The sequence below is a fragment of the Hymenobacter humi genome (assembly GCF_042665855.1).
GTDB classification, from domain to species: Bacteria; Bacteroidota; Bacteroidia; order Cytophagales; family Hymenobacteraceae; genus Hymenobacter; species Hymenobacter humi.
Genome location: NZ_JBHTEK010000003.1, coordinates 108,842 through 163,371, shown reverse-complemented (window position 1 = coordinate 163,371; position 54,530 = coordinate 108,842). Strand labels below are relative to the sequence as shown.

65 protein-coding genes and 6 pseudogenes (1 of these 71 cut by a window edge) are annotated in these 54,530 nt (G+C 60.3%); 33 read left to right on the top strand and 38 right to left on the bottom strand.

Going from position 1 to position 54,530, the window contains the following annotated elements:
• Positions 1-243, bottom strand: the 5' end (the start) of a protein-coding gene (locus ACFQT0_RS27535; RefSeq protein ID WP_380206401.1) for a DUF305 domain-containing protein. The gene continues 516 nt to the left of window position 1, outside the view; only the first 243 of its 759 coding nucleotides appear in the window; its start codon is at positions 241-243; the stop codon falls past the left edge of the window.
• Between the two features lie 58 nt (positions 244-301).
• Entirely contained in the window at positions 302-991 is a 690-nt protein-coding gene (locus ACFQT0_RS27530; protein WP_380206400.1) for a murein L,D-transpeptidase catalytic domain family protein, read from the bottom strand.
• Between the two features lie 436 nt (positions 992-1,427).
• On the opposite strand from ACFQT0_RS27530, the gene ACFQT0_RS27525 reads away from it, so the two are divergent.
• The gene (locus tag ACFQT0_RS27525) at positions 1,428-1,874 is read left to right on the top strand and encodes a hypothetical protein (protein WP_380206264.1); all 447 of its coding nucleotides are present in this window, start codon (positions 1,428-1,430) and stop codon (positions 1,872-1,874) included.
• A gap of 16 nt (positions 1,875-1,890) precedes the next feature.
• Here the strand turns inward: ACFQT0_RS27525 and ACFQT0_RS27520 are convergent, their stop codons facing one another.
• Genes ACFQT0_RS27520 through ACFQT0_RS27510 form a run of 3 tightly spaced genes read right to left on the bottom strand, consistent with a single transcriptional unit; the run spans position 1,891 to position 2,683 of the window.
• On the bottom strand, positions 1,891-2,100 hold the full coding sequence (locus ACFQT0_RS27520; protein WP_380206263.1) for a hypothetical protein: 210 nt from the start codon (positions 2,098-2,100) through the stop codon (positions 1,891-1,893).
• Positions 2,078-2,425 carry a hypothetical protein gene (locus tag ACFQT0_RS27515; protein WP_380206262.1) on the bottom strand — a complete coding sequence of 116 codons (348 nt, stop codon included), beginning with the start codon at positions 2,423-2,425 and terminating at the stop codon, positions 2,078-2,080. Before ACFQT0_RS27515 ends, ACFQT0_RS27520 begins: the two co-directional genes overlap by 23 nt.
• 9 nt (positions 2,426-2,434) lie before the next feature.
• Positions 2,435-2,683 (bottom strand): hypothetical protein, encoded by a 249-nt coding sequence (locus ACFQT0_RS27510; protein WP_380206261.1) that lies wholly within the window; start codon positions 2,681-2,683, stop codon positions 2,435-2,437.
• 356 nt (positions 2,684-3,039) lie between these two features.
• Here ACFQT0_RS27510 and ACFQT0_RS27505 point away from each other — a divergent pair, with 356 nt between their 5' ends.
• Entirely contained in the window at positions 3,040-3,231 is a 192-nt protein-coding gene (locus tag ACFQT0_RS27505) for a hypothetical protein (protein ID WP_380206260.1), read from the top strand.
• A gap of 10 nt (positions 3,232-3,241) precedes the next feature.
• Here the strand turns inward: ACFQT0_RS27505 and ACFQT0_RS27500 are convergent, their stop codons facing one another.
• On the bottom strand, positions 3,242-3,772 hold the full coding sequence (locus ACFQT0_RS27500; RefSeq protein ID WP_380206259.1) for a hypothetical protein: 531 nt from the start codon (positions 3,770-3,772) through the stop codon (positions 3,242-3,244).
• A gap of 800 nt (positions 3,773-4,572) precedes the next feature.
• Here ACFQT0_RS27500 and ACFQT0_RS27495 point away from each other — a divergent pair.
• The 5 genes and pseudogenes from ACFQT0_RS27495 (at position 4,573) to ACFQT0_RS27475 (ending at position 6,774) form a co-directional block, all read left to right on the top strand.
• Entirely contained in the window at positions 4,573-5,058 is a 486-nt protein-coding gene (locus tag ACFQT0_RS27495) for an MbnP family protein (protein WP_380206258.1), read from the top strand.
• A 38-nt stretch (positions 5,059-5,096) separates the two neighbouring features.
• Complete coding sequence (locus ACFQT0_RS27490) at positions 5,097-5,327, top strand: hypothetical protein (protein WP_380206257.1); 231 nt, start codon at positions 5,097-5,099, stop codon at positions 5,325-5,327.
• An 82-nt stretch (positions 5,328-5,409) separates the two neighbouring features.
• Complete coding sequence (locus tag ACFQT0_RS27485; protein ID WP_380206445.1) at positions 5,410-5,631, top strand: hypothetical protein; 222 nt, start codon at positions 5,410-5,412, stop codon at positions 5,629-5,631.
• Positions 5,588-6,258: pseudogene (locus ACFQT0_RS27480) on the top strand (cytochrome-c peroxidase). The gene ACFQT0_RS27485 and the pseudogene ACFQT0_RS27480 overlap by 44 nt, the downstream one beginning before the upstream one ends.
• Positions 6,259-6,594: 336 nt before the next feature.
• Positions 6,595-6,774: a hypothetical protein gene (locus ACFQT0_RS27475; RefSeq protein WP_380206399.1), complete on the top strand. Its 180-nt coding sequence runs from the start codon at positions 6,595-6,597 to the stop codon at positions 6,772-6,774.
• Positions 6,775-7,002: 228 nt separating this feature from the next.
• Here ACFQT0_RS27475 and ACFQT0_RS27470 read toward each other — a convergent pair whose 3' ends face one another.
• The 8 genes from ACFQT0_RS27470 to ACFQT0_RS27435 form a co-directional block, all read right to left on the bottom strand.
• Entirely contained in the window at positions 7,003-7,155 is a 153-nt protein-coding gene (locus ACFQT0_RS27470) for a hypothetical protein (protein ID WP_380206255.1), read from the bottom strand.
• Positions 7,127-7,939, bottom strand: coding sequence for a bestrophin family protein (locus tag ACFQT0_RS27465; RefSeq protein ID WP_380206254.1), 813 nt, complete (start codon positions 7,937-7,939; stop codon positions 7,127-7,129). Before ACFQT0_RS27465 ends, ACFQT0_RS27470 begins: the two co-directional genes overlap by 29 nt.
• Positions 7,940-8,020: 81 nt before the next feature.
• Positions 8,021-8,719, bottom strand: coding sequence for a DUF1345 domain-containing protein (locus ACFQT0_RS27460; protein ID WP_380206253.1), 699 nt, complete (start codon positions 8,717-8,719; stop codon positions 8,021-8,023).
• Between the two features lie 44 nt (positions 8,720-8,763).
• The gene (locus ACFQT0_RS27455) at positions 8,764-9,819 is read right to left on the bottom strand and encodes a family 1 glycosylhydrolase (protein WP_380206252.1); all 1,056 of its coding nucleotides are present in this window, start codon (positions 9,817-9,819) and stop codon (positions 8,764-8,766) included.
• A 195-nt stretch (positions 9,820-10,014) separates the two neighbouring features.
• Complete coding sequence (locus tag ACFQT0_RS27450) at positions 10,015-10,743, bottom strand: SDR family NAD(P)-dependent oxidoreductase (protein ID WP_380206250.1); 729 nt, start codon at positions 10,741-10,743, stop codon at positions 10,015-10,017.
• Between the two features lie 37 nt (positions 10,744-10,780).
• Complete coding sequence (locus ACFQT0_RS27445) at positions 10,781-11,416, bottom strand: hypothetical protein (RefSeq protein WP_380206249.1); 636 nt, start codon at positions 11,414-11,416, stop codon at positions 10,781-10,783.
• 72 nt (positions 11,417-11,488) lie between these two features.
• Positions 11,489-11,758 carry a hypothetical protein gene (locus ACFQT0_RS27440; protein ID WP_380206248.1) on the bottom strand — a complete coding sequence of 90 codons (270 nt, stop codon included), beginning with the start codon at positions 11,756-11,758 and terminating at the stop codon, positions 11,489-11,491.
• A gap of 23 nt (positions 11,759-11,781) precedes the next feature.
• Positions 11,782-12,399 (bottom strand): ZIP family metal transporter, encoded by a 618-nt coding sequence (locus ACFQT0_RS27435; protein WP_380206247.1) that lies wholly within the window; start codon positions 12,397-12,399, stop codon positions 11,782-11,784.
• On the opposite strand from ACFQT0_RS27435, the gene ACFQT0_RS27430 reads away from it, so the two are divergent.
• On the top strand, positions 12,388-12,546 hold the full coding sequence (locus ACFQT0_RS27430; RefSeq protein ID WP_380206246.1) for a hypothetical protein: 159 nt from the start codon (positions 12,388-12,390) through the stop codon (positions 12,544-12,546). The two genes, ACFQT0_RS27435 and ACFQT0_RS27430, sit on opposite strands and share 12 nt — an antisense overlap.
• 71 nt (positions 12,547-12,617) lie before the next feature.
• Here the strand turns inward: ACFQT0_RS27430 and lpdA are convergent, their stop codons facing one another.
• From lpdA to ACFQT0_RS27395, 8 genes and pseudogenes are all read right to left on the bottom strand, one after another.
• Entirely contained in the window at positions 12,618-13,919 is a 1,302-nt protein-coding gene (gene lpdA, locus ACFQT0_RS27425; RefSeq protein WP_380206443.1) for a dihydrolipoyl dehydrogenase, read from the bottom strand.
• A gap of 136 nt (positions 13,920-14,055) precedes the next feature.
• A complete protein-coding gene (locus ACFQT0_RS27420) occupies positions 14,056-14,952 on the bottom strand; it encodes a cation diffusion facilitator family transporter (protein ID WP_380206398.1) in 897 nt (298 codons plus the stop codon).
• Positions 14,949-17,200: pseudogene (locus ACFQT0_RS27415) on the bottom strand (heavy metal translocating P-type ATPase). The gene ACFQT0_RS27420 and the pseudogene ACFQT0_RS27415 overlap by 4 nt, the downstream one beginning before the upstream one ends.
• Positions 17,143-17,859, bottom strand: coding sequence for a hypothetical protein (locus ACFQT0_RS27410; protein WP_380206397.1), 717 nt, complete (start codon positions 17,857-17,859; stop codon positions 17,143-17,145). The pseudogene ACFQT0_RS27415 and the gene ACFQT0_RS27410 overlap by 58 nt, the downstream one beginning before the upstream one ends.
• A gap of 46 nt (positions 17,860-17,905) precedes the next feature.
• Positions 17,906-18,897: pseudogene (locus ACFQT0_RS27405) on the bottom strand (efflux RND transporter periplasmic adaptor subunit).
• Positions 18,898-19,147: 250 nt separating this feature from the next.
• Complete coding sequence (locus ACFQT0_RS31785; protein ID WP_449272096.1) at positions 19,148-19,477, bottom strand: hypothetical protein; 330 nt, start codon at positions 19,475-19,477, stop codon at positions 19,148-19,150.
• Positions 19,478-20,028: 551 nt separating this feature from the next.
• Positions 20,029-23,624: pseudogene (locus ACFQT0_RS27400) on the bottom strand (CusA/CzcA family heavy metal efflux RND transporter); the annotation flags it as partial.
• Positions 23,625-23,784: 160 nt separating this feature from the next.
• The gene (locus tag ACFQT0_RS27395) at positions 23,785-24,105 is read right to left on the bottom strand and encodes a DUF6660 family protein (RefSeq protein ID WP_380206396.1); all 321 of its coding nucleotides are present in this window, start codon (positions 24,103-24,105) and stop codon (positions 23,785-23,787) included.
• Positions 24,106-24,824: 719 nt separating this feature from the next.
• On the opposite strand from ACFQT0_RS27395, the pseudogene lpcA reads away from it, so the two are divergent.
• Both lpcA and ACFQT0_RS27385 read left to right on the top strand, forming a co-directional pair.
• Positions 24,825-25,414, top strand: a pseudogene (lpcA, locus tag ACFQT0_RS27390) (D-sedoheptulose 7-phosphate isomerase).
• A gap of 160 nt (positions 25,415-25,574) precedes the next feature.
• A complete protein-coding gene (locus ACFQT0_RS27385) occupies positions 25,575-26,576 on the top strand; it encodes a cation diffusion facilitator family transporter (RefSeq protein ID WP_380206395.1) in 1,002 nt (333 codons plus the stop codon).
• A 125-nt stretch (positions 26,577-26,701) separates the two neighbouring features.
• Here ACFQT0_RS27385 and ACFQT0_RS27380 read toward each other — a convergent pair whose 3' ends face one another.
• From ACFQT0_RS27380 to ACFQT0_RS27370, 3 genes are all read right to left on the bottom strand, one after another.
• Positions 26,702-27,139, bottom strand: a complete 438-nt coding sequence (locus tag ACFQT0_RS27380) for a hypothetical protein (protein WP_380206394.1) — start codon at positions 27,137-27,139, stop codon at positions 26,702-26,704.
• Positions 27,140-27,171: 32 nt separating this feature from the next.
• Positions 27,172-28,056, bottom strand: a complete 885-nt coding sequence (locus ACFQT0_RS27375; protein WP_380206393.1) for a transporter — start codon at positions 28,054-28,056, stop codon at positions 27,172-27,174.
• 82 nt (positions 28,057-28,138) lie between these two features.
• Complete coding sequence (locus ACFQT0_RS27370) at positions 28,139-29,521, bottom strand: Nramp family divalent metal transporter (RefSeq protein WP_380206392.1); 1,383 nt, start codon at positions 29,519-29,521, stop codon at positions 28,139-28,141.
• A gap of 1,571 nt (positions 29,522-31,092) precedes the next feature.
• On the opposite strand from ACFQT0_RS27370, the gene ACFQT0_RS27365 reads away from it, so the two are divergent.
• The 4 genes and pseudogenes from ACFQT0_RS27365 (at position 31,093) to ACFQT0_RS27350 (ending at position 32,541) form a co-directional block, all read left to right on the top strand.
• On the top strand, positions 31,093-31,368 hold the full coding sequence (locus ACFQT0_RS27365; protein WP_380206391.1) for a hypothetical protein: 276 nt from the start codon (positions 31,093-31,095) through the stop codon (positions 31,366-31,368).
• Positions 31,304-31,537 (top strand): annotated as a pseudogene (locus ACFQT0_RS27360) (ArdC-like ssDNA-binding domain-containing protein); the annotation flags it as partial. The gene ACFQT0_RS27365 and the pseudogene ACFQT0_RS27360, both read left to right, overlap by 65 nt.
• A gap of 43 nt (positions 31,538-31,580) precedes the next feature.
• Positions 31,581-32,309, top strand: a complete 729-nt coding sequence (locus ACFQT0_RS27355) for an ArdC family protein (protein ID WP_380206390.1) — start codon at positions 31,581-31,583, stop codon at positions 32,307-32,309.
• Between the two features lie 106 nt (positions 32,310-32,415).
• Entirely contained in the window at positions 32,416-32,541 is a 126-nt protein-coding gene (locus tag ACFQT0_RS27350; protein WP_380206389.1) for a hypothetical protein, read from the top strand.
• 456 nt (positions 32,542-32,997) lie between these two features.
• On the opposite strand, the gene ACFQT0_RS27345 is transcribed toward ACFQT0_RS27350, so the two are convergent.
• Entirely contained in the window at positions 32,998-33,933 is a 936-nt protein-coding gene (locus ACFQT0_RS27345; RefSeq protein WP_380206388.1) for a replication initiation protein, read from the bottom strand.
• Positions 33,934-35,203: 1,270 nt separating this feature from the next.
• On the opposite strand from ACFQT0_RS27345, the gene ACFQT0_RS27340 reads away from it, so the two are divergent.
• From ACFQT0_RS27340 to ACFQT0_RS27300, 9 genes are all read left to right on the top strand, one after another.
• Positions 35,204-35,533 (top strand): hypothetical protein, encoded by a 330-nt coding sequence (locus ACFQT0_RS27340; RefSeq protein ID WP_380206387.1) that lies wholly within the window; start codon positions 35,204-35,206, stop codon positions 35,531-35,533.
• Between the two features lie 35 nt (positions 35,534-35,568).
• Entirely contained in the window at positions 35,569-35,862 is a 294-nt protein-coding gene (locus ACFQT0_RS27335; protein ID WP_380206386.1) for a hypothetical protein, read from the top strand.
• Positions 35,863-35,893: 31 nt separating this feature from the next.
• Positions 35,894-36,241: a hypothetical protein gene (locus tag ACFQT0_RS27330; protein WP_380206385.1), complete on the top strand. Its 348-nt coding sequence runs from the start codon at positions 35,894-35,896 to the stop codon at positions 36,239-36,241.
• A 78-nt stretch (positions 36,242-36,319) separates the two neighbouring features.
• Entirely contained in the window at positions 36,320-36,649 is a 330-nt protein-coding gene (locus ACFQT0_RS27325; RefSeq protein ID WP_380206384.1) for a hypothetical protein, read from the top strand.
• Positions 36,650-36,864: 215 nt separating this feature from the next.
• Complete coding sequence (locus ACFQT0_RS27320) at positions 36,865-37,164, top strand: hypothetical protein (RefSeq protein WP_380206383.1); 300 nt, start codon at positions 36,865-36,867, stop codon at positions 37,162-37,164.
• Between the two features lie 74 nt (positions 37,165-37,238).
• Positions 37,239-37,478 carry an antitoxin VbhA family protein gene (locus ACFQT0_RS27315; RefSeq protein ID WP_380206382.1) on the top strand — a complete coding sequence of 80 codons (240 nt, stop codon included), beginning with the start codon at positions 37,239-37,241 and terminating at the stop codon, positions 37,476-37,478.
• Positions 37,479-37,618: 140 nt separating this feature from the next.
• A complete protein-coding gene (locus ACFQT0_RS27310) occupies positions 37,619-37,918 on the top strand; it encodes a hypothetical protein (protein ID WP_380206381.1) in 300 nt (99 codons plus the stop codon).
• Positions 37,915-38,460 carry a Fic family protein gene (locus ACFQT0_RS27305; RefSeq protein WP_380206380.1) on the top strand — a complete coding sequence of 182 codons (546 nt, stop codon included), beginning with the start codon at positions 37,915-37,917 and terminating at the stop codon, positions 38,458-38,460. The genes ACFQT0_RS27310 and ACFQT0_RS27305 overlap by 4 nt, the downstream gene beginning before the upstream one ends.
• Positions 38,457-38,717: a hypothetical protein gene (locus ACFQT0_RS27300; protein ID WP_380206379.1), complete on the top strand. Its 261-nt coding sequence runs from the start codon at positions 38,457-38,459 to the stop codon at positions 38,715-38,717. The genes ACFQT0_RS27305 and ACFQT0_RS27300 overlap by 4 nt, the downstream gene beginning before the upstream one ends.
• Positions 38,718-38,803: 86 nt before the next feature.
• On the opposite strand, the gene ACFQT0_RS27295 is transcribed toward ACFQT0_RS27300, so the two are convergent.
• Positions 38,804-39,184: a DUF6370 family protein gene (locus ACFQT0_RS27295; RefSeq protein ID WP_380206378.1), complete on the bottom strand. Its 381-nt coding sequence runs from the start codon at positions 39,182-39,184 to the stop codon at positions 38,804-38,806.
• A 10-nt stretch (positions 39,185-39,194) separates the two neighbouring features.
• Between ACFQT0_RS27295 and ACFQT0_RS27290 the strand changes: the two genes are divergently transcribed.
• From ACFQT0_RS27290 to ACFQT0_RS27255, 8 genes are all read left to right on the top strand, one after another.
• On the top strand, positions 39,195-39,554 hold the full coding sequence (locus ACFQT0_RS27290; protein WP_380206377.1) for a hypothetical protein: 360 nt from the start codon (positions 39,195-39,197) through the stop codon (positions 39,552-39,554).
• A gap of 48 nt (positions 39,555-39,602) precedes the next feature.
• Positions 39,603-40,226, top strand: a complete 624-nt coding sequence (locus ACFQT0_RS27285) for a hypothetical protein (RefSeq protein WP_380206376.1) — start codon at positions 39,603-39,605, stop codon at positions 40,224-40,226.
• Positions 40,223-40,591: a T9SS type A sorting domain-containing protein gene (locus ACFQT0_RS27280; protein ID WP_380206375.1), complete on the top strand. Its 369-nt coding sequence runs from the start codon at positions 40,223-40,225 to the stop codon at positions 40,589-40,591. Before ACFQT0_RS27285 ends, ACFQT0_RS27280 begins: the two co-directional genes overlap by 4 nt.
• Positions 40,592-41,079: 488 nt before the next feature.
• The gene (locus ACFQT0_RS27275) at positions 41,080-42,042 is read left to right on the top strand and encodes a type IIL restriction-modification enzyme MmeI (protein ID WP_380206374.1); all 963 of its coding nucleotides are present in this window, start codon (positions 41,080-41,082) and stop codon (positions 42,040-42,042) included.
• A gap of 73 nt (positions 42,043-42,115) precedes the next feature.
• Positions 42,116-42,316 carry a hypothetical protein gene (locus ACFQT0_RS27270; protein ID WP_380206373.1) on the top strand — a complete coding sequence of 67 codons (201 nt, stop codon included), beginning with the start codon at positions 42,116-42,118 and terminating at the stop codon, positions 42,314-42,316.
• Positions 42,317-42,339: 23 nt separating this feature from the next.
• On the top strand, positions 42,340-42,603 hold the full coding sequence (locus ACFQT0_RS27265; RefSeq protein ID WP_380206441.1) for a DNA methyltransferase: 264 nt from the start codon (positions 42,340-42,342) through the stop codon (positions 42,601-42,603).
• Complete coding sequence (locus tag ACFQT0_RS27260) at positions 42,543-44,420, top strand: class I SAM-dependent DNA methyltransferase (RefSeq protein ID WP_380206372.1); 1,878 nt, start codon at positions 42,543-42,545, stop codon at positions 44,418-44,420. The genes ACFQT0_RS27265 and ACFQT0_RS27260 overlap by 61 nt, the downstream gene beginning before the upstream one ends.
• A gap of 583 nt (positions 44,421-45,003) precedes the next feature.
• Entirely contained in the window at positions 45,004-45,720 is a 717-nt protein-coding gene (locus ACFQT0_RS27255) for a hypothetical protein (protein ID WP_380206371.1), read from the top strand.
• Between the two features lie 20 nt (positions 45,721-45,740).
• On the opposite strand, the gene ACFQT0_RS27250 is transcribed toward ACFQT0_RS27255, so the two are convergent.
• Both ACFQT0_RS27250 and ACFQT0_RS27245 read right to left on the bottom strand, forming a co-directional pair.
• Positions 45,741-46,547, bottom strand: a complete 807-nt coding sequence (locus tag ACFQT0_RS27250) for an HNH endonuclease (RefSeq protein ID WP_380206370.1) — start codon at positions 46,545-46,547, stop codon at positions 45,741-45,743.
• Positions 46,548-46,617: 70 nt separating this feature from the next.
• Entirely contained in the window at positions 46,618-46,995 is a 378-nt protein-coding gene (locus ACFQT0_RS27245) for an ASCH domain-containing protein (protein ID WP_380206369.1), read from the bottom strand.
• Positions 46,996-47,270: 275 nt separating this feature from the next.
• Between ACFQT0_RS27245 and ACFQT0_RS27240 the strand changes: the two genes are divergently transcribed.
• Positions 47,271-47,540 (top strand): hypothetical protein, encoded by a 270-nt coding sequence (locus tag ACFQT0_RS27240; RefSeq protein ID WP_380206368.1) that lies wholly within the window; start codon positions 47,271-47,273, stop codon positions 47,538-47,540.
• Positions 47,541-47,953: 413 nt separating this feature from the next.
• Here ACFQT0_RS27240 and ACFQT0_RS27235 read toward each other — a convergent pair whose 3' ends face one another.
• The 5 genes from ACFQT0_RS27235 to ACFQT0_RS27215 form a co-directional block, all read right to left on the bottom strand.
• Entirely contained in the window at positions 47,954-48,520 is a 567-nt protein-coding gene (locus ACFQT0_RS27235; RefSeq protein WP_380206367.1) for a hypothetical protein, read from the bottom strand.
• On the bottom strand, positions 48,450-49,481 hold the full coding sequence (locus ACFQT0_RS27230) for a PIN domain-containing protein (protein WP_380206366.1): 1,032 nt from the start codon (positions 49,479-49,481) through the stop codon (positions 48,450-48,452). Before ACFQT0_RS27230 ends, ACFQT0_RS27235 begins: the two co-directional genes overlap by 71 nt.
• A gap of 172 nt (positions 49,482-49,653) precedes the next feature.
• Positions 49,654-50,079, bottom strand: a complete 426-nt coding sequence (locus tag ACFQT0_RS27225; protein ID WP_380206365.1) for a hypothetical protein — start codon at positions 50,077-50,079, stop codon at positions 49,654-49,656.
• A 25-nt stretch (positions 50,080-50,104) separates the two neighbouring features.
• Complete coding sequence (locus tag ACFQT0_RS27220) at positions 50,105-50,704, bottom strand: hypothetical protein (protein WP_380206364.1); 600 nt, start codon at positions 50,702-50,704, stop codon at positions 50,105-50,107.
• Positions 50,705-51,072: 368 nt separating this feature from the next.
• Positions 51,073-51,507 carry a DUF2141 domain-containing protein gene (locus ACFQT0_RS27215; RefSeq protein WP_380206363.1) on the bottom strand — a complete coding sequence of 145 codons (435 nt, stop codon included), beginning with the start codon at positions 51,505-51,507 and terminating at the stop codon, positions 51,073-51,075.
• A gap of 159 nt (positions 51,508-51,666) precedes the next feature.
• Between ACFQT0_RS27215 and ACFQT0_RS27210 the strand changes: the two genes are divergently transcribed.
• Positions 51,667-52,383, top strand: a complete 717-nt coding sequence (locus ACFQT0_RS27210; protein WP_380206362.1) for a TVP38/TMEM64 family protein — start codon at positions 51,667-51,669, stop codon at positions 52,381-52,383.
• Positions 52,384-52,395: 12 nt separating this feature from the next.
• On the opposite strand, the gene ACFQT0_RS27205 is transcribed toward ACFQT0_RS27210, so the two are convergent.
• The 4 genes from ACFQT0_RS27205 to ACFQT0_RS27190 form a co-directional block, all read right to left on the bottom strand.
• Positions 52,396-52,803, bottom strand: coding sequence for a DUF6577 family protein (locus ACFQT0_RS27205; RefSeq protein WP_380206361.1), 408 nt, complete (start codon positions 52,801-52,803; stop codon positions 52,396-52,398).
• A 352-nt stretch (positions 52,804-53,155) separates the two neighbouring features.
• A complete protein-coding gene (locus tag ACFQT0_RS27200) occupies positions 53,156-53,863 on the bottom strand; it encodes a TonB-dependent receptor domain-containing protein (protein ID WP_380206360.1) in 708 nt (235 codons plus the stop codon).
• Positions 53,761-54,189: a TonB-dependent receptor domain-containing protein gene (locus ACFQT0_RS27195; protein WP_380206359.1), complete on the bottom strand. Its 429-nt coding sequence runs from the start codon at positions 54,187-54,189 to the stop codon at positions 53,761-53,763. The genes ACFQT0_RS27200 and ACFQT0_RS27195 overlap by 103 nt, the downstream gene beginning before the upstream one ends.
• The gene (locus ACFQT0_RS27190; protein ID WP_380206358.1) at positions 54,186-54,527 is read right to left on the bottom strand and encodes a hypothetical protein; all 342 of its coding nucleotides are present in this window, start codon (positions 54,525-54,527) and stop codon (positions 54,186-54,188) included. Before ACFQT0_RS27190 ends, ACFQT0_RS27195 begins: the two co-directional genes overlap by 4 nt.
• Positions 54,528-54,530 lie beyond the last annotated feature (3 nt).

Here is a 54,530-nt window from a genome sequence, read left to right as displayed (position 1 = left end):
CACCGCCGCCTGGTGGTTTTCCCGCATGAGCAGGGCAAAGTACAGGTCGAGGTTGTCGCCGGGCATCAAGTCCCCGGAATGCTCGGCCATGGTGTGCAGGGTGGCCATCATCGTGACCGGCACCTGGGCAATATGGGAGTCCTGCGTCTCGTCGGAACGACTGCGGCAGCTGCCGAGCAGTAAACCAGTGGCCAGCAGCAGGGTCTGGGCACCCCTCAACGTGGGGATGGTAGCTTGATTCATTGGGGGAAGATAGGCGGTTGGTCGCAAAGCCGGCTGCTGACGGCGGAAGCGCGCCCCACTAGCCGGTTTGGCGCGGGCCGGCTGTTGTTCCAGCACTGTGGCTGTGGGTTAGGGGCGGCAAGCAGCTTCGCTGACGGGTACATCCGCCGGGAGCCGCAGAGACTGCCCGCCGCTGGAAAACGCTTGGGGTGCCGCCTGTTAGCCAGGGCCTAGGAAACGCTCCGCCAAGCCGCACTGGCCACCGCCTCGTTGAGGTAGGGCGACGCGTAGCCGGCCCCGGATTTGTGCATGAACAGGCCGGCTCCCCCTTCAGCGTGTCAATAATGGGCGCGAATAACTCCAGGGGCAGGGCCGGGCAGCCCTGGCTGCGTCCAAGGCGGCCGGTCTGTTTGATAAAGGCTTCGCTGACATAATCGGCGCCGTGCACCACGATGGCGCGGGCCGCGGCCTGGTCGTTGAAGCCGGGGTCCAACCCGTTCAGGCGCAGGGAGCGGCCGTGCTTACCCACGTACTCCGAGCCGGTCACGTAGAAGCCGAGGCTGCTGGCGTTGCTCCCGTTAAGGTTCGAAAACTGCGTGGCCTCCAGCTGGCCGGAGTTGTTGCCGTGGGCCACTAAGGAGCGGTAGAGCACTCGGTTGGCGGCCAGGTCCAGCACCCAGAAGCGCTTTTCCGAGGAAGGCAGGTCAAAGTCAATCACGGCGAGGCGCTGCTGCTCCGCTGGTACCTTGCCCTGCCGGCGCAGGTTCAAAAGCCGGTCAGGGCCTGCTCGAACACGGCAAAGCGCAGGCCCTGCTGCTCGGCTCCCAAGGCAGCGTACCGGGCCCGGAGCTGCGCGTCAAACCCGGCCACATGCCCGGGAGCCGAGGGGGAGGCACCTTATTGATTAGGAGGCTGGGGCTAGCGGCCGAGGAAGGCAGGAGCCCGCCCAGAGGCGTGGCCAGAAACAGGGCGGCCAGAAAGGGCAGCACCCGGCGGGTAGCCGGCTGGCTCTGGCGGCGCAGCTGGCGCAGTCGCTGAACAACGCTGGTGTTTTCCATAGCAGGAGTGGTAAGAGGGAAGAGGGTCCCGCGGCTTATAATCCAAAAAGCGCACCAACTTCGTCGTTTACGCCGCGGCGCTGCTTATCTTGGTTTACGCTAATTAGGCAGTTGCGTAGCTTGCTGCCTTCTCGCCACCCCCGACTTATGCCCACGTCCACCTCTGTAAAAACACCCGTCCACCTGTTTGACCTGCTTATAGAGCTTTTACTGACCAAGGACATGCCGGAAGTGCTGGTAGCCAGCCGCCTCAAGCCCTTTGTGCAGGGTTCGCGCCGGGAGCCGGAACGGCTGGGCCGCACCTTCCTCATCAGCAAGGGGCCCTATTTCACGTTGACCGCCACGTTTGAGAAGCCTTCCTTTAGTCTCTACCAAATTACAGCCCGGCTGACTCCGGCGGCCTACGCCCAGATTAAAACGCACGCCCAGGCGCTGCCGTTGGTCCCTACAACCGGAGCCACCTGGAAAAACAGTTGGCTCGGCTTGTGGCCCAAATTGGTAGTGAACCGGGGCGAAGCCTCCCAGCACGCCGTTACCGCTCGCTTTATGGGTGGGCTGCCCGCGCAGAAATTTATTATTCTGACGCGGAGCTAACGCCACCCCGGGCATTTCAGCGCAGCACGAGCACCGCGGTCAGGCCGGCCGCTCCGGCCTGGTAATAAGGCAGCACCAAAGCCCGGTCCTGCAGGCCCTTAATCAGCACCCGCTGCACCCGCGGGTACACCCAGTAGGCCAGCTCGGTGGAGGCCAGGCCGACCCCCGCGCCGGCTAGCACGTCCGACAGCCAGTGGTTGCCCTTAATCAGGCGAAGCGCGGCCACGCTTGTGGCCACGGAATAGCCCCCACGCGGTACCAGTTGCTGGTTTCTCCGTACTCACGGTCCAGAAACCGGGCCGCGGCAAAGGCGGCGCTGGTATGTTGGCTGGGAAAAGAGCTGAAGTCGCCGTTGTTCCCGGGCCGCTCGACGCGGGTGAGGTTTTTAGATTGCTGGTCAGCGTGTTGTTGATGGTGTAGGTAAGGGCAAACAGCAACGCTTGATTGACGGTGCTGTGCTTGCCTTTCACCCCAGCCAAACTCAGGCCCAGGGCCGCCGCGGCCGGCACGTGGCGCAGCTCATCATCGAGCGTGGTCCGAATAGGGGTCATGTGCTCGCCTTACTCTTCACGCACTTCGTCGTCCGAGCTGACCACCGCCACGCGGCGTGTGGTCAGCACCCCGACCGCAAACAGCCCCGCGGGCACCAGCACCCATTGGCCAGCGGGTTGCCCGGCCCAGTGGGAGGCCCGGCGCAGCACCGAATAGCGAGCCGGGCCGGGCAAGGAGTCGGGCGCCGGAACGTGCGGCGGCAGTTGCGCCGCCGATGCCAGGGGCAGCCCGAGTAGCAGTAGTAGCAGTGTGCCCACCAAGCGCTTCCGGGGCAACAAAGAAAAGTTAGGCATACGGTCACGGCAAGGGGTATCGAAAGATACGTCGCCGGCCCGGTTTTTTGCCAACCTACTGGCCGTACAACTGACCTAAAAGAACCAGCACGCCTACCACCAGGTAGATGCCCATGCGTTGCAGTTTCTGGGCGGGCTTATGGTGTTCACACATGCGGGCTTAACACCAAAGGCCGAGCTTGCGTTTCATGAACCTTACAAGGAATCAACCGGGTGGCCGCGTTCTTGCTGCCCATCGCCCGGGTGTTAATTGTGCTCCTTCTTTATTCTGCCTTGCTAAGCTTTCCCTAAAGCCTTTGGCGGACCTCACCGCTCAACAGATGTTCGCTGTCCCTGAAGGCCCGGAAGCCGCCCCCGGCCGTGATTCCTCCCCAACTCCGCCCGCCTCCACATCGACCGACCACGAGGAAGCAGTTGCGGACCCGGACCCGGAGCCCTCAATGGCGCCCGTGGACCCGGACGGCGACTTGGACCCCAGGGCCAGCAACACCGGCGACGTTCATCCTGTGTAAGCCCCGGCGCCTAGGGGATGGGGTGCGCCATGCCCTGGCGGTGTTCTTTGATGGTTTGCCATTCGCGCCGCAGAATGGCTTGCCACTCCCGAGCCAGGGCTACCTGCGGGGCTTCGCGGCCGTTGCGAATCTGCGTTTCAGCCAGCAGCAGTCCGCTTTGGTAGTAAAGGTCCATGAACGCCACATACTCCTCGTCGAGCGTGCCGGTGGGGACGGGTGTATCGAGCACGCGCTGCCCTCGCTGCAGGGCCTGCAGCATCACGCGGGACCGGGCCGGCGACGTGGAAAGGTAGTCGGAACCCGGACGGTGCAGCCGCTTGTGCACCTTTTCCAGGTCCGTCAGGCTGCGCAGGGTGCGGCGCCGGATGGAATCAGCCAGCTGGCGCAGGTGGGGGTCAAGGCCTCGGCTCCGCTCCTGGTCGGCCATGCTCTGGGCCCGCTCGTGGTAGATTTCCAGCAGGTCGCTGAATATATGGTCGGGGTTTTCCAGCGCGCTCCAGTTCGTGAGGTCGTCGCGCAGGTCGGCCATGATGACGCGCACCGACAGGCCCCCGGGGTTTTCCAGGTGGGTGGCCGGCTCCCGGCTATCGCCGTGGGAATGAGCGTTGGCTGCGGGCTTGGCCGACTTATTGGCGTTCGACTCCTGGTCGCAGCCTGCTTAGCAGCCCGAGTACCAGCGCAAAGCTCGATAAAATACGCAGGCGTAGCATTGAATAAAAAAGCGAATGACGCAAAAGGACTAGAAACTCAGCTTGGCAGGTGACCAAAAAGCCCACTTCTGGGCAAATATGGGCTTTTCTAGGTGAGTTTTCTGTTCGGGCGCTATTAGGGGTGGCCAGCTCCAGTGATTGAAACAAAGAAGAAATAACTAATAATTGCGGAACAGCGGTTGCTTCGTTGGTACGGGTCCCCGCCGCGGGTCGTAGGTGGCCAAGTGAAAAGATGAGGGGCTGGACCGGTGGCCGGAGTGGGTGCCCGCTGCGTCCGGCATACCGCAACAACCGGTGACGGCCCGGGTTAAGTGATTGCTGCTCCGCTCGAAAATGGTGTTGACCAGGGCGAGTCTAAGCGCGGACAAAAACAAATACGCCGTATCCGGGAAGAAGTGGCGTATTTGTCCGGTAGCAGCACAAAGTTTCAGGGTCTTCAAGCAACGTGCCGGCCGGGATTTCCGAGTACCGAATAGCAGTCTAACTACCCACGGGATAAATAAGGGAAGCGCCCGGTCTGCCTTAAATATTTTTACCGGAACGGCCCTTCCAGGGGGCCTGTACCGGGCCAGTTGCTTTCAGTTTATAGTAACAGTAAGAGTATATGAAATCTCTAGCCTCATCTCTCCTAGTGGCCGGTTTCTTTGCCTGGTCGGCTGCCCTCACCAGTTGCGAAAGCAAGCAGGACGGGCCCGCTCCCGCAGGGGCGGGGCCGGTGGACATAGAGTTTGAGAACGTGGTGGGCAGCGCGCCCTTGCAGCTCAACAACTCTACGCCCTACACCACGCCCGCCGGCGACCAGTTCACCGTGGCGACGCTGCGCTATTACATCTCCAACATCAAGCTTAAAAAAGCCGATGGCACGGAGTACGTGCAGCCCGAAAGCTACTACCTGATTGACCAGGAGCGCTTGGCGTCACAAAGATTCACCATTGCCAACGTGCCCGCTGGCACCTATACCGGCCTGACGTTCACTCTTGGCGTGGACGCGGCCCGCAACGTGGCCGGGGCCCAAACCGGGGCGCTGGCGCCCAGCGATATGTTCTGGGACTGGACCTCGGGCTACATCTTCACCAAGCTGGAGGGCCGCTCCCCCAGTCGCCATCCGGCACGCTGACCTACCAAATTATCGGGTTTACGGCCCCGTATGATGCCGTGCGCACCGTGTCACCGGCCATGCCGACCACCGGCACCGCAACCATTGAAGTCGGCAAGGCCTTCGTCCCGAAAGTGCACATCAAAGCCGACGTCCTGAAAATGTTCACCGGACCGACAACCGTCCGGTTTGCCACCATGAACGTCGTAATAAATGGGCCCGACGCCGTACGGATTGCCGATAACCAAGCGGCCGGTATGTTCACCATCGGCCACATTCACGGTGAATAAACCAGGGGTTGACACGGGGGAACGGACGGGCGGTACGGTCGGACGGCGTACTTGCTGGCGGGCGGGCCTACTGGCGCTGGCCTTGGCGAGCTGTCGGCCCGACGCGGACCTGGCGCCGCAGGACGACATACCCGGCGCGACGGTGCCGGCCAACTTCCCGGCTCCGACCTACCGTGCCGACCAGAACCCGCCCACCCGGGCGGCCTTTGAGCCTGGGCCGTCGCTTGTTCTACGACCCGCGGCTTTCGCGCACGGGCACCGTGTCGTGCGCCAGCTGCCACCAGCAATCGGTAGCCTTCGCTGACGCCGGCCGGGCTCTGAGTCAGGGCGTGGACAACCAGCAGGGCGTCCGCAACGCCCCCGCCCTACAGAACCTGCGCTGGAAGTCCACTTTTTGTGGGATGGCGGACCTCAGCATATCGAAACCATGCCCTTGGTGCCCATCCGCAACCCCCTGGAAATGGACCAATCTTTGGATACCCTCATGCGCCAACTCAACGGCGACATGGACTACGCGCGTCGGTTCGAGCAGGTATTCGGCCGCCGGCCCGTCGATTCCTACCGGCTGCTGCGGGCCCTGGCGCAGTTCACGGCGGCGCTCACCTCGGCAAACTCCCGTTACGACCGGTACTCGCGCAACGAGCCCGGCGGCGTACTCGACGCGGCCGAGCTACGTGGGCTGACCGTGGTGCGGCAGCAGTGCAGTCCTTGCCACGCGGGCGAGTTGTTCACCGACGAATCGTTTCGCAACAACGGGCTGGACCGGCAGTTTCCGCGCGACTCCGGCCGGGCCCATATTACCCGCAGCCCCTCGACGCCGGGCGCTTCAAAGTGCCGAGCCTGCGCAACGTGGCCCGTACGGCGCCCTACATGCACGACGGCCGGTTTACCACCTTGGGTCAGGTGCTGGACCATTACGACCAAGGCGTGAAGGAATCGGCTACCCTAGACCCGGGATTGCGCCGCCCCGGGGCCGCACCCGGCATCCCCTTTCGACGCAGGAGCGTCAGGATGTGCTAGCCTTTTTGCATACGCTCACCGACGAGGAGTTCCTGCGCAATCCGCAATTAGCCAAGCCCTGACTCCCTTTACAAATAGTGATACTACTCTTAGTGATACTACTCTCTGGGTATACCCTGCCGATGAGGGGAAACCGTGAAATACGCCATTCTTAAACCAGAAAAAGCTCATCTTAAATAAAGATGAGCTTTTCCAAAAAGACCTTTTTAAAGCAGCGTTATTGCTGGCTGCCGCGCTGCTCGTGCGAGTGCAGCGGCTCGTTATGGCCGTGCTCGTGCGAGTGGTGCAGGGCCGCTTCCTCGGCGTGTTTTTTGGCGTGGGCCGCGAAGCCGTAAGCGGTGTAGCCGTGGTGGGCGGCCTTCTCGTGGTCGCCTTTTTCAGGTGCTCGGCGGCGGCGCGGTGGTTTTGCAGGGCGTGCTCAAAGTAGTGAGCGGCCTTTTCGTGGGCCTCAATGATTTTCTGGTGCTCTTCGGGATGGTCGGCCATGGGGGTAAGGACTAAGTGGAGAAAAATGTAAATGCGCTTACGCACTAGCGGAAGTAGCGTTGAGTCAGGTGGGAATAAGTACCCAAGGGGAGGTCACGGCCCGGGTTTTAAAACGGTTTGATGTCAGCCGTTAGGCCAACACCTTATTCATTCCGCCGGCTCCCCAGCCTTAGTATAGTACGCCGTTACGGGGCTGCATGGGGGCGGGCAGGTCCGTTTCGCTCAGCATCTGGCGCAGGTCGATTTCGATGGTGCGGCACAGCGCCGTCATGGGCACGTCGTTCATCTTGTTTTCAAACGGGTTTTCGCTGATGTGGCCCACCAGGCTCGATGGTGACGAACACCCAGGACACCAGCATGGAAAAGGGTACCGTCAGCCAGTAATGGCCGTGGCCGAGCTTCTCGAACTCGCCCTGCACGCCTAGCGGCAACAGGGCCACCAGGAGCCAGACGAAGACGATGCTGGAAAAGGCGTACTGGCGCGGAAAGGGCGTGTTCTTAATCCGCTCGCAGCCGCCCTGCAGGTTGGTGAGTTCCCGTAGGTCCTCTACCATGGTGTGGTGCTGCAGGGAGTCGAAAAGCCCTTCCGCGTCGCGCAGGGCCTGGCTCTGCAGCAGCAGCAGTTGGGCCGGCGGGTTGGCCATCGTGCGCAGGTAGTCGGATTCGGCCGGGGCCAGGAATGGGGCCACGTCCTCGTCCCAGCGTTGGGGCTGGCGGCGCAGGTGCAGGCGCAGGGCGTTGGTCCAGGCCATCTGCCGGTATACCAACCGGCGTTGGGTGCTAACCTGTTCAGGCGTCAGGGTGCTGCGCGCTGGCTGCGTGTTGGCCAGTACCAGCATGGCCCAGTTGCGGCTGCGGTTGACGATGCCGCCCCACAGCTGCCGGGCCTCGTTGAAACGGTTGTAGGAGCTGCTGTTTTTAAAGCCCACGTAGAACGAAACGGCCACGCCCAGGATGCTCACCAGCTGCCAGGGAACGTCCAGCCAGGTCATCTTGAGGGGCCCGTGCAGGACGGCCAGGCCTAAATCATAGACAAAGAAAATCAGCAGGTCTTTCCAGGAGTAGTCCCAGATAACGCGCCAGTGAATGTGTTTTTGAACGTACATGCAAGCAAAAAAATAGCGGGTAAGGCCGTGGCAGTCGGCCCTAGGCGCCGGCAGGAGCGGAATCGGCAGGAGCGGAATGGGCTAGAGAATGCCGGCCAGCAGGTTGATGGTCAGGGCCACAATGCTGGTGTTGAAGGCAAAGGCCAGCAGGCCGTGCAGCATGACCAGTCGCCGCATGCGCGCGGAAGAAACGGCCACGTCAGCCGTCTGAGCGGTGGTGCCCACCACAAAAGCGAAATAGGCAAAGTCCCAGTACGAGGCCGGGGGCGCGCCCGGAAAGTCCAGCCCGCCCAGGTAGTCCGGTGGGTCCGTGGCCAGGTCCTCGCTGAAGTACACGTGGGCGTAGCGCAGAGCAAACACCGTGTGTACCAGCAACCAGGCCCCTACCACCGCCCCGGCCGACAAGCCCACGTGCACGGCCACTTCCCGCCCCTGCAGGTTGGGTAAATTCGTCATCAGGAAGACCACGGCCAGCAGCGAGGCGGCGCTGCCCACCAGCACCGCCACGAAGGTCCATGTCCGGCCCGGGTCCTGGCGGTTCGCCATGCGGCGGATATGGCTGGCATCGGCCCGGTGGGTGCCGGCCCATAGCAAGGCCAGGATACACAGACAAAACAGGTTCCAGGTGGCCACCAAGCGGGTGGCCGGCAGCAGGGTGCCGGGCAGCAGGGCCCACCCTACGCCCGCGGCACCCGCCGCCAGCAGCAGGCGCTGAGGCGCCGTTAGATTGAGCAGGTGCTGCTGCAGGTGGCGGTGGGCGAAAAACCGGGCAAAAGGCATGGCGAAAGAAACTGCGGGCCCGGAAGCCAGCCAATGGAGGAAAATTAATAGTTGATGTGCACCCCGTAGCTTTCGTCCTGGAGCACGTTTTTCCACTGGGCAATCAGCCGCTGGTAGGCCAGGCCTATAGGCCGCTGCTTGCGGTCGAGGTCGTAGAGGCCCAGCGGGTTCACGCGGCCGTTGTTTTCGCGCAGGGCCGTGTCCCAGTCCACCTGGTCGAGCAGCGAGTACCACGTGAAGCCCACCAGCGGAATGCCGTCCTGCTTGAGGCGGTAGGCGTTGGCCCACTGCCGCCACAGCCAGTTCACCGCGTCGGGCTCCCACAGGTTGGTTTCGGTGTGCATCAGGGGCATGCGGTAGCGGTCGAAGTACTGCTTGGCGATGACGTAGTAGCCGAACACGTCGCCGGCGGGGTAGGTGTGCCCGTCTTCGCGTACCATGCGCTCGTTGGTGCGGTAATAGTCCGTGCCCATGATGCACTTGGCCTTGATGTTCTGGTCGTCAAACCAGTGGTATTCCTCATCCGTCATCCCGTTTTTGAGCAGGAACTCGTACATGACCACGCTCACGGGGTAGCCGTAGGTCAAGTCCAGGCTCAAAAAGCGCTTCTGATTGAGGAAGTTGGCCAGGGGCCGGGCAGCCGGCGTTTCGGGGTGGAAGTACTCGGCCGACTCACTCTGGATGAAGGTGGCCCCGGGCTGCACGGCCAGGATGGCCTGCATGGCCAGCACATTGGCCCGGCACACGTGCTTGAGGGCCGTCACAAAGGCCTGGTCGCTGGCCAGGCACTCGTTCCACCAGCCGTACTGGGCCGAAAACATGGTGGTGACGAAGATTTCATTGATGGGGGTGTAGAACTGCAGGTCCGGGAACCGGGCGGCAAAAGCCCCGGCATAGGCAGCGAAGTACTCGGGGAATTCCGGGTTCTGAAAATTGCCCAGCCAGTCGGGCAGGCCGAAATGTAGCAAGTCCACCAGGGGCGTGATGCCCAGCTCGCGCAGGTGGGCGAAAGTCTCGTCGGTAAAGGCCCAGTCGTACTGGCCCGGCCCGGTGTGCACCCGGTAGTAGGGCGGGCCGTAGCGCAGAAAATCGATGCCCATTTCCTTGACCAGAGCGAAGTCTTCACGCCAGCGCTCGTAATGGCCGGTTTTTCCAGCTCGTCCACCCGCTGCATGGTGCCGTCCGGCAGTCGGATGGTGGGGTAGCTGTTTTCGATGCCGGTAGCAAACATGAAGGCGCTCATGGGCTTGGGGGTAAGATTAAAAGGAAATGGAAAAGTGCGTGCGCAGAGGCGGTTACAGGATGCTGAGCCGGCCGCCGTCCACGACCAGGGTAGTGCCGTTGATGTAGTGGGCATCGGCCGAGGCCAGATAGCAGATGGCGCCGGCAATGTCTTCGGGGTGGCCTACCTCACCCTCAATCTTCTCTTTGCCGCTTTTCACGTTCGGGTTGTTCCACAGCATGGGCGTGTCCACGGCGCCGGGCGCCACGCAGTTGGTGCGCACGTGGCTGGAAGGGTACTCCTGGCTCATGCCCCGGGTGAAGGCCTCCAAGGCCCCTTTGCTGGCCGCGTAGGGAATCACGTTGGCCGTGGTTTCCTGCGCGTGCACCGAGCTGATGTTGACGATGGCCCCGCCCTGCATGTGGGGCAGGCACAGTTTGCTGAGCAGAAACACGGCCCGCAGGTTCACGGCCATGACCAGGTCCCACTCCGCTACCGCCAGCTCGGTTATGGGCTTGAAGGTCATCATGGCCGCGTTGTTGACCAGCACGTCCACCCGGCCGTAGGCGGCTACTATTGTGCTCATGGCCGCCTCTACCTCGGCCACCAGGCCCAAATCAACCCGGATGGCCTGGGCCTGACCACCGTCTTTTTCAATTAGGGCCACGGTCTGCTGGGCAGTGGTTTCGTCGCGGTCCAGGACCACGACGGTTCCGCCTTCGGCTGCCAGCTGCAGGCAGGCCGCCCGGCCGATGCCGGAGCCGCCCCCGGTGACGAGGCATATTTTGTTGGTGAAGCGCATGGAGTCAGCGTTTGGTGGGAGTAGGGTGAGCGGACGTCTAGGCCTGCACCTGCCGCAGGTGGTGGAGCTGGTCGTGGTGAAAGCGGTGGGCCAGGGCAATCAGGGGCGGGTCGCTGCCGTGGGCGATGCCTTCCTGCACCAGCAGCAGGCCGGTACGCAGGTGGGCGGAGAGGGCCGCGGCAAAGTCGGCGTCCGGGTTGCCCGTCGGCGGGCGGGAGTACCGGGCCGCCGAATCGCAGGCCGCCTGCACGTCGCGGGAAAACTCCTGGTAGAAGCGGGTGTATTCTTCGGAGGCCTTGTCGTGGGTGCGCCCCGCGAGCCGGCCCAGCGCCAGGCTTTCCTGCTGCCACTCCCGGCGCAGCGTATCGGCCAGCGCCCGCAAGTCCGGGTCCCGCCCCGTGGCCCGTTCCACGGAGGCCGCCTGCTGGGCACCGCGGTAGTGCTCCAGCAGCAGCGAGGTTACATCGTGGTCGATGTTGCCCGAGCGGGCCACCGTGCGCAGGCGCTGCTGCGCCCGGGCGGCCACGGCCGGCGCGGAGTTCAGTTCTGGTTGGGCCGGGTCCGGATGGCGCTGGTGCGTGTCGGCCGTGTGCACCGGCTTTTCCGGCGTCGACTCCCGGCACGCGCCCAGCAGCAGCAACGTGAGCACACCCACAACGAAACGAGGTATCATGCAGCGAGTGAAGTAGCTTAGCACCGCCTGGGCACAAGCCAAGCAGTGACGGGAATATGAAAAAAGCGCGGGCTATAGGGTAGTGCGCACGATGTTGCTATGCCCCTGGTAGGCATCCTGCTGATTGAAGTGCTGCACCTGGTAATCCAAGGTGGTGCCAGCCGGAAAGGCTTCCGTATCGATAAAGGGAGAGCGGGCATTCGTCGCCACTTGCTGCCAGGCGTCCCCCTCTGTACCTACCCGGCGGTAGACGTGCACCTTTTCCAGCATTTCTTTGGAAAAGGCAATGTGCCGGCCAGCCGGCACCAGGGTGAGTTCGATGAGAAACTTATGCGAATCCATAGTAGGTAAGAAAATGCGGCTAGCTACACGAGCATGCCCAGAATAAGAAAGACCAGAAACCCGAGGAAAAACGCGGAGGTCAGCCAGGGCGACTCCGGCTCCTCGTGGGCTTCGGTCAGCAGCTCCTCGGTCACCAGGAACAGCAGCGCGGCCAAGCCGAAGGAGAGCACCAGCTCCATCACGTTGTCGGAGGCACCCTTGAGCACCGTAATGCCCACGCTGGCTCCCACTACCAGCAGGGCCGAAAGCGCGGCCACAATGCCCACGGTCCGGGCTTTGCCCTGCCCTTCCTGGCGCAGCTCCACGGCCGTGGCCAGCCCTAGCGACAGCACCTCGATGGTCAGGGCAATGGCCAGCAGCATGCCTTCTTCAGCCCCGGCGGCAAAGCCGATGCCCAGCAGCAGCCCGTCGATAAGGATGTCAATGCCGACCCCGGTGAGCAGGCCCATGGGCAGCGTGCCGGGACTCGCCGTTTCGCCCGGCGCGGTTTGGGAAGCCCACAGCACCCCGGGCGGCAGGGCCGGGGTGGGCACGGCTTTTTCCTTTTCGGCCGCCTTGCGGGTGAGCGAGCGCAGAGCCAGCATGACCCCGACCCCAATGGCGAAGCCCAAGCCAACTTCCAGCGGCCGGTGGCGGGCCACGATGTCGGGCAGCAACTCGACGGCCACCACGGAAAACACGACGCCGGCGGCAAAGTGCAGAATGGCACTGCGGATGGCCGCGCCCGGGGGCGAATGATGGCCACCACGGCGCCCACCACCATGACGGCGGCGGGTACCAGGGCATAAAGGAGCACCTGCGTCCAGGAGGGGATAATGGCTGGCGCAACGGAGAGAAACAGGGTCATCAGCTGGCTGAATTACATATTAAGTGCCCCGATGCCGGCCGCGTTGAGGCAGGCTTCCTTGAAGGCTTCGGCGTAGGTGGGATGGGCGTGCGACATTAGGCCCACGTCCTCGGCCGCGCCGCGGAAGTGCATGATGCCCACGGCCTCGGCGATGATGTCGGCAATGCGGGCACCAATCATGTGGACCCCCAGAATCTCGTCGGTCTGCGCGTCGGTGAGCACCTTCACCAGCCCTTCGGTATCCGCCCCGGCCACCGCCCGGCCCGAGGCCGAGTAGGGGAACGAGCCCACCTTGTAGGCCTTGCCCTGCTCTTTCAACTGCTCTTCCGTGTAGCCCACGCCGGCCACTTCGGGCCAGGTGTAGACCACGCCCGGAATCAACAGATAGTTGACTTCCGGGTGTTTGCCGGCAATGAGCTCGGCCACGTACACGCCCTCGTCGGAGGCCTTGTGCGCCAGCATGGCCCCGCGCACCACGTCGCCGATGGCCCAGATGCCGGGCACCGTCGTCTGCAGGTCCTCGTTGACCTTCACCCGGCCCTTCTCGTCCAACTCCACGCCGGCCGCGGCCAGGTTGAGCCCCTCGGTGTAGGGCCGGCGGCCCACCGACACCAGGCAGTAGTCGCCTTCGAGTTGCAGCTCGGCCGATGGCCCGCTTTGGGCCGTGAGCTTGACCGTGTCGCCGGCCCGCTCGACGGCCGTCACCTTGTGCGAGAGGTAAAACTCCAGGCCCTGCTTTTGAGGGAGCGCAGCAGTTCCTTGCCCAGGGTGCGGTCCATGGTGGGGATGATGGCATCGGTGTATTCGACCACCGACACCTTGCTGCCCAGCCGGGCGTACACCGAGCCCAGGCTCCAGGCCGATAACGCCGCCGCCCACAATAATCAGGTGCTTGGGCAACTCGCGCAAGGCCAGCGCCTCGGTGCTGGTGATGACACGCTCCTTGTCCAGGGTGATGAACGGCAGGGTGCTGGGCTTGGAGCCGGTGGCAATGATGATGTTCTTGGCCGTGAGCTGCTGCGATTCCCCACTGCCCCCGTCCACGGGCGCCACCTGCACGGTAGTGGCATTCACGAACGAGGCCACGCCGTGGAGGATGTCCACCTTGTTTTTCTTCATCAGAAACACGACCCCGTCGCATACCTTCTTCACCACCTGGTCCTTGCGCTCCATCATGCGGGGCAGGTCGGCGCGCAGGTTGTCAGCATCGATGCCGTGCTCGGCAAACTGGTGGGTGGCTTTCTGGTAGAGCTCGGTGGATTCGAGCACCGCCTTGCTGGGAATGCAGCCCACGTTCAGGCACGTACCGCCCAGGGTGGGATACTTTTCGATGATGGCCGTTTTCAGGCCCAGGCTGGCCGCAGCGCACGGCGGCGATGTAGCCGCCGGGGCCGGAGCCGATGATGAGGACGTCGTAGGAGGTCATGGGAGAGAGTGGGGCTAAGTCAGTTTAGAGGTGGGTTTCGTGCTGGGCGAAGTCGCCGCGCTCCACCTGAATGGTGGCGTGCTGAATGGGGTGCTTGGTGGTGATGTAGTCGTGGGTGCGGGTGAGCACGTCCTCGTGCCGGGCCTCGTCGGTGAGCACCACGTGGGCGCTGAGGGCGTTGACGCCGGAGGTAAGTACCCAGGCGTGCAGGTCGTGCACGGCCGCCACGCCAGGTACCTGCAGCAGCCCCTGCCGCATGGCTTCCAGGTTCACGTCGGCCGGGGTGCCTTCCAGCAGCACGTTCACCGACTCCTTGAGCAGGGCCCAGGTACGGGGCAGAATGAACAGGCCGATGCCGGCCGAGAGCAGCGGGTCGGCATAGTACCACTGGGTGGTAAGCATGATAACGCCCGCAATCAGAACGCCCACGGAGGTGAGCAGGTCGCTGAGCACTTCAAAGTAGGCGCCTTTCATGTTCAGGCTCTCGCCCGAGCTTTTGCGCAGCAGGTACACCCCGTAGAGGTTGACCAGCATGCCGACCCCGGCCACCCACATCATGGTGGTGCTTTCCACCTTGGGCGGATTCAAAAACCGGAAATAGGCTTCGTAAAGGATGTAGAACGAAATCAGAATCAGCACCACCGCATTGGTGAGGGCCGCCAGAATCTCGAAGCGGTAGTAGCCAAAGGTGCGTTGCGGGGTGGCTGGTTTCTCGCCGAAGCGAATGGCCAGCAGGGCCAGGCCCACGCCGGCCACGTCGGTGAGCATGTGGCCCGCATCGGCCAGCAGGGCGAGGCTACCAGTCCACCAGCCGCCAATGACTTCGGCTACCAGGTAAGCCAGCGTGGTGAAGAACACGATGGTCAGCGCGCGCTTGTTGCGTGAAGCGGCGCTGCCGCTCATGCCATGGGCCCCGCTCACGCCGATTGGCCGTTATGGTGGTGCGGTCCTTCGCGCAGTTCGCGGGGCATGGGCTCGACAACCGACAGGTTCGCTTTAAGCGGCAGGACGGCGGGAGCAGCCGGCGGAGTGCCGCCCGTACCCGGCGTGGAATAGTCCATGCGCTGAATGCGTACGGCATTGAGGATGGCCAGTAGGGCTACTCCCACGTCGGCAAATACGGCTTCCCACATCGTAGCCAGACCGCCGGCTCCCAGCGCCAGCACGATGCCCTTCACAATAAAGGCCAGCCAGATGTTCTGCCACACCACGCGGTGGGTGGCGCGGGCAATGCGGCGGGCGGTGGCAATCTTGCTGGGGTGGTCGGTTTGAATGACGACGTCGGCGGTTTCGATGGTGGCATCGGAGCCGAGGCCACCCATGGCAATGCCGACATCGGCCAGGGCCACCACGGGCGCGTCGTTCACGCCGTCGCCGACGAAGGCCAGCTTGCGGCCGGCGTCTTTGTACTCCTGCACGTAGCGGGCCTTGTCTTCGGGCAGCAGTCCCCCGTGCGCCTCGTCAATGCCGAGCTCCTTGGCTACGCGCTGGGTGATGCTGTCCTTGTCGCCGGAGAGCATCACGATTTTGGTGATGCCATCGGCCCGCAGCTCCTGCACGGTGCGGGCCGCGTCTTCCTTGGGCGAGTCGGCTACGGTCAGGTAACCGGCGTATTTGCCATCCACGGCAGCCACCACGATGCTATCGAGGACTTGGTCGACTTCAGTGGGGTAGGCGACGCTGAATTTGGTGAGCAGCTTGGTGTTGCCAGCCAGCACGTCGCGGCCATCCACCTTACCGCGCAGGCCGTGGCCGGCAATCTCCTCCACCTGGTCCACGGTCACTCCACTAGCTGCGGCGCCCGCGTGCAGGACCACCGCTTTGGCAATGGGGTGCGTGGACTTGGTTTCCAGCGCGCCCACCAGCCGCAACAGCTGGGGGCGTCCAGGCCCGCGGCGGGCTGCACCTGCTGCACGGCAAACACGCCCTGGGTTAGCGTACCGGTCTTGTCCATCACCACCGTGTCCAACTCGCGCATTAAATCCAGGAAGTTGGAGCCCTTGAACAGGATACCGGCTTTTGACGCCGCCCCGATGCCGCCGAAGTAGCCGAGCGGAATGCTGATGACCAGCGCGCAGGGGCAGGAAATGACCAGGAACACCAACGCCCGGTAGAGCCAGTTCCGGAATACGTAATCGTCTACTACAAAGTAGGGCACCACCACTAGCAGCACGGCCAGCAGCACCACAATCGGCGTGTACACCTTGGCGAACTTGGTGATGAACTGCTGGGTCTTGGCCTTGCGGCCCACCGCGTCCTGCACCATGGCCAAAATCTTGGCCAGCTTGGTGTCTTTGTAGTTCGCCGTCACCGCCACCTGAATCAGGCTTTCCAGGTTAACCATGCCGGCCAGCACCACCTCGCCCGTCTGCTTGGTCTGGGGCACCGATTCGCCGGTAAGGGCGGCGGTGTTAAACGAAGCCGGGCCTTTGGCGAGCGTACCGTCCAGCGCCACTTTCTCGCCTGGTTTCACCTCAATGGTATCCCCCACCACCACTTCCTTGGGGTCGAGTACCACGGTTTGCCCGTTGCGGATAACTGTCACCTCAGTGGCCTGAATCTCCAGCAGCGCCCGGATGCTGCGCTTGGCCCGGTTCACGGCCGCGTCCTGAAACAGCTCGCCCACGGTGTAGAACAGCATTACGGCGACGCCCTCCGGGTACTCGCCAATGGCAAAGGCCCCGAGCGTAGCGATGCTCATCAGCAGAAACTCGTTGAAGATGTTGCCCGAGGGAATGCTTTGCACGGCCGAGCGGATAACTTTCCAGCCCACCAGCAGAAACGCCACGCCGTACCAGAGCAGGCGTACGTAGCCGGTGAAGAAGCCAACTTTGTAGTAGTCGAGCGCAATGCCGGCCAGCAGCAGCACGAAGCTGACCCCGGGCCACAGGTAGGGGTTGTCGCCGGCCGGGCCGTGGTCGTGGTCGTCGCCATCGCCGTGGGAGTGGCCGGCGTGCTCGTCGGCGGTTTCCCCGCCCAGGTCCACGACTTTTTTGCCGGCGGGGTGGTGGTGGCCGCTGTGGTCGTGGCCGGATACGTCGTGCCCTTCGGGCTCGGCGGCGGCCTCGGGCGTAAGCTGGTCGCGGCTGAGCGCGCCCACGTTTTCGAGCTTCACCTGCTTGGCAGTGTTGAGCTCTTCGTCGGTATTGGGGGAGGTTGGGTCAGGCATAAGAAAAGAAGCGTCGGGTTAAAAAATAAGGCGTCGGCCAGCCGAAGGCTACCAATCCACGAAAAGCCGGCTACGCCCACCAGCACGAGCACGGCCCCGGTGAAGCGCCGCTCGTAGTGGGCTAGTCCGTCCAAGTTCAGGCGGCGCAGGCCGGTGTAGGCTCCCGCCACCAAGAGGCTCATGGCCCCCACGGATATCACCAGGTAGGTGCCCATTACCAGGGCCAGCGTGAGGGGGCCGTGCGAGCCGGCGGCTAGAAAGAACGTCTGAATTTCCAGGCACGGGGCCAGGAACATCGTCGCGGCGAGCCCCAGCACCACCCGCCCGCGCGGCCCGCGCACGACGGGTGCCGGGTCGGGGTGGGTGTGGCCCGGCCCCGACAAGGCATATGCCAGCCCGATGAGTACCAGCAGCGCCGGCGCCGCCACCTCGGCGAATTGCGAGAACCGCGCCGACAGGCGCCAACCCAGCAGGCCCAGTGCCAGGCCCAGCAGCACCGTGCTCAGCACGTGGGCCATCCCGGCGACCATCGTCACCCCCACCGCCCGCCGCAGGGGCCAGCGCTCCGCGCGGGCCACGGCCAGCACCGGCGCCCAGTGATTGGGAATCGCGGCGTGCAGCAGGCTTAAGAGCAGGCATCCGGTGAGCAGGTTGAGCATAGGCAGCGATACGAAGCGGAACGGTAAGGGGTGGAGATGGGCCCGGCTATTCTTCCTCTTCCGCGTTTTTCAGCTTGGCCAGCAGGGAGTAGGCGCCCTCCGTGACGATGCTCGTCGTCGTGGCGCTCAGGCCTTCGGGCAGGGTAACCTGGGTGTAGCCGTTTTCACTCACGCCGGTTTCCACGGCCACCATGCGGTAGCTGTTCTCCCCTTTGTCGGTAGGCTTGTCGTCCGCCACGAAAATGTAGTCCTTGCCCCCGAACTGCACCAGCGCCTTGTCGGGCAGCGCCGGTACGGTGGCCGCGTTGGTTTCGATAACGGCCCGCACGTAGGTGCCGGGCAGGCGGCTGGCGTCTTCGTGGCGCAGGTGGGCATACACCCGCACAGTGCGGTCCTCGCCCACGGTGCGGCCAATCAGGTAGATTTTGGCCTGGTGGTCGGCCCCTACGGAGTCGTTGGCCAGGGTGTAGCGCACGGTCTGGCCGTTGCGCAGCTGCGGCGCGTCCTTTTCAAACACGTTGAGCACCACGTCCAGGTGGCCGGGGTCGATGATTTCAAAGAGCACATCCGTCGCCGTCACGCTCTGGCCGGCGCTGGCGTTCACCGTTTTCAGAAAGCCGCCGCGGGGGCTTTCACCGGGGCCGTGGTGGTGAGCTTGCCGCCTACGGGCAGGCCGGCCAGGCGCAGGCGCGCGGCCTGGGCCGCTACCTGCGCTTGCAGGGCCCGGTACTCGGCGCGGGCCCGCTGGTAGTTTTTCTGCGGGGCCACTTCCTGCTTGTATAATTCTTCTTGCCGCGCGTATTCGGAGCGGGCGTACTCCAGCTGGCTGCTGGTTTCCAGGTACTTCTGCTGCAAGTCCAGAAACTCCGGGTTGCGGATGGTGGCCAGCACCTGCCCGGCCCGCACCCGCGAGCCCTGCAGCAGGGTGGTGCGCTCAACGATGCCGCCCAGCAGGGCGCTGACGGTCACCGCATTTTCGGGTGGCGCGTCAAGTGTGCCGTTTACTTTCAGGCCCCCGCTCAGGGCCCGTGCCTCCATCTTGCCCAGGCGGATGCCGGCCGTGCGCTGCTCGGCGGGCGAGAGGGTGGTTTCGGTGGCTTCCGCTTCTTCCGCTCCTTCGGGGGCGGGCTTGTCCTTCGTTGTGGCTACGGCGGGCGTTTCGGTAGTGGATTCGCCGGTAGCAGCTTCTTTATTATCAGTGCCGCAGCCGACCAGGGTCAGGCCCAGCAGCGCCAGGAATGCGATATTCTTCATGTAAAAGATTCAGGAAATCAAGAAAAGGGAGAGGTTACTGGGCCGTGCTGTTAAGCAGGTAGTCCAGCTCGATGACGGTCTGGTTGTGCTCCAGCAGCACCTCCAGGTAGGCCGTACGCAGGTTTAGCGCCCGCTCCAGGTTGACCAGGTACTCGCTGTAGCCGGTTTCGCCGGCCTTGAAGGCGCGGGTGCTCAGGCGCACAATCACGTCGGCCTGGGGCAGAGCCGTTTGCTGGTAGAACGTGAGGCGCTGCTGCTGCTCGGCGTGGCGCGCCACCAGCTCGTCCTGGCGGCCGGCCAGCTCGGCCAGCTGCCGCCGGTACGACACCGTGGCCACCTGCTCCTGCAGGCGGGCGGCCTGCACCCGACCTTTCTGCGGGCCGCGCAGGATGGGAATGCCCACCGAGCCCTGCACCCCTGAAACCGGTCGCTGCCCGAGTAGTAGCGGTCATCGCCGCCCACCCCGCCGATGGTCTGCGGGCCGATGAGCGACTGGTTGAAGTAGCCCAGGGTGACGTTAGGCAAGCCTTGGGCCTGCTCGGCGCGGGTAGCGGCCTGGCGCTGGGCAATAAGCTGCCGCAGCACCTGGGCATCCGGGTTCTGAGTCAGGCGGGCCGTGTCGCCCAGGGCGGGCAGCACCACGGGTTCCAGGGGACGCAGCAGACTATCCGCCACGTCCACTACCTGCGCCTGTTGCAGCAGGGCCTGTAGCTGGCGCTGGGCCACCTGGTAGCCCGTGCGGGCCTGCCGAATCAGGGCCTGGGTCTCGCCCTGCTGCACCAGGGCCGTGGCCGGTTCGAGCCGGGCCACTTCCCCGGTTTTAAAGCGCAGGTTGGCCGCCCGCAAAAACTCGCTGTAGAGGCTGTCCTGGCCGCGCAGCACTTTGAGGCGGTGCCGGGCGTACACGGCCTGCTCGTAGTTGAGGCGCACCTGCCGGCGCAGGTCGGCCTGCACCTGGGCCAGCTGAAACTGCTGCCCGCCCACCTGCGCGTCCAGCAGCCGGGCCTGGCTACGGTACACGCCCGGCAGGGAGAAGGTCTGGCTGATGTTAAACTGGTTGTCCTTGCGGTAGGTGTTGTACTGCCCGTAGGTCACGCCAATGGTGGTGCGGCCCACGTCGGTGGCGGTGCGGCGCAGGGCCTGCTGGGCTTCGAGCGAGCGTTGGGCTACCTGCACCGTGCCATTGGCCTGCAGCGCCTGCGTGACGGCCTGCTGGGCCGTGAACGGCGCCCCGCCCACCATCAGCTGCGGCTGCTGGGCCCGGCCCGTGAGCGGGAGGGCCAGCAGCAACAGGGCGACGGCCCCGGCTACCAGGGGGATGGTCGGGGTAGCACCCGGCACCGAAGTCGGCGCATCATCGTGCATTTCCTCCTCGTCATCGGCGGTTTTCTTCACCCGGCTTTCCACCAAGGCATATAAAATAGGCAACACCAGCAGGGTGAGGAGCGTGGCCGTCACCAGCCCACCAATCACGACGGTAGCCAGCGGACGCTGTACTTCAGCCCCCGCGGAGGTGGCCAGGGCCATGGGCAGAAAGCCCAGCGAGGCCACCGTGGCCGTCATCAGTACGGGCCGCAGGCGAGTGGCCGTACCCTGTAGGATGCGCTCGGTCAGGTCGGTCACGCCTTCTTTTTGAGTTGATTGAAATAGCCGATGAGCACCACGCCGTTGAGCACGGCTACCCCGAAGAGGGCAATGAAGCCCACGCCGGCCGAAATGCTGAAGGGCATGTCGCGCAGCCAGAGCGAGAGCACCCCGCCAATGGCCGAGAGGGGAATGGCCGTGAAAATCATCGTGGCCTGCAGCAGCGAGCGGAAGGTGAAGAAGAGCAGCGCGAAAATCAGCAGCAGCGCCACCGGCACGGCGATGCTCAACCGCTGGGAGGCTTCGCGCAGGTTTTCAAACTGCCCGCCGTAGGTGGTGTAGTAGCCCGGGGCCAGCTTGAGCTGCTGGTCCACTTTGCCCTGGAGTTCCTCTACCACGCTTTCCACGTCCCGACCCCGCACGTTGAAGGCCACGGTGATGCGGCGCTTGGCGTCGTCGCGCTGAATCTGGTTGGGGCCTTCCACCAGGCTCACGTCCGCGAGCTGCTCCAACGGAATCTGCTCGCCGCGCGGCGTGGCGATAAAGAGCTGGCGCACGCTGGTAATGTCCTTGCGCAGGGCCGGGGGCAGGCGCAGCACCAGGTCGAAGCGGCGCTCCTGCTCGAACACCTGCCCGGCGGCCTGGCCGGCAAAGGCCGTTTGCACCGTGCGGTTCACGTCCTCCACGTTCAGGCCGAACTGGGCCAACTTGTTGCGGTCAATCTTGACCACGATTTGCGGCAGGCCGGTCACCTGCTCCACGTACACGTCTTCGGCGCCCTGGACCTGGCGCACCAGCGTGGCCGTGCGGGCCGCGTAGTCGGCCAGCTGGTCGAGGTCCTCGCCGTAGATTTTGAGTACCACGTCCTGCTTGGCGCCCGAAATGAGCTCGTTGAAGCGCATCTGGATGGGCTGCTGGAAGCCGAAGGTGACGCCGGGAATCACGCTTAGCGCCTTGGCCATCTTCTCGGCCAGCTCCGGTTGCGACTTGGCGGATGTCCATTCCTTGGGGTCTTTCAGGGTCACCATCACGTCGGCCGCTTCTACCGGCATGGGGTCGGTGGGAATCTCGGCCGAGCCAATCTTGGCCACCACTTCCTTAACTTCGGGAAACTGCTTTTGAGGATGCCCCCGGCCTGATTGGCCTTTTCGATGGTGTAGCTCAGCGACGAGCCGGTAAGCGTGCGCATCTCGATGGCAAAGTCGCCTTCCGATAGCTGCGGGATGAACTCCCCGCCCAAGGTGCGGAACAGCAGCACCGTGCCCACCAACAGGGCCACTGACGTAGCCAGCACCACGGTCTTGCGCTGCAGCGCCCAGCTTATCATCGGGCGGTAGCGGGCTTCGAGCCAGCTCATCATCTTGTCGGAGAAGGTGCGCTTGTGCTCGGTCTGGCGGCTCAGGCCCAGCGCGGCCATCATCGGCACGTAGGTCAGTGACAGTATCAGCGCTCCCACAATGGCGAAGGCCACGGTCTGGGCCATGGGCTTGAACATCTTGCCCTCGATGCCGGCCAGGGCCAGCAGGGGCAGGTACACAATCAGGATGATGACTTCGGGGAAACCGGCCGAGTCGCGGATGCCGGCGGCCGCCTCGTAGGTTTCGTCGTCCATCTGCCGCTGCGTGAGCAGGCCACCCTTGCCGCGCGCCTTGGTATGGCCCGAGTGGAGGCGGTGAACGATGCCCTCGACAATAATCACGGCCCCGTCCACGACCAGGCCGAAGTCGATGGCCCCGAGCGAGAGCAGGTTGCCCGACACGCCGAAGAGCTGCATCATGGCAATGGCAAAAAGCATGGCCAGCGGAATGACCGAGGCCACGACCAGGCCCGCCCGCAGGTTGCCCAGGAACAGGACGAGCACGAAAATCACAATCAGCGCGCCCTCAATCAGGTTCTTGGTCACGGTATGGATGGCCCGGCCCACCAAGTCGGAGCGGTCCAGGTACACGTCCACGGCCACGCCTTCGGGCAAGGATTTCTCCACCGTCACCATGCGCTCTTTCACGGCCTTGATGACCTCGTTGGCGTTGGCACCCTTGAGCATGAGCACGATGCCGCCAGTGACTTCGCCCTCGCTGTTGCGGGTCATGGCCCCGTAGCGCACGGCCGAGCCCAGGCGGATGTTGGCCACGTCGCGCACCAGGATGGGCAAGCCAGAAGTGGTGCTTTTAACTACTATGTTGCCGATGTCCTCGGGGGTGGTGACCAGCCCTTCGGTGCGGATGGCGTAGGCCGTGGGGTTCTTGTCCAGGTAGGCCCCGCCGGTGTTCTGGTTGTTGCGCGAAACGGCCTGGTAGACTTCGTCCACCGTGATGTTCAAAGAGCGCAGCCGCTCGGGGTCCAGCGACACCTCGTACTGCTTGAGCAGGCCGCCAAAGGAGCTGACATCGGCCACGCCGGGCGTGCCCAGCAGCTGCCGCCGCACTATCCAGTCCTGAATGGTGCGCAGGCTCGCGGGCGTCGTACCTCTTCTCGTAGCCGGGCTTGGCCCGCACCAGGTACTGGTAGATTTCGCCCAGGCCGGTGGATACCGGCGACATTTCCGGGCGGCCCACGCCAGCGGGAATCTGGCTTTCGGCTTCGCGCAGGCGCTCGGCCACCTGCTGGCGGGCCCAGTAGATGTCAATGCCGTCCTCGAAGACGATGGTGACCACCGAGAGGCCGAAGCGGGAAAAGGAGCGCACGTTGTCCTCGCCGGGAATCGTGGCCACGCTCTGCTCAATGGGGAAAGACACCAGCCGCTCGATGTCGTTGGCGGCCAGCGAGGGGGCCACTGTGTACACGACGACCTGGTTGTTGGTAATGTCGGGCACCGCGTCGATGGGGAGGCGGTAGAGCGAGTAGCCGCCCCAGACGATAAGCGCCAAAGTCAGCAGCCCGATAATGAGCTTGTTGTGGATGGAAAAATGTATCAGCTTGTTGAACATGCTGGCAAGGGGTAAGACTAGAAATCCTGAGAATGGGGCAGCCGGAGCCCCAAGGCTCGACGGCGGCGGGGTCCGGGGACGCAGAAAAGACGCGTGCGTCAACGGGACCGGACCCCGCAACGGGGCCCGGCCCCGCGAGGGGACCTAAAACAACAGGAAACTAGGCTTGAGGGGGCTGCCAGATGCTGCCGGGCATGTGCCGGGCGGCCGGGGGCTGCAGCCGGGCGTACCGGCCCGAATCATAAAACGCCCTCGATGGCGCCGCCAGAGCAATGCGCAGCGCCGTGGGCATCGAAGTGCCCGCGCAGCAGTGGCACTGGCACAGCGGCGTGCACCAGTCGGCGCGGGTGTGGGCCGCGTCGGATTCGTGCGAGGTTACGTACGTCCGCGCGCTATCCCGGTCCACGGGGGCCTTGTCTGCACAGGGCAGGCAAGCCAGAATGGCCAGGTAAAACGCGAACAGGACAGTGAATAAACGCATGAATAAAACTCGGACGGGCAAATGTACGCAGTTCCCAGCGGAAGGATACGAATGGGCTTCCGCAAGTGAAGCTGCCAGTACAGGGTCTGGGAGCTGATGCGCCACTGCCCATCCTGGCAGCTCAGCACGGATACCACCGTGTATTCGTTGGGAACGTGCCGCAGCCGTGGCGAGGAAACGGGGCCCGCCGCCCGGTAAGTTTCCACGGTCAGCGCGGCGGCCGAATCCGGCAATACCCGCAGTTGATACTGGCGCAGCGGCCCGGTGGGGCGGCACCAGCCGCGGCAGCCGGGTTGCCTTACCAGACGGCGGCGCAGCGGGCGCTCGGTTTCGTCCAGTATCCACGCAGAGCGGGAAAACAAGGCCAGCGCCCGCACCGAGTCGCCCGCTGCCAGGGCTCGGCGATAAGCCGTCATCACGTTCACGACCGCCGCTTCGGTTTGCGCCGCGTCCCCGGAGCACACCGCCCGGGAACGCGGCGGGCCGGCGGGATTCCCCGGCTGGGCTTCGGCCAGCCGGGGAATCCACATGAAGCAGGCAAGGAAATGTAGTAACCTCATGGCGAAGCGGGGTGTCGAACCCTAATTAGCACGTGCCGGCTACTCGGAAAGTTCACTGCCATGCCCAAAAATGGCCCCGCCTGACGGAGCCGGGTAACCTCAAATGCAAGAACCTCTGGCTCTCGCCGCCGTAGTGGGCTTCCCGTCTATTCTTGTCTTATGCTCCACTCGCTAATTGTCGCCGAACTTACCGAAGCCCGCGTCGTGCTGGACCGATTCCTGGCCGATGCCGCGAACGTGGACCGAATCGGCGAAGCGGCGCAAGTAATGGTCACCTGTTTAGCGCAGGGGGCAAAATCCTGAGCTGCGGCAACGGCGGCAGCCTCTGTGATGCCCAGCACTTCGCCGAGGAGTTGACCGGCCGCTACCGTCAGGACCGCCCGGCCCTGGCCGCCATCGCCCTCACCGAAGCCGCGCACCTGACCTGCGTGGCCAATGACTACGGCTTTGACTACGTGTTCAGCCGCGCCGTGCAGGCGCTGGGCCGGTCCGGCGACGTGCTGCTGGCCATCAGCACCAGCGGCTACTCCCCCAACGTGCTGCGTGCGGCCGAAGCCGCCCGGCAGGCCGGGATGCAGGTCGTCGCCCTCACCGGCAAGGACGGCGGCCCGCTGGCGGCGCTGGCCCACGTGGAAATCCGGGTGCCCCACCTGGGTTACGCCGACCGCATCCAGGAGGTGCACGTCAAAGTGATTCACATCCTGCTGCGGCTGATTGAGCACCTGCTGTTTCCGCCCACGGCCGGGTAAGCAACCCATTCCCTGGTCCGGGCCAAGCCGCTTAAAACGATTGGTCGCTTGCGCTTTACGTATAAACCTGCCGGGTCCCATCGCGGAGCTTTCATCGGCCGTACATCTGCTCGCCGGACTTTTGGCGCGGACGCCTGCTTATTTCCCTTTTGCTATCCTGATGGCTCACGCGCATTCCCACGACGACTACAAGGGGCGCGACCCTAGTGGCCATGACCATGCCGGCCACGACCACGGCCCCGGCGGCCACCACGGTCCTTCGGCGGATACCCCCTTTAGCCTGGCCTTTGGGGTGGGCATCTTCCTGAACCTCTCGTTCGTCATGGCCGAAGCAGCGGGCGGCTTCTGGGGCCACTCGTCGGCGCTGCTCTCCGACGCGGGCCACAACCTGGGCGACGTGCTGGGGCTGGGCCTGGCCTGGGGCTCGGGCCGCCTGGCGCTGCGCCCGGCCCGGGGCCGCTATACCTACGGCTTTAAAAGCCTGACCATTCAGGCCTCCCTGCTCAATGCCCTGTTTCTGTACACTGCGCTGGGCATCATCCTCTGGGAAACCATCGACCACCTGCGCCACCCCGAACCCGTGAATGGCCTACTGGTGATGGGCCTGGCCGGCGCGGGCATTCTCATCAACGGGCTCACCGCCTGGCTGTTTCGGCACGGAGAGAAAGGCGACGTGAACGTGCGCGGGGCCTACCTGCACATGCTCACCGACGCCGTCGTGTCGGCCGGGGTGGTGGTGGGCGGGGCCATCGTGTACTTCACCGGCTGGCAGTGGGTGGATACCGTCATTGCCTTGGTGCTGCTGGGCGTCATTGCCTACGGCTCCTGGGGCCTGCTCACCGAAACCCTGCAGCTGAGCTTAAACGCCGTGCCGGTGGGCGTGGACCTGGAGGAAGTACGCACGTTCCTGCTGGGGCAGCCGGGGGTATTGGAACTGCACGACTTGCACATCTGGCCCATGAGCACGACCGATACGGCCTTGAGCGTGCACTTGGTGCGGCCCCGCGAGGACGACAATGCCTTTCTGGAATACCTGCAACAGGCCCTGCACAAGGAATTCAACATTAGCCACAGCACGGTGCAAATCGAGCACGAAACGCCGCTGTCGGGGGGCATGGCGTGTGTCATTAACCGGGCACGCGCAGTTCCACACAGCTCCTAACGCCCGTGATGAGTCGCTTACTCCCAATCGGCTGTGCTGGGGCTGGTGCCGCTTTTATCATTAAACCCCGAAGTTGCTTCCTAAGCCAGACAATTAGGCCGGCATGTCGGCGCCCGGGTGACGCCTCAAGCTGCCCCCATCTTTTGCTGAAAAGCTGTTAGGGCGGGTTCCCACTGCGGGGTTCCGTAGGCCTGCAGAACGGGAACGAGTTCGGGCGTCAGCGCGAAGTGCAGCCGGGGACTGGTGCTAGCCAGGGTGGGGTTGTCGGGGTTGCGCCGCACCAGGCCCGTGGCCACCAGCGGCCGCAACACCTGGCCGCGAATGAGCAGAAACGTGTGCTCGGTGGACGCCTCGGCCCAGGCGTAGGCCGTGCGGATGAAGTCGCGGATGCCCCGCGACATGCCCTTGCTCGGATTAGCCGCCCGAACCCACGGCGTGTCCGGCCCCACGTCCGCCAGGGCCAGCAGGGTCAGCGCCGCCAGCTTGGTGCGCAGCGGCCCGGGCAGGTCCAGGGCGGCCAGAATTTGTTGGGCCTCGGTGACCCGGGGATGAAAGATTTCCATAGCACAAGGCTTAACAGGCTTCAGCTCCAGCCTTACCGCCGGAAGCTGAAGCCCAGAAAGTAGGTGGTTTCCGTATCCTTGGTCAAAGCTAGGTTGATGCCCGTATCGAGCTGCAGGTTGTCGCCGAGCCGCAGGGTGGGGCCGCCGTTGAGGGTGGCCGTCCAGGCCCGGGCCCGGGTGTCCCAGGCCGAGGCAATTTCCACGAACCCGCCCAGCGTCTTGTACAGGTCGTGGCCGATGGTGATGGTGGGCGCCAGTTCCAGAAAATGCTCGGCGGCTTCGCTGTCCCGGTTCAGCGTGGCCTGTAACTGGGTGCCCAGCGTGAAGTCGTGGGGCAACTGCACGGAAAACGGCGTGACGATGCCGCCCTCCCAGGCCCCGTTGCCGCAGTTGCGACCGGTGGGGAGTTTCACGAACGGCATCAGGGCAAAAGCCGTCGCGCCGCCGTCGTTGCCCCACAGGTTGCGCTTGAGCCGCACGGTGATGTCCCCAAAGCCCGCGCGCCGGGTCCCGGTTTCGGGACTGCCCTCGGTTTGGATGGTGTACGATTCGACTACCACCTGCAGGTCCACGTTGTGGCTAAGGCCCAGCTTGAGGTTGGCGTGGTTGATGGCCAGCTCCTCCTGAGCAGTCTGCTCGTCAAAGCGGGACCGGCCCAGGCGCAGTACGTCGGTTTCTACCTGGAAATGACCCGCATCGACGGAGTATGCACTTTCCGTGGCGTCAGGCCGGTCGGTGCTCAGCGGCCGCATCAGGGCCTTGGGTACGGGGCGGAACAGGGTATATTCTCGTTTGCGGGCCCGCAGGGTGTCGACGCTACCCGGCTCCGGGGCGGGCAGTCCGGTTGCCCCCTGGCCCAGCGCCGGGGCGGCGCTGCTCAGGGCGAGGGCAACGGCGATAAGAGGAAAAAAGCGCATGGCAAATCAGGATTTAAAAGGCAAGGGAGGGGCTGCCCGGGCGCTTAGCCCAGGTGGCATTCAGGAAGAAAAGGGCGGCAGCTTACTTGAAAAAGGTCTGAAACAGCAAGTAGACGTTCAGGCCGATGATGACGCCCGACACGAGCCAGGCAATGGTCTTGACGACTGGCCCGTTGGCGAACACGCCCATTTTGGCCCGGCTGCTGGTGAAGAGCACCAAAGGCACCACCGCGAAGCTGAGCTGAAAGGACAGGATTACCTGGCTGAGCACCAGCAGCTCGCCGGCGCCTTTTTCGCCATACAGCAGGATGACAATCAGGGCCGGCACTACGGCAATACTGCGGGTTAGCAGCCGGCGTATCCAGGGCTTGAGGCGGATGTGAAGGAAGCCCTCCATCACAATCTGGCCGGCCAGGGTGCCGGTCAGCGTGGAGTTTTGCCCGGCGGCGAGCAGAGCCACGGCGAAGAGCATGCTGGCGAGCCCGGCCCCGAGCACGGGCGTCAGCAGCTTGTGGGCGTCGTTGATGTCGGCCACGTTGTACATGCCCGTCTTGTGGAAGGTCGCGGCAGCCGTCACCAGAATGGCGGCGTTCACGAAAAACGCCAGGAACAGCGCCACCGTGGAGTCGATGGTGGCAAACTTGATGGCCATGCGCTTGCCCGGCTCGGTCTGCTCAATCTGCCGGGTCTGCACGATGCTGGAGTGCAGGTACAGGTTGTGCGGCATCACCGTGGCCCCCAGGATGCCGATGGCGATGTAGAGCATCTGCGGGTTGGTCACCACCTCGGGCCGGGGCACCAGCCCGCCGAGCATGGCGAAGTAGTCCGGGTGAGACACGATGATTTCGTACACAAAGCACCCGAAGATGATGACGATGAGCCCCGCCACGATGCTCTCAATCACGCGAAAGCCTTTGTTCTGGAAGTAGAGCACCACCAGTACATCGAGCACCGTCAGCACCACGCCCCAGGTGAGGGGCAGGCCAAAGAGCAGGTTCAGGGCAATGGCGGAGCCGATGACCTCAGCCAGGTCGCAGGCCGCGATGGCCACCTCGCACAGCACCCAGAGCACCATGGACACGGGCTTGGAGTAATGGTCGCGGCAGGCCTGCGCCAGGTCACGTCCCGATACGATGCCCAGCTTGGCCGCCAGGTGCTGCAGCAGCATGGCAAACAGGTTGGAAACCAGGATGACCGAAAGCAAGGTGTAGCCGTAGCGCGAGCCCCCGGCCAGGTCGGTGGCCCAGTTGCCGGGGTCCATGTAGCCCACGGCCACCATCAGGCCCGGCCCCCAGAAGGCCAACATTTTGCGCCAGAACGAAGCGCTGGCCGGCGGCACCTTGATGGTGCCAAACACCTCTCGCAGGGAAGGGGCATGACGTGGTTGACGCCAGCCAAGTTCTGGGACAGGCACAGGAGCTTCCTTTTCTGGCAGCGGCGCCGGGGATACGAGTAAAGTTTCCATAGCAGGAGGAGTAAGTTGAGGCCACAAGGTAGTGAAATTTAGACTACCCTAAATTTTAATTTAAGGTTCCCTAAATACTGCTTGCGGCTTCGAATGGTTTGCCCTCCCGCTCAAAATATTTTTGCAACCCGAATCTGCTGAACTGGTGTGAATCAGTTCCCGCTGCACGCATCGGTATCTACTTGGTTGGGCGCCTGGCTGGTATAACTAATAAATAACCTTACGTCAGGTTCTGCAACGCATCAAAGCTTACATCGGGAGGAGGGCCACTGACGGTTACGACCAAGTTGACGAGCAGTAGCAGCGGGTTGACTCTGCCGTCAAGGTGACCCATGAGATGCTGAACCTTGGTGCTAGCCACGCCCTATTCGTTATGTTTTTCACCAACGGCCCCGCTCTGAAAGTACATTGCACCACTCGTTGCGACCTGTCCAAACTTTACTTTTTGCTGGATGCTGGATGCTGGATGCTGGTATGGATTGGTACCTGTTCAGAGCCTGCGTTTGTCTGTTCTAAGCTTACTGTTCTTAAGGGATGATTTATCAAACCCTGGGCTTAGGCTGGCACAGCACCTGTCCGAAACTTAGTTTTAACCGTTCCAAAACTTAGTTTTTGACCGTTTACTCTATTGTAATATGCTTACCCAGCACGCTATCGTAGGTAAGTAATGCAGCCGGCGCAACGGAATGACAGGGCCAACAATAGCCGCGCACTAGGTGCAGCCCCTTAGGCGGGGAAGCTAATGATGACCAGATTGCTCCAGGTCCCACGAATGCTGCTGTGCAAACTTCATGGCCGGCTTGCTAAAGTTGAGGAGGGCACGGGTCGGCCTGGGGAATAGGCAAAAAAACCCACCCTCAATGGGGTGGGCTTCCGGTCAAACGGCAAGCCGAAGCTTGTGACCGAAAAAAATTACGGTACCAACCAAACAGCACCGGCAGAGCCGATGTGGCAGATACTTTTTTTGCAAGGCAAAGATACGGCTTTTTGAAAGTAGGGTCGAATGTCATGGCCTAAGCCTTTTGCTTATGAAAGCAACATGCCCACTTTTGAGTCTGTTTTATTTTGGTGCGGTGTTCCGCCACGAACGTTTCTCCTGGGTAGACCCGATACGAATCAATGGGTTCAGCAAGGGCTCACGAAGGACACACGAGAAGTTGCTGCGATGCGGTAAAACCACCGGCTAGGATGTCTACAGGCAATTTATGGGATATTGGAAGTGGCTGCGAAAGGGTTCATAAAGGGCTCACATGGAATTTTGCGAGCAGCGTAACCAGCCGCGAGATTGGCAGAGAACGAAAAAGACGGCAGAAGTCCTATCAGCAGCATTGATTGTAATTGACCGTTAGGGGCTTTCCGTGCCGCTTGCCTTTGTCAAAGGTCAGCTTGTCGCTACGTTTCGCTAGGGATACCGACTATAGTTGAGGGGAAGGAGAACAAAAGGGAAAAAGCAACTGACATGCTAAAAATAAGCTAAACAAGCATAAATAATTACGCTAAAAAAGCAACAATAAAGGAGCGTTTTACGTTTAATAGGTATAAGCAACGCCCATAAAAGCAGTCGGTTACTTATGGAATTCACGCCCTCGTTCGCCGCACTTTCACCCGCCGCGCTGCTATTGGTTTCCTCGGCCCGCCGCAACCTGCGGCAAGTACTGAATCACCCCGCCTTCACCCCCGAGCGCCGGCAGCAAGCCGAAGCACTGCTCACCGCCAGTACCGACGCTGCTCAACTGCTGCGCTGGAAGTTGCTTGCCTTCAAAGAGTGCGAAGCGTGGGAAGATGCCGAGCCTGGCCCGGGAAGCCGAGCAGCCCGGTCCCCCGCGCACCCCGATTACGCCTACTAACCCGCTTTGCTCACCCTTTACCCCCTCTCGTTATGAAAGCTGCACCTTCAACCACCCCCGCGCTGACGTGTACGACATCATCACCAACCGTATTATTCTGGCCTTGGAAAACGGCGTCACCCCTTGGAAACAGAGCTGGAACGCGGCCCACGGTGCCCCCGCAACTACCGCAGCAAGCACGTGTACCAGGGCATCAACGCCTTTTGCTGGGCATGCTCCAGCACGAGCAGCCCTATTACCTGACCTTCAACCAAGCCCGCGAGTTGGGAGGGTGCGTCCGCAAAGGGGAAAAGGGCATGCCCGTGGTGTTCTTCAAAGTGAGCAAGAAAGTGGACGCCCTGGGCAAAGAAAAGAAGGTGGCCATCCTGCAGTACTCCACCGTCTTCAACATTTCTCAGATTGAAGGGGTAGACTGGCAGTTGCCCGAACTGCCCCAGCGCGAGCACACGCCCCAGCAGGCGGCCGAGCAGATACTATCCGGCTACGTCGACGGGCCACGCGTGAACTACACGGGTAGCGAGCCCCACTACCGCACCAGCACGGACACGGTAACCGTGCCCGAAGCCAGCAACTTCCATACGCCGGAGGACTTTTATGCGACCCTCTTCCACGAGCTGGCTCACTCCACTGGCCACGCCAAGCGGCTGGACCGGCCTACACTCACGGAGAAGGCCTCATTTGGCTCCGAAACCTACGCCAAGGAGGAATTGGTGGCCGAGTTAGGCGCCGCTTTCCTGAGCAATGCCGCCGGGTTGGATTTAGCCCGGACCGAGCCCAGCACCGCCGGCTACCTGGCCAACTGGCTGCAGGCCCTGCGCAACGACAAGCGACTGATTATATCCGCCGCCAGCCAGGCCCAGAAAGCATCTAATTACATTCTAGGCATCGTGCCCAGCTACGCAGTCGAAGAGGTCGAGCCCGTGAGTGAAACCCCGGAGTAGGGGAGGGGCCTACCGGCCCGGTCGGAGTATTTCGGACGGGCTCCGGTAGAGCGCCAACAAAAGGAAAACACTCACTCATTACCACCGCTTTCAGCAATCCTCCGCCATGATGATTATACCAACTCCCGCCGCCCGACAACCTGAAATCAGCCCCGTGGAGTGGGCCGGCGACCCGCAGCAGTGCCCCCGTGGATTGGGTTCCCTTCCCGCGCCGGCCTGCCGGCTGGCCTAGAGTGGTCAGGTACCCAGGAGGTCCCCGCTATTGGCGCCGGCATACGAGTTTACCTGAATAGCTTCGGCCCGGCCGTGGTGCGGGCTTACTTTCACGCCGACGGTTTTTTGGGAGTGCTCTGTGAGTTTACGGAAATTCCGGCCTGGTTTCGCCGGCAAAGTCCAGACGTATCGTTGGGGCACCTTTTTGGCCGGGAGCTGGAGCCCGCTCGGGCCGCGCCACTCAACCTGGAGGATGGTCTCCAGTCAAGTGTAGCCGAGTCCGGGGGTAACGCGCCAGCGGTCAGCCCCGCCGATGACTGGATACCAGACTACCCACTACTGGAAGAGGAGGAAGTCGAAAACCAGGACGGTTGCGAGTACCCGGAAAACCCCTTGGATGAGCAACGCGACTAAGCCAGCCGAAAGGCCTATTTGACTTGTTACCTTCTTCCCTTTTGTTTACTATTCGCGATGCTTAGCGCAAGCCCACCATCTTCAAAAACAGCCCGCCCGGGTTCTTATCGGCCTTCACCTTACCAGTTTTGTGCTTGTAGGTGAACGAGAACAACGCATTCAGCTTCTTGGCATCGCCCAGAATCTGGCTGATGAGCTTGGGGTCCCGGATTTCGAGCTCTTCCAGGTTCTGCAGGGCCCGGCGCTGCTTTTCCTCCTCGGCGCCATCCTCGAAGGGAATGGGCAGCTGCTGGGGCACCTGGCCATTGACAAAAAAGCGGATGCTGTGAAAGGAGCGCCCTTTCTTGATGAGCTCGTAGTTGATGCGCAGGTCGGTGTGCTCGTTGATTTGGGTGGCGGCCACGTCGAGCACGTACTTCTGCAGGGCGGAAATCTTCTCGTACTGCTCCGGCTCGTGGCCCTTGGGGTCCTTGAGCGAGAGCATAATCTTGAACTCGTCCAGGGTGAAGGTCTTCGTCTCGCCAATGTCCTTCCACTGCGAGGCAATCTGGTAGATGCGCTTGGCGTACTTGCTCGACAGGCTGAACACGGACTGCAGGCGGTAGGACGTGAAGTTGTTCTTCAAGTCAATCAGGTAGCGCCGCATGCGCTCGGAGATTTCCAGCTCGATGATGCCCTCGCCCTTGATGTAGAGCGCCGAAGCCAGCAGGCCCACCTGCAGCACGTGCTTGTTGTCCTCGATGTGGTACTCGCGACTGCGCAGGTTAGAGGTGGCCTCCAGCAGGCGCTGGTAGTTCCAGACCCGGCCCGTGAGTTGCTCCAGCTCTTTGACCCGGATGCGGTAGATGGTGCCGGCCTTGTCTTCCTTGCGTAGCACTGAGAGGAGCGAGAAGACAATGTCCATCTCGCAGGCGCTCATCTCGTAGCGGGCTGTGGTGATGGCATTGTGCTGCCGGATTTCCAGGAAGGAGGTTTCAGAAGTGGCCGGGACGCTCATAGGGACTTAGGACAAGTGGCTTCTAAGGCCAAATATATGCAACTTGCACCAGTTAAAAGGAAGGCTTCCTTACCGCTCTATCCTTTTGCTTACCATCTCTATCCCTACGACTTACCAAAGCTATCCTTTGGCGTACCATCCCTATCCTTTCGCTTACCAAACCTATCCTTTGTACTTACCAAACCTATCCTTTCGCTTACCAAACCTATCCTTGGCAGGGTATAAAAATCAGAAAGTCAATAGCTTGCGAGCCCTGCAAATAGAGTAAATACTTGACAAATAAAAAAACTCACAAATTTGTTGATGTCCGGATTTCAAAAGGCTTTTAGGGGGTACAAAACGGGGAGGGCGAGGCAAGGAAACAACAAAAAAGTGAGCATATACTAGCACAAAATGGGATTGTACTATTTCAAGAAAAAATTATACTATTAATTACTTATGAGGCCTTCTTGGCTGATTATAGCAGCTATAAAGATAGTATAAAAATGCCCTTGGGACTATGACTAAGCTGTTTTTCCTGATTCTTCTGCTACTCCAGCGTCAATAGAAACTTCAGCTACTTTACATGCCGGCCAGCAGAACTGGTAAATGGCTGGCAACGGGTTAGCGAAAGGATAGAGATTGCTTGGCCAACCCGGTCCCTGGCTGCGCGAAAGGATAGAAATGGTAAGCCAAAGCACCCGGACTTCGCTGAAAGGATAGAAATGGTAAGCGTTTGCAGCCCCTCAGACCACTATTCTTTAGAATCAGGGGCACGGCAAGGTTCCACAACCCAAATTTGACTTACCATTTCTATCCTTTCGGGTACTCTTAGGCGCTATGATAATCGCCCTAAAAACCGCCTCAATTAGCTGGAAATAGCGATTTAACTAGTGAACTCCGTGATTATCACTGCTGAAACAGGGCCTCCCCCAGTGGAGTAACCAAATTCCGCAGCCCAGGAGTTGACTTACAAAAACTATCCTTTCGCTAATTGAAAGCTATCCTTTCACCACTGGCCCACTAGGTGAAGCAACCGGCAGCCAACTGGAATTGAACTGGTTCAATTCCAAACCACTTAGAACATGGTCTCGACCAAGCCTGCCCGGGAAAGAATAGGCTGACGTGAAAAACCACCTTTTATAAGCGGGAACCAGAGGGGAAAATTGCCACGTCAAACGTGATTTATTGGGCTAAATAAGCATAAATAAATAAGCTATGTAAGCAACAATAATGCACCTTTTTACGTTTAACAACTATACGCAGTGACCTTAAAAGCCCCTGATTAGCCATGAATACCATTCCCAACAACAGCCCCGAGATTGTCGAAGAAGCCTACACCATCTTGCTGCAGTTGGGTGGGCGCCGGTTCCTGGCCATGACCGGGGCCAATGAGCTCATGGCAGCCGGACGGACGGCCAACAACCCAAATCCCTGGCTGCGCCTGAATCTGCGCCGCAACCAAGCGCAGGTGAACCGCCTGAAGATTACGCTCATGCCCAGCGACACTTACAAGGTGGAATTCTACCACCAGCAGCTCGTCGACTGGGTGCCCGTTATTACCCACGCGCAGACGTTCGAAATGGTGTACGGAGATGATTTGCCCGCCCTGTTTACGTAGGTTACGGGTTACGATACCCACCTCTAAGCTTGACAATGATGAAAGCCAGCGAAGCCCCCACCATCCGCGACCGGGACTGGAACCGGTTCCGCGCCCAGGTGATTGCCGCCATTACCGACGTGGAAGCTCTGATGCAGCAGCTGGGCAAGAGCCTCGACTCCGAGGGCCTGACCTGCGAAGTGGCCCCGCGCCTGGGGCTGGACGTCAGCACCCCCGCCGATTTCGACGTGCTCGCCCAGTTGGTGCGCGCCGTCCGGCCCGTGGCCCACGAGTGGCTGCGGCGCACCTGCGAGGAGCAGGGAGGCCAGTTTTCCCTACTGCTGGCTTAATTCTTCCCTTTTGTCATTAATCCCGATTGCAATGATGACAACCCGCCCCAGTGCTTACGCTACCCTACCGGATGCTCACCAGCAGGCTTATCTGGCTATTGAGCTGCTGCCGGCGGATGAGGCCGAAGCGGCGAGCCTGGAACAGCTGCGCCGGCACGTGCAGGAGCACACCCACCAGGTCGACCTGCGCGAGTTGGCACCCGCCGTGCAGGAAATACTAGGCAGTGCCTATCAAGTAGGATGCGGCAGCTCGCACATCTGGGTGCTGCGCCACGGTAGCCCCACCCGCTTGGCCATCATTGCTGACCAGCTAACGACGGCTTACCGGGATAATTCGGCGTCTTCGCCGTTCCAGCCTGCCCATGACGGGCCCGGGTAGGGTTATCAGGCCGAGTCTATTTTGACCTTAATTGCGCTAAGCCGTAAAGATGCCAATTTAGCTTCTTTCTTTTACGGCATGAAAACTTCTAAACCCGCGCCGCTTACCATCCAGGTGCTGCCCCTGGAGCGCGAGCAGCTGCCCAAAGTGCCCGTGGCCTGCCGCTCGCTGGCGGAGCTGATTCACTCGCTGGGCACCCGCAAGGAAGTGTCGGAGGCCTGGAAAGTCGTGCCGCGCACCCTGGCCCTGCGCATGCAGAAGCCCGAAACCGCCACCCTGGAGGAACTGCAACGCCTGGCCGAGCTGGCCAAGCTGGACCTGCCTACTGTATTTGAGCTGGCCTACTACCAGATGCGGCACCCGGTGGTTGTTCCCACCCCGCGCCTGGGCCGACCCAAGCAGCATTAGGCCCAGTGGCGCCAGCCCGTTCGCGTGGGCGTGGTGCATTTCATCACCAACTTTTTACCACTCGTCCTTTTTCGCCCCGGGCGTGCCCGGGCCTAGTAGTTTCGTAGTGTCCAAACCGGCGGAGTAGCGCCCCCGGATGATTAAACGTGAACCGTATGGAAGTTGCCGAATGCCCGGAAGTGGCCCCGTTACCTTTTCCAAACTTGAGTCTGACCGTGTCCTACCCCGAGGCCCTGAGCTACGCTCAGGGGCGGCTGAAGATGCTGGGCAGTGGCGGGCTGAAACCCTTTTGTGAGACGCACCAGCTCACCTACACCAACGTCATCAACCTGAAGAACGGCAAGCTCAAGCGCGAGGAGCCGCGCTTGGTGCAGCGCTTGCTCAGCACGCTGGCCGTGCCTACTGAGCTGCTGCATTACCCGCTGGGCAGCAAGACCCCGTGCTTCCTGCTGCCGGATGCCGAGGCGCTGGCCACGTTTCAAATGCAACTGCAGTTTCTCACGGCGGCGGAATAGGGCCCGTTCTGGGGAGTCTTTTGCCCCGTAAAAACGTTTATTACCGTGTACTAAAGCGCTTAATTGACCATTATATGGAAGAGCCTATCACGTACTCCGAGCGGGAACAAACGCCCGCCCAGCGCCAGGAACTTATCGACAATGCCCGGGCCTGGAGCGCTGCCCAAGGGGCCGTGCCCGGCCCCCGGGCCGAAGCCCTTTACGCCCGCTACGTGGCGGGGGAGCTGACCCTGCAAGGCATCACCGACGAGCCTGCGGCGCCAGGATGCGCCCCGCGTGGCTGCGGCTGCCAGGGCTGCGGCGGCTTCACCTGAGGGTAGTAGCCCGGCCGTAACGCCACGCCGCGCCGAGATGCAGCCCGAGCAGGATTTTCTGACCTAGCACCCGCTGGGTACCGATAAACCCGTCCGGACCTAAGCCGGACGGGTTGTTTTTACCCCTCTACCTTCAGCTTGTGGCCATTCAGGACGGTTTCTTCAATCCCCGGGACCAGATTATCTACAACCGGCTGGGCATCACCAACCCCGAGGAGCTCCGCGAGCTGGAGGGCGACTACTCGATTCCTATCATGGGCCAGGTGTTGGCCGGCACCCTGGAAATACCAGGCCAGTTCAACGCCGCGCACCTCAAGCAGATTCACCGGGAGCTTTTCCAGGACGTGTACGACTGGGCCGGGCAGACTCGCGCCCACGGTCCCGACGGTCCGTTTCAGGGTCAGAAGCCGGCCTACGTGCTCAACCCCGGGGCGACATGATGCGGTACGCGCCCTACGCCCAGCTTGACCAGCGGCTGGATGCCATTGGGGCCCAACTCCAGCAGGAGAATACCTTACGTGGCCTGAGCCCGGCCCAGTTCGCCGAGCGGGCCGCTTACTACTTCGACCAGTACAACCATGCCCACGCTTTCCGTGAGGGCAACGGCCGCACCATCCAGTGCGTGCTGGCCGTGCTGGGCCGGCAGGCCGGGTACCAAGTCGAGTTGAAGCCAGCCGCGGCCGCGCAGCTCAACAACGTGCGTGACTTGGCCATCATCCGGCCTTACGGTCCGCTGCAGCCGGAGAAGAACTTAGAACCGCTGGCTTTGCTGCTGCGCACGGCTATTAAGCCCCTGCCCGGCCCGGAAGCTGAAAAGCTGCGCGACCCCAGCCTAGCCCGGCCCCTGACGGCGCCCACGCCCGACATGCAGCGCATGGAAGCCCAGCGAGTCCTGCAGGCCAGCGCTTACGTCATCGGGGAGCCTTGCGGGACATTGACCGGGGCGACACCACCCGCGGCAACCAACTCCTGCAGCAAATGAGCCAAGTATTGAACGGTCAGGCAACGGCAACCGAACAAGGCGGCCGCATTCAGCAAGCGGCCCTGGAAGTTTCCAAGCACCCGGTGCTCAACCAGGAAGCGCCGCTGGTGCTGCACGCAGTGGCCTTGGCGCAGAGCGTGCAGCAGTTGGTGAAGTTGGAGCATCCGGTTCAGGCTCAAAGCCAGGCCCAAGCGAAGACGGTGGCAACGGTTAAGCAGCATGCTCCCGCGCCTAAGCGCCGGGGCCCCAAGCTATAGGCTTAGCCCCAGTTAGCAGTCTGGTTCAAAAGTCGCGTTTGCCACTTTCTGAATAAGCGGCAGACCTTTTAGGAGGCAATGCTCACTCAGGGCTTAGGCTTGGGGGCAGCCGCGGTGGGCCCGGGCTGAAGTTGAAAATAGGTTGCGTTGAACTTGTTGTCCACCACTTTGCCCTGTACCCGCGCTTGGCGGATGGCATTGCAGAAGCCGTCTTTGGCGTGCGCATCGCCGTGCGAGTCAATGCCCGTACCCGACACGAAATAGGCCCGGCCCGCCACCCGCACGGCCAGGTCGCAGCCCTTGCTGGGGAGCCCGAGCCGGCACTGCCCGCAGGCGGCCTCGACCAGCATCGTGTCAGCGGGTACGGCCGAAGCATTCGTGACTTTAGGCGCGCCCGGCGCGGTTTGCGCCTGCGCCGACCCCACCGCCGTAAGGCCCCCAAGAAGCAGCAAGTACAATCGTTTCATAAGGCAAGAAGTGGATAGCAATTCAAATTACAACGTCGTCCTTCAAATTGTTCGGAATACTACTTACACGGTGCCGGTGCCGCCGGTGGGCACGCTGCTGCCGTTCCGGGGGAACATTCACGCGCACAGCAGCTACTCGGACGGCAACCAGGACGGGCTGGCCACGACGCCGCTGCAGGATTTCCAGTACGCGGCGGCCTCGCTGCATTCGGACTTTCTGGGCATTTCGGAGCACAACCACAGCCAGGCGGGCATGAGCCTGCCCAACTTCGCGCGGGCCTGCAGCAGGCCGACTTGGCGACAACGGCCAGCTTTGTGGCCCTGTACGGCATGGAGTGGGGCTTCATCTCCGGCGGGGGCCACGTGGTGATGTACGGCGTGAACCAGGCTGCTGGGCTGGGAGCCGGGCAACTACGACGTGCTCACGCCCCGCAACGACTACCAAGCCTTGTTCCGCGAAATCAACCGGCGGCCGGGCGCGTTTGCTACCCTGGCCCACCCCAACCGGACCGACTACGGCAACCTGGCCGGCACGGCCTTTAACCTTCGGGCGGATTCGGCCATCGTGGGCACGGTGCTGCGCTCGGGGCCTTCCTCGTCGACCAACACCACCTACAGCAATCCGTCGCGGGGCAGCTACACACCCTACTTCCAGACGCTGCTGGCCAAAGGCTACCTCGTCGGCGTCACGCTGGACCACGACAACCACAACACCACCTTTATGCGCACCACGCCGGCCCGGCTGGTGGTGCTGGCGCCCGCGTTGACCAAGGCCGATGTGATGGATGCGCTGCGGCAGCGGCACTTTTACGCGTCGGACGACTGGAACGCGGAGGTGACGTTTACGCTCAACAGCCAGCCCATGGGGTCGATTTACGCGGACCAGGCGCCGGCCTCGATGAGCGTGAGCGATGCCGACAACGAGCCGGTGCGCTCGGTGCGGGTGCTGCGCGGGGTGCCCGGCAGCGGGGTGCGGCCGGTGGTGGTGGCCACTGCCGCAGCCGGCGCCACGGCGCTGAGCTACGTGGACCCGCAGGGGTGAACACGACGGCCTACTACTACGCGGTGGTGGCGCAGGCGGACGGGGACAGCCTGGTAACCTCGCCCATCTGGTACACGCGGCGCCTCATTACGGCCACGACGCCCGGCGCGCAGGAGCTGGCGTTGGCGGTGTTCCCGAACCCCACGGCGGGCACGGCGACGCTGTCGTACTTCCTGCCAGCCGGCAGCACGGTACGGGCGGAGGTATACGATGCGGTAGGCCGTCGGGTGGTGAGCTTAGCCAACGGGGAGCGGCAAGCGGCGGGGCCGCACACGCTGGCGGTGCCGGCACTACGGCCCGGACTCTACCACGTGCGGCTTACCTATGAAGGGCGGACCGCTTACCGCAAGCTGCTGGTGGAATAGGGAGGGGCTTGTTACCTCATCCCACCGGCTACATGGGAGTGGGGCCGCTTAGAGCTTGGTGCCTAGTTGGGACTGCCGCCCGCTTTGCTATCCCGGCAACCCGATGGCATAGCGGGTAAATCCGACCATCTATAAGCAGAAGCCCGTGAAGTAGCCCAGGGGTGAAGCGAAGGGGATAGGCAAAAAAATACCCATCCTCAACGGGGTGGGCTTCCGGTCAAACAGCAAGCCGAAGCTTGTGACCGAAAAAACTACGGTACCAACCAAACAGCACCGGCAGAGCCGATGTGGCAGATACTTTTTTTGTAGGGCAAAGATATTGCTTTTCAAGCGTAAATTCCAGTCAGTTGCGCTAACTGCTTGATTATAAAAATTAAAAACCGACCTTTTAGGTCTGTTTTGCATCGGTGTTGCCGAGCCTAGGTGATAACTGAGACTGCGAGCGAAATAAGCAGGACCAGCTTGTTCGAAAGGGCTTATTTTGCATCGTGGATTATACCGAATTTGAAACCCGCTGGCTGAAATCAGGCGGCGCGGAGCGGGCCAACTACGGCCTGTTTCTGCAAGATTTTTGCGACTTACTTGGCGTTTCACGCCCCGACCCGACCACCGATAACCCCGCCCAGGATGCGTATGTGCTGGAGCGGGCTGTAACGTTCGAGGACGGCGGCGGCAAGCAAACCACCGGCCGGATTGACTTGTACAAGCGCGGCTGCTTCGTGCTCGAAACCAAGCAGGGGACCACCACCCCCGACGAGCAGGCCGCCGCCGAGAAGGCGCAGTTGGGTTTGCCGGCCGAGAAGCGCCGCAAAGGCCACGCCGTACGCGGCACGGCCAAATGGGAGCAGATGATGAAGGCCGCCCAGGAGCAGGCCCTGCGCTATGTGCGCGCCCTGCCGGCTTCGGAGCCGCGCCCGCCGTTTGTGGTCGTGGTGGACGTGGGGCACTGCTTTGACGTGTACAGCAACTTTGCCGGTGTCGGGGATACCTACGTCCCCTTTCCCGACGCCGCGCACTCCCGCTTCTACCTGCCGGCGCTGGCCAAGCTCGCACTCCGGGAGCAGCTGCAGCTGCTGTTTACCGACCCGCAGCAGCTTGACCCCGGCCGCCGCGCCGCCCAGGTCACGCGCCAACTTGCCGGTTACCTGGCCGGGTTGAGCACCCAGCTGGAAAAGGCGGGCCACCCGTCCGACGTGGTGGCGCAGTTCCTGATGCGCTGCCTGTTTACCATGTTTGCCGAGGACGTGCAGCTGATTCCGGCCGATTCGTTCAAGGGGCTGCTGGCCACGTATGCGGAAACCGAAGAATCACGAGGCTACCTACCCGACGCGCTGCAGGGCTTGTGGGCCGTGATGGACAAGGGCGGTTTTTCGCCCGAGCCTGCGCACCAAGCTCCGGCGCTTCAACGGCCAGCTGTTTCACGACGCGAAAGCACTGCCCTTAAATGCTGACCAGATAAAACTGCTGGAACTGGCCGCCGCTGCGAACTGGACGGAAGTAGAGCCGGCCATTTTCGGCACGCTGTTGGAGCGGGCGCTGGACCCGACCGAGCGCCACAGCTTGGGCGCGCACTACACGCCCCGGCGCTACGTCGAACGGCTGGTGCTGCCCACCGTGATTGAGCCGCTCCGCCGCGAGTGGGCCGCCGCGCAGGCCGCCAGCGCCACCCGCCTGGACGAAGGCAAGGGCAAAAGGCGGTTGACGCGGCCCGCGAGGAGCTGCTGAAGTTCCTGCGGCGGCTGACTGCGGTGAAGGTGCTGGACCCAGCTTGCGGCTCTGGCAACTTCCTGTACGTGACGCTGGAGCACCTGAAACGGCTGGAAGGCGAGGTACTTACGTCGCTGGCAAAACTTGGCGGCTCCGGACGTTTGGATTTGGGCGAGGGTACCACGGTTAGCCCCCGGCAGCTGCTGGGCCTGGAGTTGAACCCCGCGCCGCGGCCATTGCCGACGTGGTACTGCGCATCGGGTACTTGCAATGGCACTTGCGGTCCCACGGCCTCACGCAGTTAGCGGAGCCCTTGCTGGACAACTACCAGAATATTAAGCAGCAGGACGCCGTATTGGGGCATAATGCTGATTACAGTAAGACATGGCAAGCCGAGTGGCCGACGGCTGATTTCATTATTGGCAACCCGCCTTTTGTGGGCGACAAAGCTATGCGCCGCGCTTTGGGCGATGATTACGTGACCCGCCTGCGCAAAATCTATGCAGGCCAAGTGCCAGAATCGGCTGATTTGGTCATGTACTGGTGGTACCGGGCAGCACAGCTTGTTGCTAGTGGTCAAGTGGAACGGTTTGGTTTTATAACGACCAATTCTATTACCATGACATTTAATCGGCGAGTGGTGCAGGATTTTCTAACGACTCCCGATAAGCCTATCTCACTCACTTACGCCATTCCTGACCATCCTTGGGTAGATACAGCTGATGGAGCAGCCGTGCGTGTAGCCTTCAGTGTATGCGACCGGGGGATAAATCCTGGTTCACTATTTCGAGTGATATCCGAGTCTGTTGCTGATGATTATGCGCATGATGTTAAGTTGATTGAATCAACAGGAATCATTAATGCTGACCTAACTATAGGGGCAGATATTGCAAGTGCCTTACCACTAAAAGCGACCGAAGGGCTATCTAATATGGGTGCGGGCATTTATGGTTCAGGTTTTCTAGTAGAGCCCCATGTGGCGGTCAAACTAGGTCTAGGTACTAGGGATGGGCTTGAAGAATACATTAAGCCGTACTTCAACGGCCGTGATTTAACTCAAAGACCACGAGGACTTGTCGCGATAGACTTATTCGGTCTAACTGAGCAGGCAGTGCTAGAAAGGTTCCCAGAGGCTTATCATCATATATACCACAATGTTAAGCCAGAACGCGACCAGAATAATAGAGCGTCTTATCGTCAGAAATGGTGGATATTCGGGGAGCCGAGAGCAAATTTCCGCCCGGCATTAGCTGGGCTGAATAGATATATTGGGTCCACCTATACAGCTAAGCACCGGGTATTCTCATTTATTCCGGGCAATACTGTTCCTGACTCTACCATTGTCGTTCTAGGCCTTGATGATGCCTATTTCTTGGGTGTCCTTTCGAGCCGATTGCATACTGTTTGGGCCTTAGCAGCGGGGAGTACACTTGAGGATAGGCCACGCTACAACAACACTCGCTGCTTTCAACCATTCCCCTTTCCCGACATCTCCACTGAGCAGCAAACGCGAATTCGTGAGCTAGGAGAAGCTCTTGATACACATAGAAAACGTCAACAGGCACAATACCCCAATCTCACTCTTACCGACTTATACAACGTAATTGAGAAGGTACGTAGCGGCCAGACACTCAAGGATAAAGAACAGCTTACTTATGAACAAGGGCTAGCTGGTGTAGTGATTAGTCTGCATGAACAACTTGATATAGTTGTAGCTGAGGCCTACGGATGGCCTGCTACACTTAGCGAAGCGGAAATACTGATGCGGCTGGTACAACTCAACCAACAGCGGACCACCGAAGAGGCCGCAGGCACCGTGCGCTACCTGCGTCCTGAGTACCAGGCCCCAGGTGAACAGACTGAGTTAGAATTACCGACCGCCGCTATTGCAGCGGCATCTGTGGCCACCCCGGAGGCCCATCCGTGGCCGGCCGAGTTGGCGCAGCAGATGTTTGCCGTGCGCAGCATCGTGCAGCAGGCCGGCGGGGAGGCACTAAGCAGCGCTCAGGTGGCGGCTCGGTTCCGTCGCACCAAGGCTGACAAGGTGAAGCCCCTGCTCGACACGCTGGCTATGATGTCGCTGGTGCGCCATCTGGAACCGGAGGACACTTACGCTGCTTAACCCCATCGCACTACCAGATTACTATGGAAGACCACATTTCACCATGAGCCATGAGGCGTTTATTCGACGTGGACATGGGTGCCAGCGTGACCAAAAAGCCGCTTCGTGCGACTATTGGCCTTGGATGCCCACCAGTAGCGTTTCACTCGGGGCTATTTTGGTGGGTCATTTTCGCATTAAAATAACTTATCCTACTTCGTTAAGTTGCCCTAATTGAAGAGGAGCTTCAACTTGAAGAAAGGATAGTCTTAGTTTATGCGAACGCCTCAACTACTAACGAGGTATTTGTGTGCCGACTGATTATTTTGTACGTAGCAAACACAGGGCATTTATGATAACCCACTTACCTACAGTTCACGACTACAAGGCGCTAGCAAATAGCTGTTTAACCCAGGCTTTTGATATAATTTTCGAAACGGATAAAGTAATTGGCAATCATGCAAAAAAATCGATGAAGGGGTAGTGTGGGACTATTTACAGGATAAGCTAAATGCGTCAGTAGTTCTTATACATCAAGCGATTGAAGCGTATATGAAATCTAGTATTTGTTTCACCACCCCTATTTGCTCATTGAAAGTAAAAGGTGGAGTGGCCAGTGCTGCCTGGCCATGACGATAAAAAGTTTGATGAATTTTATTCAATTGGCTCCGAATCATTAGTTTACGTCTTTTTTGCTACTGCTAAAAGTAAGTACGATGATGAAATAGGTAAACATATCGAATACATTCGAAAGCTTAGAAATCAAATAGTGCATGGTATTTCTAGAAGTAAAATAAGTCCGAGCGTTTTATTAGTGAATATACTTGATACATATACATTCTTTGAGGGCAAGGATTCGTGGTGGGATAATTTAAGAAATTACTATTTAGAGCATCCATTCAATAGAGAAATGGACCAAAGTGAATTAGAGACAGTTGTATTTGTAGAAAAACTAATTTACACGTGGAAAAGAGTTGGAAAATCTTCTTTTTCCAAGCATTTCTCAGTAAACACAAAAGCACGAAGCTATTTCTGTCCTTTTTGCTTGCCGGAGGATAGAGTTCTTTTAAAAAGATATGATTATAAGTGGGCATTTCTTTTTCCTGAGAAGGAGAATGCTAAGCTTATACGATGCATAAATTGCACAAATGACAATGAAGTAACAAGAATTTCTTGTCCCTTAGATAATTGTTTAGGAACAGTAATTTGGGAAGACCATTTATGTCTCACATGTGGCCAGGATGTTTCTAATGAGTTGGTAGAAAAGAAGAAGCACATTAGTGGTATCTTGGAATTTCTGTGCAGTACTGCTACAACATAGTGTTAAAACATTTAACTAGATTAGTACAGGCTTACTTCGTTGGTGTTGTCAAGTGCTGACCTATTGTTATTTACATCTAACCAGTTTGAATAAGTGCTGGTTTCTGGGGTATTTACGTTTATTGCATACTCAATTCCCATTATGCAGACGATGAAGTAAAGATTTGATTCATTAGTGCTTAAAAAAGTGAATTCATGCAATATCTCAAAAGGAGTCGCTTCCAATGCGTGTTCTTTGAAAACAGCCCCTTCTGGGTAAATCCTTCTTTGGTGATAAGGCCAGAATCTTATACCCTGTCCATACCTAGCATATTGTTTTAACCCATCTAACCCGGGATGATTCCACAGTTCTCCAACTAGTATTTGGTCATCCAAAACCCTGTATATAATAGCTTCAATCGCAATTTTTGCGAGGAACTTTGACAGTATCAGGTTATTCTCGTTGGGTGAATCAAGAACTGGAATAATCAGCTTGCGAACTGAACCAGCAAAAAAATCATTCGCATCAGTGTCGTCAGGAATAGTAGTACTAAATCCTTCTTTTTTGTCGAATGATAGCTCTGCTTTCATAGGCCTCAACCCGACCGCCATGACATCGACAGTTGGTACATTCCGTTTCTTATTTTCAATTCTAGACCGATTCCGAAGATGCGTGAAATAAGGCTGCTCAAGTAATGGCTTCTCTACTTTGATTGCAAAATATTGATTGCACTTGTCGCAAACAAAACACTTGAGCAAAATGTGGTTTTTGTTACCTAAGCTTTCAGGAATAATATGCTCGATACTCTGAGATTTGTCACTTTTCTGTTTGCAAAATAAGCAGTTCATATTATGATTAGAAAAGGTGAAACAAAACAGGCTCCAAATTAATTGGAGCCTGTTTTGTTCATTAGCTTTATCAGAGTCTAGTCAATATAAATAAAAGACTGAGGGGAGTAGCCTGAAAATCTGCTCTAATACACATTGGCTCCTTATACTTCTTAACTTTCTTAATTTTGATAGCAAAACCTTCTTCTTTCCCTATAAAATATTTCATAAAATAATCCTCAGTGATACCAGAAAATTCCTTTGTCTCGTGCCATAGAGCTACTAAATCGGTGTTGATTATGCGCTCTATCTCAAATTCTCCGATGACCTTCTGGGTAGGCGAGGAGGCATAGACGACGATGCTCTTGATGTTGGCGTTTTTGAAGATTGACCGTCTAAACTCGTACCTTTTGGTGCCGTCGAAAATTTTTGAGGCAAACTCGGGCTTGATGGAGAGGAGGACACGCATGGCTGTGAATGAGGTTTTAAAGAGCTTGGAATAAACTCGAAGGCGTAGGAGCTTATTACGCTGAAAAGCACCGTAATAAGTAACAATACTCCAAGATAGGTCGCTAAAACGCGGCGGTTGTTTCGCTCAAACTTAGTTCTTATCAGGACACCGAAGTCGTCGCGCTTCTCTTTCGTCCATTGGTATGCGAGATAAATCTGATGATTCAGCTTGTCGTTGCCCACGTAGCTTTTCCATCGGTAGTTCTCTAGATTGCGGCACTTAGCGTATTGCTCGTGCGCCCCCACAATGTCTTCCCCGTAGGAGCAAACAAAGAAAAAATGCACCTTCGCCAGCGTAAAGCTGGATTGCCGGAGCATCTCCTCTCGCAAATCTTGATTCAGATCGCGAGCCTCATTTACCCTAAAATCAATCATTTCCGTCTGAGAGAAGGCGCTCTGCACAACGGCATTAGTCGCTTTCTGGATGATACTGAGCGAGGCTGGGTAGCCGCCACTCACTCGAAAACGCAGATAAACGGGCCGGCCGCGTTGCTGAAAATTTAGTTTAAAGACAGTGCCACCGAATAGGCTTTGTCGTTGCACGTTCTGCGGGCCGGTTTCGTAGATGTCGCATACCTCTTGGTCACCCTTCTTAATAAGACGCGACTTCGAACTGGGTTCAGAGGCTACAGTATAGTTCTCATTGAATATCGCGCTGACGAGGTTTGAGTCGGTGATAAACTTCCCGACAATGTCCTCAAAACAGTCAGTTGACACTTCATAGGGAAAGTAGAGACATAGCTGTCGTACCTCGGCTGGGTGGGGTATCATGATACCGATATCCAGAAAACGCAGATAGTTATTGCCGTTGGGCAGCTTCCAGAGATTGAAATGAAGTTCAATGTTGCTCTTCTGAACGCCTCCCTGATTCGACTCATACCAGACAGCTATTGTCTTAGCTGGATTTGGGTTGATGCTCATATAGCCTCCACCGATTTAGTTACCAGAAATCTCCGGTCTGAGTCGCTAGCCGTTAGAATCTTGTCCAAGTCATCTTTGCTCAGGCGAGCAAAGCCTTGGGGCACTGAACGAGTGTCCGCAATTACTCCCAACTCAATCAGTTTAGCCAAGTTGGGCCGCTTCGGGAAAGAGTACGCCGATAGGAAATTGACGATGAATGGCCGGTTGCGCTTGTAATTCCAATGCGTTGCTAACTCTGTATCGTCAAATACACTGCGCTTACGGCACAAGTCTATAAATTTCTTCTCGTCGGCGATGCTCAACTCAACGTTTTCTACTACGCCAATAGTCGTAACCACGCCCGCGTAGTATCCACCAGTGCGGTAGAACACGATAAGATCGCCGGGCTTCATGCTGCGCTCAAACGAGCGCGAGATATAAACCTTGCTAATGGCATTGCGGTGCGGCTCAGGGTCTACAAAGTCTGCCTTGGATTCGTTATTGAGGATAGAATCAGGCAGCAGGCTCGGTGTGATAGGCTGGATAGATGGGTACGAGGAAGACGTTGGCATCGGCAGATACATAAGGGTAGGTGAGCTTGGGGTTGGTCCTATCCACCGTCGGATGAAAGTCTCGAATGTACACTAGCTCGTCGCCGGTGGCCGTGGCCTTCTTACCGTGATAATTGAAGCCCCACTCCTGCAATAGCCCTATCAGGCGCTTCTGCTCCAGCGTCTTGTCAAAAATGGTAACGTAAATCTCTCCTACGCCAAACCGCAAGGCGTTGTCGAAGATGATTTTTAGAAAACGCTCTCCAATCTTAAAGCCGTTTTGCACCACCTTAAAGGTGCCGATTTTCAACCGTTTGGCTCGACCCATTGGCGGAGTGATGTCGCCGTAGTATTCGTCCGGCCCTTCTTGCTTTAGGTAAAGGAAGGCTACAATGTCAGTGCCTACCGAGCAGATGTAGGCCAGTTCATCTGCCTTCTTATTAAACCACTTGTCGAAACCGGGATAGTCTTCCCGAAAGCTATCGAAGAATGGGTCAGCCAGCTTAATGTTGCCAAATAGTTCTTTCTTAACCGACAACACCTTATAATCAGTCAGCCCGGGGTTCTCGGCAGTTACTTTCTCTAGAAAAGAATCGATAGTAAAAACTCTTTCACTGCATCCCAGCTCTTTTGCTTTCCGATGGATGTTGCGGTCTTCCGTAATCAACGAATCGACCCGGCCAGTGAATACCTCATTCAGAATGGTGGTATCAGTAAAATCATTAGCAGTTTTATCGTATTTGGCGCTCAACGCGGTTACTTCTGGCCCAACAGGTGCTATCGTCTTCAACACGTGGTAGCTTGACAGCTTGACCGCCATAGTTCTAACTACCCTAGGGTCTTTGTGTCGCCTTATTTCCTCTAGTGTATCAGGGTGAATACACTTGACATACTTCAGGTCGTCAAGCCATTTAAACAAATGGCCAATATCATCTTTTACGATAGCGCTTGTTTCCCGGTGGATAACGATGTTAGTGTCGAGCAGGACGCGCATAAGTTTATTTATATGTGGGTAAAGAAGCGGCGCCCAAAGCTATGCGCTATTCTGCACAAGTAAACGAACATTCGCATGATGTCAATAGCGCCATTACGTATCAAGAGTGTTCGTTTATAAATTAGGGCGCCTCATAGGCGGATTTGCACCGTGACGAGGCAGTGCTCTGCCGCTACAGCCCGAGGGCCTGGGCCGCATTATATGAAACCACGTTGTTGAGTTGCGTGTAGCGCTCAATCATGGCATCCGTTTTTTGCTTGGTCTGGTTCTTAATGGCCTTGTGGGATTGCCCGTTGAGTACGGCCACCGTCACAAAGGATACCCTTAGCGAGTGGGCCGAGTAGGCTGGCCCAAGGCGCTTTTGCACCAGTTTGTTGATGGAGATGTCGGAAAGCCGTTTCTCCGATGGAACGGCCATTTGCCCCGGAGCCGCCCGCGGAATCTTCACGAACAGCGGCCCCGTCGTACGGTCCAGTAGGTTGAGCCAGGCCCGCAGGCAGCGCACGGGGCAAAAATCCGCGTTGGGCGCGTAGAAAATGGCTTTGTCCTCCACGGCCCCGTACTGGTTGGTTTTGCTTTTGGCCAGATGCACCAGCAAGGCCCGCTCCGTGAATTCCAGCTGGTCAATGTTGAGGTCTACCAGGCTCGGAACGGCGAAAGGCCCCCGCGAAGCCGAGCAGCAGCAGGGCCCGGTCCCGCAGACCCGCCGTTGTTTCCAGGTCGATGCGGCGAATCGCCTGCTTCAACTCCTCGACGGTGAATGCCTGTGCCTGGTCCTGCCGCTTGCCCAGTGTGCGGGCAATGCCTTCCATGACGATGTTGAGGGCTTCGAGCGTCGCGGGCATGCGGTGGCCGGCGAGTTGATGGGCTTTGCGGATGGCGGCGAGGTGGCGCCGAATGGTGGCCAGCGCGTGCGGCCCGGTGAGCGGTTGCTGGCCCTTCTTTTTTCGACCGACCTCAGCTACTGGTTCGGGTTTCTCGGAGGCCAGGTGCGCCACGTACTCGGTAAGTGTATCCACGTCGGCCGGCACGGCCACGAAGCCCTGCTGCTCACAAAAGGCCACGTAGCTTTTCAGGTCCGACGTGTAGGCCCGTTCCGTATTGGCGGCGCCTTGCAGGCCGGCTTCCAGAAAGCCCGCGACTTTGGCGGAGGCCCGGCCCAGCTGCCCGCTGACCGATTGGTGGGTGTTGGACGAGGCGACGAGAGAAAGGTCTTCGCTCATGGAATGTAATTGAGGGGTCGGTGGAGCGAGCTGAATCGGATTGTGGACCGATACCTTATATAATAGGTGTCGAGACGTCCGCAAAGCTCGCCTTTTTATCCGTCAAATATAAGTTATGATAAATGGGTATTATCATAACTTATTCGCATCACCGCCGAAATTCTGGTTAGATATTATAACTCTTCCTTATCACACCTTCTGCTAGGAATGGCAGGATGTGTAAGCTTTCCCCGGCGATGCCTATCAGGCAAAGAAAAAAGCCACCGTTTCGGTAAGCGTATTAGTTGCCCTACTAACGAAAAAAGGCAGCTCGTTGAGAGCTGCCTTTTTGATTTCAGAACTTGATTGTTTCTGTATTGGCGCCCTGCCTATTTCATGGCAATGGTCACCGTGGTCGGCCCGGTGACTTTAAACATACAGTCCTCAAAGGTCGGGACCTTAAAGCGCGGGTGACCGACGTTGGACAAGGCAAAGGGTTCGGTGGGAATGCCCAGCATGTTGCGGTCTACCAGGTCGTTCTCGTTCGTGTCCTGAGTGGCGGCAATGGCCCACTCGCCGGGTGGCAGCTGAATGGGATACACAACCTTGGTGCTGCCCCCGGGCTTGATGTGCTTGAGCAGCGTGTACTGGTTGCGGACCAGGAAATTAGCCTTCACGTTGTAGAAGTAGAGCTTCAGCGTGGCCTTATTCGACGGCAGTTTGGTCACGACCACGGTGACGGTGGTGGTAGCCGCCGCCGGTGCCGGGGCACTAACGGGCAGCAGGTTGGCGGCAGCGAGCCAGGCGAACGGGAACAAGGTCATAGCAGCAACTTAAGGGGTGGACAAGCCCCTGATAGCAGGCGGCTTACAAGCCCCTCTTACACCTTCCGTGCCGCATTAGTTTCTGCCAGTGCTCCTCTCTTTTCCCCTTTTGTTCGCCTTTGCCCACTTGGCTCCGGGCTGCTCCAGTAAACCTGCTGTATGATTCCATCCCTGCTAAAGACCTTTCTTCAAAAGAACGCCTCGACCATGGTGTCCATGGTGCTGCTCGTGGCCCTGCCGCTGCTGGGCAGTTCGTCGGCTACTTATATGCTCTACCGCAACCAGAGTCTGCTGACCGACCTGAGCCTAGGGCCGGCCCTGCTGTATTTTACCCTCACGGCCTTGACCATGGCTTTTGCCCTCACGCCCACCACGTTCGTGGCGCTGGTCACGGGCTTCTACTTTGGCTGGGCGGGCCTGCCGGGCATGGTGGCTGCCTACGCGCTGGCCGCGCTCATTGGCTTCCAGGTGGCCTCAGCGTTAGACCATGGGAAGATGACGGCGTTTTTGAGCCACTTCCCCAAGGCCGACGCCGTGATGAAGGAGCTCCGGCACGACAGCTGGCAGCTGATTGTGCTCACCCGCATTTCCCCGGTGCTGCCCTTTGCCCTGATGACCTTTGTGCTGGCCGTGCTGCGGGTGGAGCGCCAGCGGTTTCTGGCGGCCTCAGTGCTGGGCATGCTGCCGCGCAGCCTGTTTTTCTACGGGCTGGGCTCGAAAGCGCAGGACGCAGCCGCCCTGCTGCGCAACCCCGATACCGGCACCGCCGGCAAAGTGCTGCTCTTCGCGCTGGTAGTCATTTCCCTGTATGGCTTGTACTACCTGTTCAACCGCGCGCTGCAAAGGGCCCTGCGCCGCTCGGCCGCTCCGCAGTAATTAAAAGATGGCCTAGCCGCGGCTCGCGGCCTGCGCAAACAGCGTTTCCCACCGGGCTTGGGCCTCCCGGCGAGCAGCGTACTGCAGCAGCAGAGGCCAATTAAGGCCGTGGTGGGCTTGCAGGGCGTTGGCGGCCGCGGTGAGGGCTGCATCCGTGGTAGCCGGGGCCAGTTCCGGCAGCTGACTGGCGTCGACCAGCACCTTTTCCAGGCGTGCTACGGGAATGCCCCGGACCCGCCGCAGGAGCGCCGCGGATTGACTGGCCCGCACGACGACCGGGTCCGGCATGTTTTCCCGCGGAACTGAATCGGCCGGCGCGGCCAGCAGCCGCTCGGCCCAGCTACGCTCGGCCCAGCTTACTTCCACAACCAGCAATGGCGGCAGGCCCGGCAGGAAGGAGCCAGCCAGCGGGTGGACCACAGGCAGCCCAGAGGCAGGGCCAGGCCGGCCTGTAAACGGTGCCACACGTCCAGCCAAGCCGGTGCCAGCTCCGGCTTAAACGCCCCGGAACCGGGGCCGCGTCGAAGGCTAAGTGCCCGGGCGCAACCTCGTGCAGCAGCTGGCTACGCACTAGCCCCTGCCGGACTGCCGGCCACACGGCGGCCGTTACATCCGGGATGGCTGTGGCAAAAAAGGCCAGCAGTTCTACTTCGGTTATTTGGCTACGGCCGCGGAAGTAGCCGCGCAACTGGGGCCACGCCCGCAGCACCCGGTCTATCAGGGCGGCTACTGGATTCATGCGCGTGAGGGCTTACCCCGGCGAAGATACCGCTTACCATTTCACGGCCGCGGTCAGAAAGAAGCTGCGTCCATCGGAAGGCAGGATGCCGGGGCCGGGGTAGCCGGTGGCGCGGCGGGTGAAGTAGACGGCGTTGGCGAGGTTGTTGACGCTGCCTTCGAGCTTGAGCCAGCGCCGCTCCCAGGAAACCGAGGCATCCAGAACCGTATAGGCCGGAATGCGGCCCACGACGGCGGAGACCCCGCCCAGTTCGGCGTTGGTGGCGTCGGAATACTGCTTCGACAGATACGTTGCCTGCACCGAGCCCTTGAAGGGGCCGTACCCCACCCGGGCCCCGGCCTTGAGGTTGACGGCCGGCACAAACTCCACTTGATTGCCCTTGACGCCCGTAATCTCACTTTGCGTGTAGCGCCCCCGAATCAGGGCCAGGTTGCCGAAGCTGGCCAGCGACCAGCGGCCGGGCTCGGCCGTGGGGCGCAGGGCCCGCAGCAGGTCCACTTCGGCGTAGGACTCCACCCCCAGAATCAGCGCCCGCCCGATGTTGCCGCGGCGGCGCAGCACCCGGTCGGCGGCGTCGTAGGTCTGCACCTCGCCGATGCGGTTGCCGTACTGCAGCGCAAACAAGCTCACGTCGTAGGTCAGCCACTGCCCCTGCTCGCCGCGCAGGCCCAGGTCGGCCGAGAAGCCGCGCTCGTCCTGCAGGTTGGGGTCGATGACGGCCGACGGGTTGGCGATGCGCATGTCGCTGAAGGTGATGGAGCGGTAGTTCTGCGAGATGTTGCCGTAGAGCTCCCGCGTTTCCAGGGCTTGTAGCTCACGCCGATGCCGCCAAGCACGAAGCCGCGCGGGCTCAGGCGCTGCTCGTTTGTCTGCGTGATGGCGTCGATGTTGCCGGCATTGTCGCGAATCACGTTGCCGTACGCGCCCTGCGAGGTGGTGCGGATGTACTCGTAGCGCAGGCCCGGCGTAATGGAAACCTGGTCGCTGAGGTAGAAGATGTTCTCGGCGAAAACGGCCACGTTTTGGTTGGGAAACTCAAAGTCGGAGAAGCCGTTGGAAAACGTCACACCCTCCGGGCCGACGAAGCGGAAGTCGGCCCCCGGCCCGTGGGGCCGAAGCCCTGCACGCTGTGGTTGTAGCCGTGGTAGTAGCGGGTGCCCAGCAGCAGCACGCCGCTTTTGCCACCCAACTGGTAGCGGTTCAGGTAGCGGGCTTCCACGCCGTAGTTCTGAAACTCCCCGGTAATCAGGTCGCGCAGGTAGCTGTCGTTGTCGGGCAGGGCCACCTGGTTGGGCCGGAAGCCCAGGGACTTGCGAGTGGCGCGCAGTCCAAAAGCCAGCACGTTGATATTCGATTGGGGGCTGAGCTTCCAGTCAGCCGAGGCGTTGAACAGGTTCCAGTCCACGGC

Excerpts from the sequence above, each read along its gene's own strand:
- ACFQT0_RS27525 (WP_380206264.1), top strand. The coding sequence starts at position 1,428 with ATGCCCACGTCCACCTCTGTAAAAACACCCGTCCACCTGTTTGACCTG.
- ACFQT0_RS27515 (WP_380206262.1), bottom strand. The coding sequence starts at position 2,425 with ATGACCCCTATTCGGACCACGCTCGATGATGAGCTGCGCCACGTGCCG.
- ACFQT0_RS27505 (WP_380206260.1), top strand. The coding sequence starts at position 3,040 with ATGTTCGCTGTCCCTGAAGGCCCGGAAGCCGCCCCCGGCCGTGATTCC.
- ACFQT0_RS27465 (WP_380206254.1), bottom strand. The coding sequence starts at position 7,939 with ATGTACGTTCAAAAACACATTCACTGGCGCGTTATCTGGGACTACTCC.
- ACFQT0_RS27460 (WP_380206253.1), bottom strand. The coding sequence starts at position 8,719 with ATGCCTTTTGCCCGGTTTTTCGCCCACCGCCACCTGCAGCAGCACCTG.
- ACFQT0_RS27455 (WP_380206252.1), bottom strand. The coding sequence starts at position 9,819 with ATGGGCATCGATTTTCTGCGCTACGGCCCGCCCTACTACCGGGTGCAC.
- ACFQT0_RS27450 (WP_380206250.1), bottom strand. The coding sequence starts at position 10,743 with ATGCGCTTCACCAACAAAATATGCCTCGTCACCGGGGGCGGCTCCGGC.
- ACFQT0_RS27445 (WP_380206249.1), bottom strand. The coding sequence starts at position 11,416 with ATGATACCTCGTTTCGTTGTGGGTGTGCTCACGTTGCTGCTGCTGGGC.
- ACFQT0_RS27440 (WP_380206248.1), bottom strand. The coding sequence starts at position 11,758 with ATGGATTCGCATAAGTTTCTCATCGAACTCACCCTGGTGCCGGCTGGC.
- ACFQT0_RS27410 (WP_380206397.1), bottom strand. The coding sequence starts at position 17,859 with ATGCTCAACCTGCTCACCGGATGCCTGCTCTTAAGCCTGCTGCACGCC.
- ACFQT0_RS27395 (WP_380206396.1), bottom strand. The coding sequence starts at position 24,105 with ATGCGTTTATTCACTGTCCTGTTCGCGTTTTACCTGGCCATTCTGGCT.
- ACFQT0_RS27385 (WP_380206395.1), top strand. The coding sequence starts at position 25,575 with ATGGCTCACGCGCATTCCCACGACGACTACAAGGGGCGCGACCCTAGT.
- ACFQT0_RS27380 (WP_380206394.1), bottom strand. The coding sequence starts at position 27,139 with ATGGAAATCTTTCATCCCCGGGTCACCGAGGCCCAACAAATTCTGGCC.
- ACFQT0_RS27375 (WP_380206393.1), bottom strand. The coding sequence starts at position 28,056 with ATGCGCTTTTTTCCTCTTATCGCCGTTGCCCTCGCCCTGAGCAGCGCC.
- ACFQT0_RS27370 (WP_380206392.1), bottom strand. The coding sequence starts at position 29,521 with ATGGAAACTTTACTCGTATCCCCGGCGCCGCTGCCAGAAAAGGAAGCT.
- ACFQT0_RS27365 (WP_380206391.1), top strand. The coding sequence starts at position 31,093 with ATGGAATTCACGCCCTCGTTCGCCGCACTTTCACCCGCCGCGCTGCTA.
- ACFQT0_RS27355 (WP_380206390.1), top strand. The coding sequence starts at position 31,581 with ATGCTCCAGCACGAGCAGCCCTATTACCTGACCTTCAACCAAGCCCGC.
- ACFQT0_RS27350 (WP_380206389.1), top strand. The coding sequence starts at position 32,416 with ATGATGATTATACCAACTCCCGCCGCCCGACAACCTGAAATCAGCCCC.
- ACFQT0_RS27345 (WP_380206388.1), bottom strand. The coding sequence starts at position 33,933 with ATGAGCGTCCCGGCCACTTCTGAAACCTCCTTCCTGGAAATCCGGCAG.
- ACFQT0_RS27340 (WP_380206387.1), top strand. The coding sequence starts at position 35,204 with ATGAATACCATTCCCAACAACAGCCCCGAGATTGTCGAAGAAGCCTAC.
- ACFQT0_RS27335 (WP_380206386.1), top strand. The coding sequence starts at position 35,569 with ATGATGAAAGCCAGCGAAGCCCCCACCATCCGCGACCGGGACTGGAAC.
- ACFQT0_RS27330 (WP_380206385.1), top strand. The coding sequence starts at position 35,894 with ATGATGACAACCCGCCCCAGTGCTTACGCTACCCTACCGGATGCTCAC.
- ACFQT0_RS27325 (WP_380206384.1), top strand. The coding sequence starts at position 36,320 with ATGAAAACTTCTAAACCCGCGCCGCTTACCATCCAGGTGCTGCCCCTG.
- ACFQT0_RS27315 (WP_380206382.1), top strand. The coding sequence starts at position 37,239 with ATGGAAGAGCCTATCACGTACTCCGAGCGGGAACAAACGCCCGCCCAG.
- ACFQT0_RS27305 (WP_380206380.1), top strand. The coding sequence starts at position 37,915 with ATGATGCGGTACGCGCCCTACGCCCAGCTTGACCAGCGGCTGGATGCC.
- ACFQT0_RS27300 (WP_380206379.1), top strand. The coding sequence starts at position 38,457 with ATGAGCCAAGTATTGAACGGTCAGGCAACGGCAACCGAACAAGGCGGC.
- ACFQT0_RS27295 (WP_380206378.1), bottom strand. The coding sequence starts at position 39,184 with ATGAAACGATTGTACTTGCTGCTTCTTGGGGGCCTTACGGCGGTGGGG.
- ACFQT0_RS27250 (WP_380206370.1), bottom strand. The coding sequence starts at position 46,547 with ATGAACTGCTTATTTTGCAAACAGAAAAGTGACAAATCTCAGAGTATC.
- ACFQT0_RS27245 (WP_380206369.1), bottom strand. The coding sequence starts at position 46,995 with ATGCGTGTCCTCCTCTCCATCAAGCCCGAGTTTGCCTCAAAAATTTTC.
- ACFQT0_RS27235 (WP_380206367.1), bottom strand. The coding sequence starts at position 48,520 with ATGTATCTGCCGATGCCAACGTCTTCCTCGTACCCATCTATCCAGCCT.
- ACFQT0_RS27230 (WP_380206366.1), bottom strand. The coding sequence starts at position 49,481 with ATGCGCGTCCTGCTCGACACTAACATCGTTATCCACCGGGAAACAAGC.
- ACFQT0_RS27220 (WP_380206364.1), bottom strand. The coding sequence starts at position 50,704 with ATGAGCGAAGACCTTTCTCTCGTCGCCTCGTCCAACACCCACCAATCG.
- ACFQT0_RS27215 (WP_380206363.1), bottom strand. The coding sequence starts at position 51,507 with ATGACCTTGTTCCCGTTCGCCTGGCTCGCTGCCGCCAACCTGCTGCCC.
- ACFQT0_RS27210 (WP_380206362.1), top strand. The coding sequence starts at position 51,667 with ATGATTCCATCCCTGCTAAAGACCTTTCTTCAAAAGAACGCCTCGACC.
- ACFQT0_RS27200 (WP_380206360.1), bottom strand. The coding sequence starts at position 53,863 with ATGCGCATCGCCAACCCGTCGGCCGTCATCGACCCCAACCTGCAGGAC.